General features: G+C 39.1%; 47 protein-coding genes, 1 other RNA gene and 1 pseudogene (1 of these 49 running past the window's edge). 28 read left to right on the forward strand and 21 right to left on the reverse strand.

The annotated features are described in order from the left end of the window. The 4 genes and pseudogenes from QZ738_RS07890 to QZ738_RS07905 all read left to right on the forward strand — a co-directional run. Positions 1 to 260, forward strand: a pseudogene (locus tag QZ738_RS07890) (transposase); the annotation flags it as partial. An 88-nt stretch (positions 261 to 348) separates the two neighbouring features. Beyond that, the gene (locus QZ738_RS07895) at positions 349 to 969 is read left to right on the forward strand and encodes a hypothetical protein (RefSeq protein ID WP_293786337.1); all 621 of its coding nucleotides are present in this window, start codon (positions 349 to 351) and stop codon (positions 967 to 969) included. A gap of 268 nt (positions 970 to 1237) precedes the next feature. After that, the gene (locus QZ738_RS07900) at positions 1238 to 3493 is read left to right on the forward strand and encodes a TonB-dependent siderophore receptor (protein WP_293786339.1); all 2256 of its coding nucleotides are present in this window, start codon (positions 1238 to 1240) and stop codon (positions 3491 to 3493) included. 10 nt (positions 3494 to 3503) lie between these two features. After that, positions 3504 to 4199 carry an ATP-binding cassette domain-containing protein gene (locus QZ738_RS07905; protein ID WP_293786341.1) on the forward strand — a complete coding sequence of 232 codons (696 nt, stop codon included), beginning with the start codon at positions 3504 to 3506 and terminating at the stop codon, positions 4197 to 4199. Positions 4200 to 4386: 187 nt separating this feature from the next. Here QZ738_RS07905 and lysA read toward each other — a convergent pair whose 3' ends face one another. Both lysA and QZ738_RS07915 read right to left on the reverse strand, forming a co-directional pair. Continuing rightward, the gene (gene lysA, locus QZ738_RS07910) at positions 4387 to 5556 is read right to left on the reverse strand and encodes a diaminopimelate decarboxylase (RefSeq protein ID WP_293786343.1); all 1170 of its coding nucleotides are present in this window, start codon (positions 5554 to 5556) and stop codon (positions 4387 to 4389) included. A gap of 318 nt (positions 5557 to 5874) precedes the next feature. Beyond that, positions 5875 to 7188: an aspartate kinase gene (locus QZ738_RS07915; RefSeq protein ID WP_293786345.1), complete on the reverse strand. Its 1314-nt coding sequence runs from the start codon at positions 7186 to 7188 to the stop codon at positions 5875 to 5877. A 345-nt stretch (positions 7189 to 7533) separates the two neighbouring features. Here QZ738_RS07915 and QZ738_RS07920 point away from each other — a divergent pair, with 345 nt between their 5' ends. The 7 genes from QZ738_RS07920 (at position 7534) to rnpB (ending at position 12138) form a co-directional block, all read left to right on the forward strand. Next, positions 7534 to 9270 carry a phospho-sugar mutase gene (locus tag QZ738_RS07920; RefSeq protein WP_293786348.1) on the forward strand — a complete coding sequence of 579 codons (1737 nt, stop codon included), beginning with the start codon at positions 7534 to 7536 and terminating at the stop codon, positions 9268 to 9270. A 610-nt stretch (positions 9271 to 9880) separates the two neighbouring features. Beyond that, positions 9881 to 10531, forward strand: coding sequence for an SCO family protein (locus QZ738_RS07925; protein ID WP_293786351.1), 651 nt, complete (start codon positions 9881 to 9883; stop codon positions 10529 to 10531). 62 nt (positions 10532 to 10593) lie between these two features. After that, positions 10594 to 11016 (forward strand): cytochrome c, encoded by a 423-nt coding sequence (locus QZ738_RS07930; RefSeq protein WP_293786354.1) that lies wholly within the window; start codon positions 10594 to 10596, stop codon positions 11014 to 11016. 23 nt (positions 11017 to 11039) lie between these two features. Then, positions 11040 to 11267, forward strand: a complete 228-nt coding sequence (locus QZ738_RS07935) for a UPF0175 family protein (protein ID WP_293786357.1) — start codon at positions 11040 to 11042, stop codon at positions 11265 to 11267. Further along, a complete protein-coding gene (locus QZ738_RS07940) occupies positions 11248 to 11556 on the forward strand; it encodes a hypothetical protein (protein ID WP_293786360.1) in 309 nt (102 codons plus the stop codon). Before QZ738_RS07935 ends, QZ738_RS07940 begins: the two co-directional genes overlap by 20 nt. 27 nt (positions 11557 to 11583) lie before the next feature. Next, on the forward strand, positions 11584 to 11649 hold the full coding sequence (locus QZ738_RS21300; RefSeq protein WP_367268573.1) for a hypothetical protein: 66 nt from the start codon (positions 11584 to 11586) through the stop codon (positions 11647 to 11649). A 106-nt stretch (positions 11650 to 11755) separates the two neighbouring features. Beyond that, positions 11756 to 12138: RNase P RNA component class A (rnpB, locus tag QZ738_RS07945), an RNA gene on the forward strand. Here rnpB and QZ738_RS07950 read toward each other — a convergent pair. Next, positions 12138 to 13019, reverse strand: coding sequence for a polyphosphate kinase 2 family protein (locus QZ738_RS07950; RefSeq protein ID WP_293786362.1), 882 nt, complete (start codon positions 13017 to 13019; stop codon positions 12138 to 12140). The two genes, rnpB and QZ738_RS07950, sit on opposite strands and share 1 nt — an antisense overlap. 141 nt (positions 13020 to 13160) lie before the next feature. On the opposite strand from QZ738_RS07950, the gene QZ738_RS07955 reads away from it, so the two are divergent. Both QZ738_RS07955 and QZ738_RS07960 read left to right on the forward strand, forming a co-directional pair. Next, complete coding sequence (locus tag QZ738_RS07955; protein ID WP_293786365.1) at positions 13161 to 15611, forward strand: transglycosylase domain-containing protein; 2451 nt, start codon at positions 13161 to 13163, stop codon at positions 15609 to 15611. A 166-nt stretch (positions 15612 to 15777) separates the two neighbouring features. Continuing rightward, a complete protein-coding gene (locus QZ738_RS07960; RefSeq protein WP_293786368.1) occupies positions 15778 to 18951 on the forward strand; it encodes a basic secretory protein-like protein in 3174 nt (1057 codons plus the stop codon). A gap of 163 nt (positions 18952 to 19114) precedes the next feature. On the opposite strand, the gene QZ738_RS07965 is transcribed toward QZ738_RS07960, so the two are convergent. Continuing rightward, positions 19115 to 19465 carry a GIY-YIG nuclease family protein gene (locus tag QZ738_RS07965; RefSeq protein ID WP_293786370.1) on the reverse strand — a complete coding sequence of 117 codons (351 nt, stop codon included), beginning with the start codon at positions 19463 to 19465 and terminating at the stop codon, positions 19115 to 19117. 133 nt (positions 19466 to 19598) lie between these two features. Between QZ738_RS07965 and QZ738_RS07970 the strand changes: the two genes are divergently transcribed. From QZ738_RS07970 to bioD, 4 genes are all read left to right on the forward strand, one after another. Beyond that, entirely contained in the window at positions 19599 to 20375 is a 777-nt protein-coding gene (locus tag QZ738_RS07970) for a LexA family transcriptional regulator (protein ID WP_293786372.1), read from the forward strand. Between the two features lie 78 nt (positions 20376 to 20453). Continuing rightward, the gene (locus QZ738_RS07975; RefSeq protein ID WP_293786374.1) at positions 20454 to 20906 is read left to right on the forward strand and encodes a hypothetical protein; all 453 of its coding nucleotides are present in this window, start codon (positions 20454 to 20456) and stop codon (positions 20904 to 20906) included. Positions 20907 to 20978: 72 nt separating this feature from the next. After that, positions 20979 to 22100 carry a pyridoxal phosphate-dependent aminotransferase family protein gene (locus QZ738_RS07980; protein ID WP_293786376.1) on the forward strand — a complete coding sequence of 374 codons (1122 nt, stop codon included), beginning with the start codon at positions 20979 to 20981 and terminating at the stop codon, positions 22098 to 22100. Further along, the gene (gene bioD, locus QZ738_RS07985) at positions 22101 to 22709 is read left to right on the forward strand and encodes a dethiobiotin synthase (RefSeq protein ID WP_293786378.1); all 609 of its coding nucleotides are present in this window, start codon (positions 22101 to 22103) and stop codon (positions 22707 to 22709) included. It abuts the gene before it with no gap. 88 nt (positions 22710 to 22797) lie between these two features. Here the strand turns inward: bioD and QZ738_RS07990 are convergent, their stop codons facing one another. The 8 genes from QZ738_RS07990 to QZ738_RS08025 all read right to left on the reverse strand — a co-directional run bounded on the left by QZ738_RS07990 (position 22798) and on the right by QZ738_RS08025 (position 35746). After that, positions 22798 to 23697 carry a glycerophosphodiester phosphodiesterase family protein gene (locus QZ738_RS07990; protein ID WP_293786380.1) on the reverse strand — a complete coding sequence of 300 codons (900 nt, stop codon included), beginning with the start codon at positions 23695 to 23697 and terminating at the stop codon, positions 22798 to 22800. 442 nt (positions 23698 to 24139) lie between these two features. Next, on the reverse strand, positions 24140 to 25549 hold the full coding sequence (locus QZ738_RS07995) for a calcineurin-like phosphoesterase family protein (protein WP_293786382.1): 1410 nt from the start codon (positions 25547 to 25549) through the stop codon (positions 24140 to 24142). A gap of 74 nt (positions 25550 to 25623) precedes the next feature. Beyond that, on the reverse strand, positions 25624 to 27264 hold the full coding sequence (locus QZ738_RS08000) for a DUF5689 domain-containing protein (RefSeq protein WP_293786384.1): 1641 nt from the start codon (positions 27262 to 27264) through the stop codon (positions 25624 to 25626). Between the two features lie 22 nt (positions 27265 to 27286). Continuing rightward, positions 27287 to 28852, reverse strand: a complete 1566-nt coding sequence (locus QZ738_RS08005; protein ID WP_293786386.1) for a SusD/RagB family nutrient-binding outer membrane lipoprotein — start codon at positions 28850 to 28852, stop codon at positions 27287 to 27289. A 10-nt stretch (positions 28853 to 28862) separates the two neighbouring features. Continuing rightward, the gene (locus QZ738_RS08010) at positions 28863 to 32360 is read right to left on the reverse strand and encodes a SusC/RagA family TonB-linked outer membrane protein (protein WP_293786388.1); all 3498 of its coding nucleotides are present in this window, start codon (positions 32358 to 32360) and stop codon (positions 28863 to 28865) included. Positions 32361 to 32482: 122 nt separating this feature from the next. Further along, positions 32483 to 33481 carry a FecR family protein gene (locus QZ738_RS08015; RefSeq protein WP_293786390.1) on the reverse strand — a complete coding sequence of 333 codons (999 nt, stop codon included), beginning with the start codon at positions 33479 to 33481 and terminating at the stop codon, positions 32483 to 32485. A 404-nt stretch (positions 33482 to 33885) separates the two neighbouring features. Further along, the gene (locus QZ738_RS08020) at positions 33886 to 34452 is read right to left on the reverse strand and encodes an RNA polymerase sigma factor (RefSeq protein WP_293786392.1); all 567 of its coding nucleotides are present in this window, start codon (positions 34450 to 34452) and stop codon (positions 33886 to 33888) included. Positions 34453 to 34516: 64 nt separating this feature from the next. After that, the gene (locus QZ738_RS08025; RefSeq protein ID WP_293786394.1) at positions 34517 to 35746 is read right to left on the reverse strand and encodes a sterol desaturase family protein; all 1230 of its coding nucleotides are present in this window, start codon (positions 35744 to 35746) and stop codon (positions 34517 to 34519) included. A gap of 162 nt (positions 35747 to 35908) precedes the next feature. Between QZ738_RS08025 and QZ738_RS08030 the strand changes: the two genes are divergently transcribed. From QZ738_RS08030 to QZ738_RS08060, 7 genes are all read left to right on the forward strand, one after another. After that, positions 35909 to 36667, forward strand: a complete 759-nt coding sequence (locus tag QZ738_RS08030) for an ROK family protein (protein WP_293786396.1) — start codon at positions 35909 to 35911, stop codon at positions 36665 to 36667. 99 nt (positions 36668 to 36766) lie between these two features. After that, on the forward strand, positions 36767 to 38182 hold the full coding sequence (gndA, locus tag QZ738_RS08035; RefSeq protein ID WP_293786398.1) for an NADP-dependent phosphogluconate dehydrogenase: 1416 nt from the start codon (positions 36767 to 36769) through the stop codon (positions 38180 to 38182). 30 nt (positions 38183 to 38212) lie between these two features. After that, a complete protein-coding gene (zwf, locus tag QZ738_RS08040; protein ID WP_293786400.1) occupies positions 38213 to 39727 on the forward strand; it encodes a glucose-6-phosphate dehydrogenase in 1515 nt (504 codons plus the stop codon). A gap of 64 nt (positions 39728 to 39791) precedes the next feature. Beyond that, positions 39792 to 40517, forward strand: a complete 726-nt coding sequence (pgl, locus tag QZ738_RS08045; protein WP_293786402.1) for a 6-phosphogluconolactonase — start codon at positions 39792 to 39794, stop codon at positions 40515 to 40517. A 3-nt stretch (positions 40518 to 40520) separates the two neighbouring features. Then, on the forward strand, positions 40521 to 40688 hold the full coding sequence (locus QZ738_RS08050; RefSeq protein ID WP_293786404.1) for a hypothetical protein: 168 nt from the start codon (positions 40521 to 40523) through the stop codon (positions 40686 to 40688). A 9-nt stretch (positions 40689 to 40697) separates the two neighbouring features. Further along, positions 40698 to 40877, forward strand: a complete 180-nt coding sequence (locus QZ738_RS08055; RefSeq protein ID WP_293786406.1) for a hypothetical protein — start codon at positions 40698 to 40700, stop codon at positions 40875 to 40877. Positions 40878 to 41185: 308 nt separating this feature from the next. Beyond that, positions 41186 to 42328 (forward strand): ATP-binding protein, encoded by a 1143-nt coding sequence (locus QZ738_RS08060; protein ID WP_293786408.1) that lies wholly within the window; start codon positions 41186 to 41188, stop codon positions 42326 to 42328. An 85-nt stretch (positions 42329 to 42413) separates the two neighbouring features. Here the strand turns inward: QZ738_RS08060 and QZ738_RS08065 are convergent, their stop codons facing one another. The 3 genes from QZ738_RS08065 to QZ738_RS08075 form a co-directional block, all read right to left on the reverse strand. Next, positions 42414 to 43295, reverse strand: coding sequence for an exopolyphosphatase (locus tag QZ738_RS08065; protein ID WP_293786410.1), 882 nt, complete (start codon positions 43293 to 43295; stop codon positions 42414 to 42416). Then, positions 43295 to 45355, reverse strand: a complete 2061-nt coding sequence (ppk1, locus tag QZ738_RS08070; protein ID WP_293786412.1) for a polyphosphate kinase 1 — start codon at positions 45353 to 45355, stop codon at positions 43295 to 43297. The genes QZ738_RS08065 and ppk1 overlap by 1 nt, the downstream gene beginning before the upstream one ends. 98 nt (positions 45356 to 45453) lie before the next feature. Beyond that, positions 45454 to 46023 carry a hypothetical protein gene (locus tag QZ738_RS08075; RefSeq protein ID WP_293786414.1) on the reverse strand — a complete coding sequence of 190 codons (570 nt, stop codon included), beginning with the start codon at positions 46021 to 46023 and terminating at the stop codon, positions 45454 to 45456. A 75-nt stretch (positions 46024 to 46098) separates the two neighbouring features. On the opposite strand from QZ738_RS08075, the gene QZ738_RS08080 reads away from it, so the two are divergent. From QZ738_RS08080 to QZ738_RS08095, 4 genes are all read left to right on the forward strand, one after another. Further along, positions 46099 to 46590 (forward strand): YajQ family cyclic di-GMP-binding protein, encoded by a 492-nt coding sequence (locus QZ738_RS08080; RefSeq protein WP_293786416.1) that lies wholly within the window; start codon positions 46099 to 46101, stop codon positions 46588 to 46590. An 82-nt stretch (positions 46591 to 46672) separates the two neighbouring features. Beyond that, the gene (locus QZ738_RS08085; RefSeq protein WP_293786418.1) at positions 46673 to 47116 is read left to right on the forward strand and encodes a GNAT family N-acetyltransferase; all 444 of its coding nucleotides are present in this window, start codon (positions 46673 to 46675) and stop codon (positions 47114 to 47116) included. A gap of 65 nt (positions 47117 to 47181) precedes the next feature. Then, positions 47182 to 47778, forward strand: a complete 597-nt coding sequence (locus QZ738_RS08090) for a DUF4142 domain-containing protein (protein ID WP_293786420.1) — start codon at positions 47182 to 47184, stop codon at positions 47776 to 47778. Between the two features lie 234 nt (positions 47779 to 48012). After that, the gene (locus QZ738_RS08095; protein ID WP_293786422.1) at positions 48013 to 49614 is read left to right on the forward strand and encodes a S8 family peptidase; all 1602 of its coding nucleotides are present in this window, start codon (positions 48013 to 48015) and stop codon (positions 49612 to 49614) included. 236 nt (positions 49615 to 49850) lie between these two features. Here QZ738_RS08095 and QZ738_RS08100 read toward each other — a convergent pair whose 3' ends face one another. From QZ738_RS08100 to recQ, 6 genes are all read right to left on the reverse strand, one after another. Next, positions 49851 to 51974 (reverse strand): xanthine dehydrogenase family protein molybdopterin-binding subunit, encoded by a 2124-nt coding sequence (locus tag QZ738_RS08100; protein WP_293786424.1) that lies wholly within the window; start codon positions 51972 to 51974, stop codon positions 49851 to 49853. A 2-nt stretch (positions 51975 to 51976) separates the two neighbouring features. Then, positions 51977 to 52960 (reverse strand): xanthine dehydrogenase family protein subunit M, encoded by a 984-nt coding sequence (locus tag QZ738_RS08105; RefSeq protein ID WP_293786426.1) that lies wholly within the window; start codon positions 52958 to 52960, stop codon positions 51977 to 51979. Then, positions 52957 to 53670: a (2Fe-2S)-binding protein gene (locus QZ738_RS08110; RefSeq protein ID WP_367268572.1), complete on the reverse strand. Its 714-nt coding sequence runs from the start codon at positions 53668 to 53670 to the stop codon at positions 52957 to 52959. Before QZ738_RS08110 ends, QZ738_RS08105 begins: the two co-directional genes overlap by 4 nt. A gap of 250 nt (positions 53671 to 53920) precedes the next feature. Beyond that, positions 53921 to 54640, reverse strand: a complete 720-nt coding sequence (locus QZ738_RS08115) for a DUF2071 domain-containing protein (protein WP_293786428.1) — start codon at positions 54638 to 54640, stop codon at positions 53921 to 53923. Then, a complete protein-coding gene (gene kdsA, locus QZ738_RS08120) occupies positions 54640 to 55452 on the reverse strand; it encodes a 3-deoxy-8-phosphooctulonate synthase (RefSeq protein WP_293786430.1) in 813 nt (270 codons plus the stop codon). Before kdsA ends, QZ738_RS08115 begins: the two co-directional genes overlap by 1 nt. A gap of 82 nt (positions 55453 to 55534) precedes the next feature. Beyond that, positions 55535 to 57671 carry the 3' portion of a DNA helicase RecQ gene (gene recQ / locus QZ738_RS08125; protein ID WP_293786442.1) on the reverse strand. The gene runs 53 nt beyond the window's last position, so the window shows 2137 of its 2190 coding nt (coding positions 54-2190); its start codon lies off the right edge, out of view; it ends in the stop codon at positions 55535 to 55537.

The following is a 57671-nucleotide window of genomic DNA, read 5'->3' on the forward strand; positions in this document are numbered from 1 at the left end:
ACCATGTTGTTGATTCACTGGATATCAGCGGGCTGATCAACCAGTACAAGGGGGGAGGAACAACAGCTTATCATCCACGGATGTTGTTGAAGATCTTACTGTATGCCTATAGTGTTAAGATATACACGGGGCGCAGGATAGCAAGGGCTTTGCGGCAGGACATTCACTTCATGTGGTTATCCGGTATGAGCCGGCCCGATTTCCGAACGGTCAATAACTTTCGCAGTTCAAAAGCAAAGGAGGTAATAGAACAGCTATATTGCCCTAAGCTACAATATCTTATCGAAGGAGAAAGAGCAATAAACGGATAAATTACTTTCTTTGCAAGGCTTGTATCTTTCCAGAATAATGAGCTATAAACTGGTTTTTAGGTTTATACTGATTGGCGTAATGGCCTGGTTCCTCAGTATTATCGGTTTTATCAGTGCAGCAATATTGGTTTCTTTTGATCCGGTTGCAGCTATATGGTGGATTGTTGGCGTCACTGCTTATCTTTTCTTTTGGTTCGCAGTGATTCTTTTGATCATCAGATTAAATCAAAGTTCTGTACACAATGCCCTTTATCTTTTAGGTACATGGTGTTTTTTCTTAGTTCTTTTGCCCGCTTTATGTAATGCCATTGTCCGTTTATATTATCCTATTCCCTTGAAAACCGATGCCGCTGTTGCATTAAGGGAAAATAGTGAATCGGTTTGGGCCTTGCCGCGTAAAATTCTTATAGACACCTTTTACCTGAATAACCCAAAATACAGGCATTTAAGGACGACTTCAGATACGAGCGAAAACAGTAATAAACGTTTTGCAGCCTATTACGATCTTTTGGGACGCCGAATGACAGCGGTTGCTAAAAATTATAACCAGTATTCTGAAAAACAAAATGCTGTAGCCAATAAGCTAAGCTGGATTAATCCGGCAACGAAAACTCAGTATATATTGAACGGAATCTCTGAGACCCGACTGAAAGATTAACTCTCGTATCAGGGCCAGGTAAACGCTTTTCAAAAGAAATGGGTTGATTTTATGAATGATTACATCATAGCAGATAAAAAGCTAAGCCTAAATGATTTAAAAAACTTACCTGAATTCAAATTTAAGTCAGCAGATGATAAAAATCAGCAGATTCTGCTTGGCATTTTATACCTGTTTGCTGTCGGTGTATTCATTATCTCCATTGCCACAAAATTCCGTATTAAAATTTAAATCACACAACATACAACCAATCAATCACACCAAAAAAATGAAGAAAAAGTTTTACATCATCTTGTTCTTATTGACTTCGATACAACAGGTTTATGCCCAGCACGAAAAGCGGAGTAAACTGGTACAGGATTCTACTGCCAAAGTACGCCAGCTTAACGAAGTCCGTATCGATGGTCAGAAAGCAATCAAACTAAAAAAAGATACTTTATCTAATAGTTTAAGAATGCAGGTTCCGCTACTACAGATGCCACAGAATATTATCAGCATTTCTTCTGCGTTGATACAGCAACAAGGCGGGTTACAATTAAAAGATATGGCCAGAAATGCCAGTGGTGTATATTTTGGGTACAACAGTTCACCTTTCGATAACTCGGCGTCGATAAAAGTGAGGGGATTTAATGCTGCAACGACTATTAATGGCATGCCCAACCGATTGGTTTTAGGTGCAACGCTTGATGATGAAGCACTTATCGAGAACCTTGAATTTGTTAAAGGACCAGCAGGATTTATCAGTGCATTGGGCGAGCCAGGCGGAACGCTGAATATTGTAACGAAATCACCTAAAGAAAAATTGCTCAATGTAATGGTCACAGGAGGCAATTACAATTTCTTTCGTGCTACAGCAGACATCGGGAGTGTTTTAAAAAACAAAGGATTTTCGTATCGCTTCAATACGGCTTTTCAGCATCAGGATTCGTACCTCAACTATATGAAAACGACCAAGTATGTCATTGCACCGGTATTACAATATAATTTTAGTCCACGTACTTTTTTAATTGCGGAATACAATTACATCCGTGGGGAGGTAAAGAATGGCTCTTCCATCAATAAATTACGTCAGGATCAAGATGTATTGCAAGATCCGATCAGCTTAAATTTCAGTGCAGGAATCGGTTTGCCCCTAAGCGTTTCACAAACACACACCTTCAGGTTCAGTGCCGTTCATAAATTCAACGAAAACTGGCAGCTTACCTCACAATCGAACTTTGTGAAGGCACCTGCCAACCAGTGGTATATGGTATCGGCTAACAACCGGACATCTATCAGTTTTAATGCGCAAGGAAAAACCAATCGCATTGCCAGCAATTCCAATATATTGGGCGAGACCTATAACACCAACCTGTTTTTGTCGGGTAAATTTAAAACGGGTACATTTAAGCACACACTATTGATCGGTAGCGATTATACTACAGGTAAAGATTCGCTATCAACCTATTACGGAAGCAACTCCTTCCCTTTCGAAAGGAATAATCCAAATTTTTACGTAGATGCAAATACTGTGGGCATCACTAAAAGATCGATCAGACAGGAAAATCACATTCACTATTCAGCAGCCTATGTTTATGATAATATCGCTTTTGACAAATTTTTGCTGACCGTTGGCGCGCGTTATACGGATTACCGCAACCGAAATATTTTAACTACCACAAGAGGTCCGCGTGTGCCAGATTATTACAGGCAACATGCTTTTTCGCCACGTGCTGCATTCAGTTTTATGCCTGATTCAACTTCATCGGTCTATTTTCTGTACGATCAATCATTTGTTCCCAAAACGGGTCAGGTGGTTACCGAGACTACTGATGGGCCACAGGCCGGGCAAAAGACGGTTACCGCATCAAAACCGGTTGAGCCTGAGCTGGGCAATAATTATGAATTGGGTATAAAAAAGAACTGGTTTAACGGCCGTTTATTAACAACTGTAAATGGTTTCCATACGGTAAAAAGAAATGTGGCGGCAAGAGATTTCAGAAGTTATGCAGCTGCTGCCGGAGCCATAGCCTATTATCTTCAATTGGGTGAGGTAGTAAGCAATGGTTTTGAAGTGGATATAATCGGCAATATTACCGATCGTTTATCACTGATCACGAATTATACCTACGTAGATGCCAGAATAACCAAAGATAATAACCTCGATCCGACGCCTGATAACCCATCGATTGTAGGACAGAAGATGCCAGATGTACCACAACAAGTATTTAATACCTGGCTACAATATAGCTTTCCCGTGAGCGGTTACCGTAAAATTTCTGTTAGCGCAGGACAAAGCACCATTACCAAACTTTCTGCAATCAGTCAACGAGATACCTACCTGCCTAACTATACTAAATTTGATGCTGGCTTGAGTTTTAGCAGTCCAAAATATATGTTCCGGATAATTGCAGATAATTTAACCAATAAACGCTATATGGCATCCGGCGACATTACTACGGATTTTCCGTATTCGGGCAATAATTATTTCTTTGTTGAAGGAGAACCATTTTCCATCAGACTTTCATTAGGCGTTAAATTTTAAGCTATACACAATGTTAGAAGCCATTGGATTAACCAAAAAATACGGGGAACATATCGCTTTAAATAACCTGAATCTAAAGGTAGAAGCCGGAGAAGTATTTTGTTTGCTCGGGCAGAATGGAGCCGGAAAAACCACTACCATCAACCTTTTTCTTGGTTTCACAGCAGCCAGCAGTGGAGAAGCCAGAGTAAACGGTATGGTGGTTAGCCCAGATAATGAGCGTACAAAACAGTTTTTAGCATATATTCCAGAAGTGGTGATGCTTTATGGTCATTTAAGCAGTATAGAAAACCTCGATTTTTTTAGCCGTATCGCAGGTTATCAATATAAAACAAGCGAGCTTGAAGCATTTTTGCTTCAGGCTGGCTTACAACCGGAGGCTTTTCGTAAACGGGTGGGTAATCACAGTAAAGGGATGCGGCAAAAAGTAGGGATAGCCATTGCGGTAGCTAAAAATGCCAAAGTTATTTTAATGGACGAGCCTACAAGTGGCCTCGACCCAAAGGCAACAGATGAATTTAGCGAAATTGTGAAACAGCTCTCGCGGGATGGACGCAGTGTTTTTATGGCTACTCACGATATTTTTAATGCGGTTAATGTGGGTACCAGGATTGGGATTATGCGTCAGGGATCTCTTGTACATACGTTAGCTGCCAGTGATATTTCGGCAGCAGATCTTCAGAAATTGTATCTGGAAACGATTTGATTCCAGAAAAATCGTCATCCCAGGGTATCAATCTGGCGTAACCCCTGATCCGATAATTATCGGATTTATTCGAGGGGCTTTATTTACCAGGTTTAATATTCTGCGATGACGAAAAATGGTTTCTTTTACTTTAGGAAAAATTCTTGGTTTAAAGATCCTTCATTGCCTTCAGGATGACACTTCAAAATTATATCTCGTAACTATATACTGATCTTATCGTATCTCTTAAGTTATATTTGGAAGCCATTACCTCTCCATAAGCGCCGGCACTCCGGATCGCAAAGATATCGCCTCTAAACGATTCAGGTTGTTCCACTTCTTTGCCAAAACAATCAGTGCTTTCGCAAATTGGGCCAACGATATCGTATTTTACGACTTCAGACTTCGGACTTCCGGCTCCGGACTGACTAAGATTCTCTATTTTATGATAGGCTTGGTACAAGGCCGGACGCATCAATTCGGTCATCCCCGCATCTAAAACCACAAAATTTTTCTTCTTTCCGTTTTTAATGTATAATACACGGCTAATTAACGAAGCCGACTGACCAACCAATGCCCTACCCAATTCAAAATGTACTTCCTGCCCGGGTTTAACGGCTAAAAATTCGTTAAAAATCTTGAAATAAGATGCAAAGTCCGGAATCTGGTGATCAGGATTATAGTAATCTATCCCTAAGCCGCCACCAACATTTAAAACTTTAAGGTTAAATCCTTTATCCTCAAACCATGTTGCAAATTCATTTACGCGTACGCAAAGGTTTTTATACACGTCGAGATTGGTAATCTGCGAGCCGATATGGAAATGGATGCCAATAAATTTAAGGTTTGTGGAAGCTTTTAGGGTTTCTGCACATTCAGGTAAATCCCATGAATTGATCCCGAATTTATTTTCATCCAGTCCGGTAGTAATGTTGTGGTGTGTATGTGCATCAACATTAGGGTTGATTCGAATGGCTACCTGAGCGGTCTTACCTTTTTTTGCCGCAAGCTCGTTTAATACCTCCAATTCCTGGATAGATTCTACGTTAAAACAGAAGATATCAAGATCCAGGGCCTCATTAATTTCCTTATCTGATTTACCTACCCCGGCAAAAACAATTTTGTTATGGTCGAAACCAACCTCAACCGCTCTTCTTACCTCGCCAGCACTTACACAATCTGCTCCAAAACCAATCTCTTTGATCTGATTTAAGACCACAGCATTGAAATTTGCCTTGAGGGCATAATGGATATGAAATTGATATAGAGCGGCAGCATCTGCACAGGTACGCAGAGTTTTTTGCAACAGATCGGTATCATAGTAGTAAAAAGGCGTTTCTATATTGTTAAACTTTGCTATATCTTTATCGGCGAACATGTTCAAATTCCTTATTATAATTTTAATTTTATTCTTTGGGCTAATTTATTTGGGTAATTACCTGGATTTAAAGCATGGAAGAATTACCCGGAAACAATACAATGGGAAAATCCGATTTTTTATCGTATTACTGCTATTAGTCTTGTTCCTTTTATTTATCAAAAAATGAAGATAGCGGCAGCCCTATTTGTTATTCTTATTCTTTCTGCAGGATTGTATAACTCTTACAAAAAATATAGAAACGGGTTATTACCAGCAAACTTTATGGCTTTTCATTACCTCATCGGATTGCTAGTTATAGCTGGTGCTTTTTTCCTCTTATTCGAATAATCTGTTATGCAAACTTCTTAAAGCCTCTGTTTTATATTCGCTTAATATTAAAAGTGAAACATTATAATTGCTTCCGCCATAAGAAATCATACGAATCGGGATATGTTTTAAACCTTCTAAAACCCTGCTGGCGAAACCATGTTTCTCTGAACCGAAGTCGCCCACTACACACACAATACTGTGGTTGGTATCTACCTCAACAGTTCCAAAACTTTCCAGTTCTTCAATAATCTGCGGCAAGTGCGCCGTTTCATCAATGGTTAACGATACCGCAACTTCAGAGGTTGTAATCATATCAATCGGTGTTTTGTAACGCTCAAAAACCTCGAAAACACGGCGTAAGAAACCGTAAGCCAACAACATACGGCTCGATTGGATACGGATTGCGGTAATTCCATCTTTAGCGGCAATTGATTTGATTTTGCCTTTTTCGCTGTTATGGGTAATTAAGGTACCTGCAGCCGACGGTTCCATTGTATTGAGCAGACGAACCGGAATTTTATATTTCTGCGCCGGGAAAACCGATTGTGGATGCAAAATTTTTGCTCCAAAATAAGCCAGCTCGGCTGCTTCATCAAATGATAACTGCGCAATTGGTTTCGTGCCTTTAACAATACGTGGATCATTATTGTGCATGCCATCAATATCCGTCCAGATCTGCACTTCTTCGGCCAGAATGGCGGCACCCAATAAAGATGCGGTATAATCGCTACCACCGCGGCGAAGGTTATCCACTTCACCAAAACTGTTGCGACAGATGTAACCCTGTGTAATAAATAATTTATTGTCTTTATGCTGCTCCAGCAATGGCATTAAGTGTTTTGTAGTAAACGGAATATCAGGCTCATTATCTTCATCCGTTTTCATAAAATCCAAAGCGGGCAACAGTACCGAGGGTACGCCGATAGATTTTAAATAAATATGGTATAAGGTGGTAGACAACAGCTCACCTTGTGCCAATACTACTTTCTCTTCGATTGAAGTGAAAATATCATTTGCTAAGCCTGACAGGAAATTGAAGTGATAATCGATCACTTCGTTGCCCTGCTCCTGAAATTCGGCGGCAGGCAATAACTCCACCACAAACGTTTTATATTTTTGATATAGGTTTTCTACACATTCACTTCCCTTCTTCTTATCTCCAGCTAAAAAATGCGTTGCAATTTCTACTAAACTATTTGTAGTACCGGATACGGCTGATAAAACTACAATCTGCTCTTCATTTGGATTAATGATATCCAACAACTTCGTCATGCGCTCAGGACTACCTACAGAGGTACCCCCAAATTTTAATATTTTCATTTACTTGCCAATTGTTTTAAAGGGTAATAAAACGATCAGGTTTTTATTCCATCCTATGGTTTAAAAATGATGATGATTTTATTTATTTATAAACTGTTTCCAGCCATGATCAAAAGCGGTAACCTTTCTGGTTTTGCAACTATTTTAAAAAAGTTACAATCGCCTCATATTAGTACTGGATTTTCTTTATTATTGTATCGGGGCGTGAAATTAAGCAAAAGCAGCTTAAAAGCAACATCCTCAACAAAATAAAATTTGGAGGTGTGGAAATAAATCGGTTAATACCAAACATCATCCCTTAAAATTTGTTCAACACCAGATATTAAATTTAAAAAAAAAAGCTCAATGCAGGCAATTGACCAATCAACACAAGCCACCATTAATGAGTGGTTAAATGGAAATTATGATGAAAATACCAAGGCTGAAATTCAGTCCCTTGTAGATAAAAATGCAACAACCGAATTAACTGATGCATTTTATAAAAGTTTGGAGTTTGGAACAGGCGGTTTACGGGGCATTATGGGTGCAGGTTCTAACCGGATCAATAAATATACCATTGGTACAGCCACTCAAGGCCTTGCCAATTATTTGAACAATAAATATCCTGGTGAAAAAATCAGCGTGGCCATAGCGCATGATAGTCGCAATAACTCTGATTATTTTGCTAAAATTACCGCAGATGTTTTCTCTGCAAATGGCATCCACGTTTATTTCTTTTCAGCATTAAGGCCAACTCCGGAATTATCCTTTGCGGTACGTCATTTTGGTTGCAAAAGCGGTGTGATGTTAACTGCGTCACATAATCCTAAAGAATATAACGGTTATAAAGCTTATGGTGCTGATGGCGGTCAGTTTACTTCTCCTGATGATAAATTGGTAATTGATGAAGTGAATAAGATTAAAAGCATAGATGAAGTCAGATTCGACCGTGTTGAGGCCAATATTCAACTGATTGGTGAAGATGTTGATCAATTATATTTAGATGGTATCGCCGCACTTTCGATTTCTCCGGAAGCAATCAAAAGACAGCACGATCTAAAAATTGTTTATTCTCCTATTCATGGAACAGGGATTACATTGGTGCCTAAGGCATTGCAACAGTTTGGATTTACCAATGTTACCATTGTTGAAGAGCAAAGCAAACCTGATGGAAACTTTCCAACTGTAGTGTATCCCAACCCTGAAGAAAAAGATGCATTGACCTTAGCGATGAACAAAGCGAAGGAAATAGATGCGGATTTGGTTCTGGCCACCGATCCCGATGCTGACCGTGTGGGTATTGCCGTAAAAGATAATGATGGCGAATGGGTACTGCTTAATGGTAACCAAACGGGCAGTCTGTTAATTAATTACCTACTTTCGGCCTGGGAGGAAAGTGGTAAATTAGACGGCAACCAGTTTATTGTAAAAACCATTGTAACTTCTAACCTGATTGAAGAAATTGCAAAAAAGAAAAATGTAGAATGTTACAATACCCTCACAGGATTTAAATACATCGGCCAGTTGATGACGGAACTGGAAGGTAAAAAATACTTTATCGGAGGTGGTGAAGAAAGTTACGGCTATTTGATCGGTGATTTGGTTCGCGACAAAGATGCAGTGGTTTCTGCCGCTTTCATTTCTGAAATGACGGCTTACTATAAAGATAAAGGTGCTAGTTTATACAATGCCTTATTAGATATGTATGTAGAATATGGCTTTTATAAAGAAGATCTGGTTTCGCTGACCAAAAAAGGTAAATCTGGTGCAGAAGAAATTAAAGCCATGATGGTGAAATTTAGAGAAAATCCGCCTGCAACATTGGGTGGCGCTAAAGTGTCGGTGTTAAAAGACTACGAACTGGGGCAGGAAACAGATTTGGCAAGCGGAAAAGTAACCAGATTGGATTACCCTACTTCGGACGTTTTACAGTTTGTTACCGAAGATGGTAGTATTGTTTCTGCCCGTCCGAGTGGTACAGAACCAAAAATTAAATTTTATTGCAGCGTAAATGCACCTTTGGCAGATAGAAAAGATTTTAATTCGGTTAATGCAAAGCTTGAAGAGAAGATCAAAACGGTTATGGCTGATTTACAGGCATAATTTTAATGCTTAATTGTAGTTGTAGTTGTCACATCGAGCTTGCCGAAACGCCTTTTAAACATTCACAAGAGGTTCTTCGGCTAGCTACCTTTGACATGATCTACTAGTCGGTCGTCATCCGATAGTAATCGGATCTTGTGCATTGGGAAACCTAATGAAAGCGTTTTAAGATTGCCATCAAGCTGGGAATTACGATTTCTTTTTTAGGACTTTATAACCTCAACTGGTCTTAGCGTCTCGCTAAGACCTTTAATTCCTATTTAGGGACGGATTAGTAGGGAGGATTTCGATCAATGCCTTTTTACCTTATGTTTCCAATAGTGAGTGTTATAATTCTTATACTTCTTCTATATCGGGACTTGGTGATGTAAATTTATTTGTCAGAAGTCAGGAGATCTGGTCAGCAGGTATAAAACCGACAATTTTGAACGCTGAACTTCTGAGGTTTTAAGTAATGAACAATGCAAGAGTTCAAAAATTACGGTCGAAATATGTGATGCATATGTTCTATCCGCCCAAACATCCTACTTTCGGTCATCTGACCCCGGACTTTTCCAAACATTAAAGATCTAAATAAATACCTCGTATATTTACATTTTAAAATCACATTATGAATAAAGTCACTATTTATTTAGCTATACTTCTCCTGGCTGTTTCTGTATTTACGGCCTGTAAACAAGAGAGAAAACTCCCTTTTTATGGCGAGCGACACGCAGAAACCGTGAAAGATGCCGCTGGTGTGGAGAAAATTGACACCGTTTACCAAACTATCCCAGCCTGGTCTTTCCTGAACCAGGATAGTGTGATCACAACAAACAAGGCTACTGATGGCAAGGTTTATGTGGCCGATTTCTTTTTCACCTCCTGCACCACCATCTGCCCTACCATGCACCGTAATTTAATGACGGTTTATAATGATTTTATAACCAATCCCGATGTAATGTTTGTATCACACACGATTGATTTTAAATACGATAAGCCTCATGTTTTGAAAAAATATGCACAGAAATTAGGCGTTGATGGTCCGAAATGGCTATTTCTTTATGGCACTAAAGATAGTGTGTATACTTTGGCCGAAAAGAATTACTTAGTCGCCGTTGGCGAAGACAGTACGGCCAAAGATGGTTATATCCACCAGGGTTATCTGGTATTGATCGATAAAGACAGGCGGATCCGTGGTGCTTATGATGGTACGAAAGCAGATCAGGTGGAACAATTAAAAAAAGATATTCCGGTTTTACTAGCGGAATATAAGAAATAATAAGTCGTCATCCCGTCCCGATAGCTGCCGGATTGGGATGACGATTTTCACAACAAACATCCATGCGCAAATACATTATCAATGCCCTCCTTTTTATTTCCCTGGTTGCCATAATTGTTTCCTGCCAGAATCAGGAAACCATTGATCTGCAAAATTACATGTCGAATGGAAAAGATATCTACAAAGCTAAATGTCAGAACTGCCATGGCGAAAATGGTGAAGGTTTGAGGCAGTTAGCGCCTCCGTTAACTGATTCCGTATTTTTAAAGGTAAATAAATCCCGTTTGGCTTGTTTCATCAAAAATGGCGCAAATGAATCCTTAGTTGTTAACGGTAAGGAATATAAGGAAAAAATGCCTGCTTTCCCGGAACTTGCTGATATTGATGTGGCGCAGGTAATGGTTTATATTACTAATTCTTTTGGTAATAAACAGGGATTTGTCCCTTATTCGCAGGTTTCGAAAGATTTGGAGAATTGTAAATAAATATTATTTCGGATATTTAAGGTATGACAACGATAACTCTTCAAGTTCCCGATAGCTTAGGTAAACATGAGCATGATACAGTACGTTTCATCGCAGCCAAACTTTACGAATCCGGAAAATTATCATTAGGTGAAGCGGCTGCTATGGCTGATTTGCCTAAACGAACCTTTTCTGATTTACTTTCTAATTACGATGTTTCGTTAATAAATTATCCTGTTTCAGAAATGTTAAATGATGCAGAAAAAATATGAAATTGTAATCGTTGATACTACCTGCTTCATTTTATTAGAAAAAATTGGTGAGTTTAATCTTCTAAAGTATCTATTCTCAAAAATAGTCACCACAACCTTAATCGCTAAGGAATTTGGTTATCCTTTACCTGATTGGATTGAAATCAGAAGGCCACAAAACACTTCATTTCAAAATTCCTTGGATCTTGACCCCAGTGAAGCAAGTGCTATTGCATTAGCAATGGAATCAAAAAGTTCTCTTCTTATTTTAGATGATAATAAAGGAAGAAAAGCAGCTGAACGGTTATAGCTGCTTTACATCGGTACATCAGGTATAATCTTAAGGGCAAAAAATGTCGGCTTGATTACTTCAGTTAAACCTATCTTTCAAAAATACAACTGACAAATTTAAGATTTTCTCAAAAAGTGCTGAATGAAATATATGAACTAGCAAATGAATAATATTATATCTATTGTCATAACAATTATAAAAACCCATCTTTGCAAAAAATGCAGGTTATTCTATCGCTGTTTCGAGTAAAATCGAAAGAGAGGAAAGTCCGGGCAACGCAGGGCATCCCGCTTTCTAACGGAAAGGGGTTCAGGAATGAAAACCTGAATTACGGATTAGTGCAACAGAAAATATACCGTCCCGGTTTTACATCGGGATAAGGGTGAAAACGTGCGGTAAGAGCGCACGAGCATTGCAGGCGACTGCAGTGGTTTGTAAACCCCGGGAGTTGAAAGACCAAATAGGCTAACGTACGTAGGGCTGCCCGTCCGATGTTAGTGGGTAGGTCGTTAGAGATAAACGGCAACGTTTATAGTAGATAAATGATAGAGTTCCTGAGCAATCAGGAAACAGAACCCGGCTTATAGACCTGCATTTTTTTATTCTTCCAATAGAGTACGCTTGGCTTCTCCAAGTTTAACTTCCTCTTCCTCATCTAATACAGGAAATTTCAGATCAAGGCTTTTTAACTTATCTTCAATAATTTCACTTATGGCCAGCCGTGCAAACCATTTCTTATCTGCAGGAATGATGTGCCAGGGAGATGCAGCCGTACTGGTTTCATTAATAGCATGTTCGTAAGCATTCATATATTTATTCCACAACGCCCGCTCTTTGATGTCTCCCGAAGAAAATTTCCAGTTTTTGGTCGGATCATCAATTCGTTCTAAAAAGCGTTTTCTTTGTTCATTCCGGCTCACATTTAAAAAAAACTTTAAAATAACGGTGCCATTGGCCGTTAGATGGTCTTCAAAATTTTTAATGCTCCTATAACGCTGTTCCCAAAAGTTTTTATTGATTTTTTTAATATCGCTAAAGCCAGCAATATTTTCGTTTAAAATATATTCAGGATGTACCTTGCAGACCAAAACGTTTTCATAGTGCGAACGGTTATGGATCCCTATCCGGCCACGTTCAGGCAGCGCATTATAATGTCTCCATAAAAAATCGTGTTCATATTCTTCTGGTGTAGGGGTTTTAAAACTATAAACCTGGCACCCCTGCGGATTTAGCCCACTCATTACATGATCAATCGCACTGTCTTTACCAGCAGCGTCCATCGCCTGGAAAATAATCAGAACAGCATGTTTACGGGAAGCATATAACTTCTCCTGTAAATGGCTCAGCGCTATTTTCGAATTTACCAGTGCATCTTTAGCTTTTTCTTTGTTATACCCGCCTGTAAAATCAGTTTTATGGTCTTTTAAAGAAAATTTCTGGTCTCCCTGTACAATTAATCCTTTAAATTCGTTTTTCATCATGATATATTATTTCCAGATAAACTGGTGCATCCATAATTTAAATATAGAACTAAAAAATAAGTAAATTAAATCCGTTAATTTGCATACAGAGTTTTTTATATTTAATGCCACAGCTTTTACCTAAAGATTATCTTATCCAATATGTTTAAAGAGATAAAATACAAGTACTTACGTTATTTCGCAATAGTTTTATTTTTCATAATAATTTTCTTTTCCGCCCTGCAGTTAAACTTTTTATGGTTATTTGGCTATTCGCCAAGCGTTCGGGATATTAAAGCACCTACCCTGCGTGTGGGTTCTGAGCTTTACACTGCAGATGGAAAACTGATTGGTAGATACTTTAAAGAAAACAGAACGCCGGTAAATTACAATGATATTGCTCCGAGCGTAATACATGCGCTGGTTGCTACCGAAGACGTGCGTTTTTATAAACACTGGGGTATTGATATACAAGCCGTTGGCCGTGCAGTTATTGGTTTAGGAAAAGATGGCGGCGCCAGTACGATCACACAGCAACTGGCCAAAAACCTTTACCGTATACGTTATAATAAATCGCAGGGAGTATTGGTTAAAATCCCTCTGGTAAGAACCTTGATTATAAAGTTGAAGGAATGGATGACAGCGGTAAAATTAGAAGCCAACTATTCTAAAAATGATATCATCACGATGTATCTGAATACCGTATCTTTCGGGAACAATGCTTACGGTATCAAAACGGCCAGTCGGATTTACTTTGATAAAGAAACAAAAGATCTGGCCACTACAGATGCAGCGATGCTTGTAGGCATGTTAAAGGGCACAACCTTGTATAATCCGACCAAAAACCCTGTAAAGGCTTTGGAAAGAAGAAATGTGGTGCTGGCACAAATGAACAAATACGATTACCTCAGCAAAGATAGCTTAACTCAGTTATCAAAGGAACCTGTTAAATTAAAAGAAGGTAAAATGCAGGACGGCAGTGACGGCGATTCTTATCTGAGGGCAGCTGTGGCAAAATATTTAGAGAAATGGTGTACTGATAATGGTTACGACCTTTACGAAGATGGATTAAAAATTTACACAACCATTGATTCCAAACTGCAAAAATATGCTGAAGAAGCGGTTGCAGATCAGATGAGGATTTTGCAGCGCAGGTTCTATAGTGTGTGGGGCAATGAAGATCCGTGGTACGATTCGGAAAAGCAGAAGGTTGATTATCCGGACAGAGCAATGAAAAACCTTCCCATTTATGCACTTTTACAAAAGAAGTTTCCCAACCATCCGGATTCTGTGACTGCCTATTTCAACAAAAAGAAAAGAATGCAGATTTTCACCTATAAAGGAGATCGCGATACTTTGTTCTCTACCTTGGATTCGATCCGTTATTACGGCAAGATCATGAATACAGGAATGATGACCATGGAGCCTGCAAGTGGTAAAATTAAAGTTTGGGTTGGAGGTATTGATCACAAGTTTTTCAAATACGATCACGTTAACCAGGCTAAACGTCAGGCAGGTTCTACCTTTAAACCATTTGCTTATTTGACCGCTTTAGAGCAAGGGATGAGTCCTTGTGATAAGTTTACCGATAAACCGGTTAAGATTGCTTATCAGGACAAAGGCGAAACGAAATATTGGGAGCCAAAAAATGCCGATTATAGTGTTTCTTACCGTGAAATGAGCTTACGTTGGGCAATGGCAAAATCGGTAAATACCATTACCGCACAGGTAACCGAAAAGGTAGGCTGGGACAATGTGGTAAAGTATGCACATGAATGTGGTATTGATAGCCACTTAGAGTCTGTACCATCTGTAAGTTTGGGATCAAATGACGTTACCGTTTATGAAATGGTAAAGGCTTACGCTACCTTTATGAATAAGGGGATCAAAACAGATCCCATTTTGGTCGAAAAAATTACTGATCAGGATAACAATTTAATTGATGAGTTTAAGCCTAAAACTAAAAGGGTTTTAACAGAAGAAATCGCCTGGTTGATGACCTATATGTTCCGTGGTGGTATGGAAGAACCAGAAGGTACCTCACAGGCATTATGGGAATGGCCAGACCTGTTCAGAAAAAATAATCAGATTGGCGGTAAAACAGGTACCTCATCTGATTATGTAGATGCCTGGTACATGGGACTAACCAAAGATTTGGTAACCGGTGTTTGGGTAGGTTGCGACGAAAGGACGGCCCACTTTAAAAATGGCGAACAGGGAGAAGGCTCCAGAACCGCACTACCTATTTTCGCAAAGTTTATGGAAAAAGTATACCTCGACCCGAATTCAGGTTATACTTACGGTCCGTTTCCAAAAGCAACGGTTGATATCACCAGGACTTACAACTGCCCTAGCCCGCGGATTATCAGAGATACGACATCAACAGACAGTGCAGTGGTAGATTCTACTGACTTTGCCGTACCTGAAACAGAAGAAACCACTATCCCTGTTACTGTGGAACCGGAGGTAAAAAAAGACGAAAAGAAAGCTGAACCTGCTCAAACGTCTGAAACACCAACAGCTCCATTGACTAAAAAAGAAGAAAGAGAGCTAAAAAGACAGCAACGACGCGAAGAAAAAGAACGGAAAAAGAACGAAAATAACCAGCCCTAGTTTTATTCCGGCAACTAACCCGTTATATGATCCATCTTGTCCGGTAAAAAAGCAGTTATTTAAAAATTGTTAAAATTTCAATACTTTTTTAAACAATTGCTATTTTTATTTCCAAAATTCCAACCGTCCATTATTATAAATTATTGAATCATTAATAAAATTATATATGAAAATAGGCTCTACTTTATTAAGGCGATATTTTTCTTTGTTGCTCCTGCTTATTCTTTCGTTTTCAGTTAAGGCCCAATACTTCGGACAAAATAAGGTTAGGTACAAAAAACTCGACTTTAAAGTTTTGCAAACCCCCCATTTTGAAATCTATTATTATATCAAAAATGAGAAACTTTTAAAACGTTTTTCGCAAGATGCCGAAACCTGGTACAAAATGCATCAGGAAGTTTTCAGAGATACCTTTTTAAAGAAAAATCCTATAATCCTATACAATAATCACCCCGATTTCCAGCAGACGACAGTACTTAACGGAGAAATTGGAATTGGTACTGGCGGGGTAACCGAAGCATTAAAAAACCGGGTGATTATGCCGGTTATGGAGTTAAATAGCCAAACCAGGCACGTTTTAGGCCATGAGCTGGTTCATGCTTTTCAATACCATTTGCTGCTGGAAAAAGATTCGATCAGTTTAGAAAATGTTGGCCAAACACCCTTATGGATGGTTGAAGGTATGGCGGAGTATTTATCAATCGGAAAAAAAGATGCATTTACTTCCATGTGGATGCGCGATGCCATGCTAAACCGCGATATTCCTTCATTAAAAGATTTAACCAATTCCAATAAATATTTTCCTTACCGTTATGGTCAGGCATTTTGGACTTACATCGGGTCCCAATACGGCGATACCACCATTGTTCCGCTATTTAAAAATACGGCCAAATATGGTTATGAAAACGCCATCAGGTATACCTTCGGCTATGATGATAAGACATTGTCGGGTTTATGGAAAAATTCCATAGATGCACATTATAAGCCAATGTTAAAAGCTGATAGTTCACAGATTAAGATTACCGGTACAAAAATTATTGATAATAAAAATGCCGGCAATATGAACGTTGCCCCCGCCCTTAGTCCGGATGGAAAATATCTGGCTTTTATGTCTGAAAAAGACCTTTTTGGTATAGATTTATTTCTGGCAGATGCAAAAACCGGTAGGATTATCAGGAAACTCAGTAGCCAGATCTCCAATGGACATATCGATGATTTCAACTTTATAGAATCGGCCGGGGCATGGTCTCCAGATAGTAAACAGTTTGCCTTTAGTATCTTTAGTCATGGTAAAAACCAGATGATGATCATTAACGTTTCGAACGGAACAACGGTTTCTCAAACAGCAATGGGCCAGGTACAACAGTTTGGCAATTTAACCTGGTCGCCGAATGGAAAAGATATTGCTTTCTCCGGTATGGTTGAAGGGCAAAGTGATATCTTTTCTTATAATCTGGATACCAAAATAGTTACTCAGATAACAAACGATGTATATTCTGATTATGCGCCAAGTTATTCACCTGATGGTAAAAAACTGGTATTTTCTTCAGATAGAGCAGCCATTCAGGCCAATGTAATTAATGCCGTGCTTCCCATAAACCTTGCTGTTTATGATATTGCGACTAAAACGGTAAGTAATTTAGATGTTTTTCCGGGAGCAAACAACCTGAATGCCCAGTTTTCATCAAACAGCCAGAACATCTATTTTCTATCGAATAGAGACGGGTTCAGGAATTTGTATAAATACAATTTTGCCGACAACACGGTTGATCAGTTAACTGATTATTTTACGGGAATTAGTGGAATTACCGAATTTTCTCCCGCAATTTCAGTTTCTACCACTGATGATATTGTTTATAGTTATTATCGCTACCAACGTTATACCTTATATAATGCTAAGCTAAATAGTTTTAAAGCAAAAAGAATTGGTAATCACGAAGAAAATTTCGATGCTGCTATTCTTCCGCCAATGGAGAATATAGGCGTGAATATCATTAATTCTAATTTAAATAATTTTGACCGTTTCGAAAAAATAGTAGCCGATTCGATGAAGACGGTACCTTACAAACCTAAATTCAGGTTGGATTATCTAGCAAACAGTGGCGTGGGTGTTTCCACCAGCCGTTTCGGAACCGGGGTTGCTGGTGGTGTTGTAGGCATGTTCAGCGATATATTAGGAACCAATCAAATTATTGCCAATATTTCTGTAAACGGTGAGATTTACGATGCCGGTGGGTTGGTCGGTTATATCAACCAGAAGAGCAGGATCAACTGGGGGGCTGCCGTGTCGCATATTCCTTATGTGTCTGGGTTTAGGTCTTATGGCTATCAGAACATATCCACAGGAGATAATACCACTATAAATGCACTTGCAGACAGAACAGATATTATCAGGACGTTTGAAGATCAGCTTCAGATATTTGGAGCTTATCCGTTTAGCAAAATACACCGGTTTGAGTTAGGTGGTTCATTTTCGCATTATGGTTACAGGATTGACCGATATAGCAATTATTATAATTCGGCTGGTTACTATATAGGTTCAGACAGGAGCAGGATTTCCAACGATGTAGCATCTAATGATTACGGCATTCCATTTAATTCTTTTACCTTATATCAGTTAAATGCCGGATTTATAGGCGATAATTCTATATTTGGTCTTACCGGCCCTCTGGACGGTTTTAGGTATCGGGTAAGTGGTGAAAAATATTTTGGCACCTATAATTTTGCGGGTGTAACAGCCGATCTTCGTAAATACTGGAGGGCTAAGCCGGTAACGTTTGCGGTAAGAAGTTATAATACCTTAAGAATTGGTAAAGATGCCGACAGGCTTTACCCGATGTATCTTGGTTATCCTTATCTGATTAGGGGTTATGAATCAAACTCCATTTACAAAAGCACTTCCGCGCGGTCTTCAGAATCTTTTGATATTAACCAGTTAACAGGAAGTAAAATAGCTGTTTTTAATTTTGAAGTTCGCCTGCCATTTACAGGACCTAAAAAATTAACGGCTATACCTTCTAAGTTTTTATTTTCTGATCTGAATTTATTTTTCGATGCAGGATTAGCCTGGACGAATGATACCCAGGTAAAGTTTAAAGGTGAGCCCACTTATACCACTGAACCTGTTTTAGATGCAAATAAACAACCGATTGTTGACGATAAAGGAAACCCGGTTACCTACCAGGCTACAACTGAGCGTGTACCAGCGATGAGTGTTGGCATATCTTTAAGGGTAAACGTTTTTGGTTATTTTGTACTGGAACCTTATTATGCAATACCTTTTCAAAGAAAAGATGTTAAAACTGGAGTATTCGGCTTAACATTTGCGCCAGGATGGTAAGAATCGTGTGAAGACTGCTTGAATGTTCGAACAATTAAAACAGCTATTGATACTTTGATCATTAAACATCTATCAATGCTTGAATGACCAGGTGTCATTCAAGCATTTTTTATATTAGATCATGATTTCGATACTTAATCTGTAAGCAACAGGTTTAAGCCGATTAAGAGAGGCTTGTAAATGATAGTTTAACCTGATTGTTGATATTACGGTGTAGCAGGATATTTTCGAAATCAAGGCCTATGGTCAAATCAATCCAATCGGGATTACAGGATCTGACCAAACGTTCTTTTTGCATACGCGTAAAGCGGCTAATGGATTTAAAGCGCATCAAAGCCTGTGCTTCCGTTTTAAACTCTTCAAAATAAACCAGACGGGTTAATTGCTGCCCGTTATCAAAAAACAAGTTTGGCATCTGTTTGTAGAAATCAAGGGTTTTTATCAAATCTGAACTCATGCCTACGTGCATACTTGTACGATTTCTGTCGGTAACGATATAAACAAACTTTTTCATGATCTTATGTTTAAAATTTAAAACTAAACTATTTAGTATACTTTCTTGCAAATCAAAATAATATTACTAACTTTATGAGCATAAAATTACTAACTATTTTAGTAATTCCAAATTTATTTTAAAATTTATTTTTATGTCAAATATTTCAAATAATTTAAAGTACCTCAGAAAGAAAAAAGGCCACACACAGCAGAATTTCGCTGATATTATGGAAATCAAGAGATCGCTTATCGGAGCTTACGAGGAAGACCGCGCGGAACCTAAATATGATTTGCTAAAAAAAATAGCCGACTACTTTGATCTGACCATTGACGAATTCATCAATGAAAAAATATCTGACAGCTGGAGACCTAAACCAAAAAGCCAGGGATCTAACCTGAGGGTACTGAGCATTTCTGTTGATCAGAACGACCGGGAAAACATCGAACTGGTTCCGGTTAAAGCAAGTGCGGGTTATTTGAACGGTTTTTCAGATCCTCAATACATTAGCGATCTACCTAAATTTCAACTCCCTTTAGCTGCATTAAGACAGGGCACTTTCAGGGCTTTTGAAATCATGGGCGATAGTATGTTGCCCGTTCAGCCGGGAAGTATCATAATCGGCGAATATCTGGATAACTGGAACGAGGTAAAAACCGGTGAAACCTATATTGTAATCAGTAAAAATGAAGGTGTAGTATATAAAAGGGCGGGCAACCGTTTTAGAGAAAATAAAGATTTAAAATTGATATCAGATAATAAGGTATACGATCCCTACACCATTGCTGCAGACGATATTCTTGAAATATGGAAAGCCAAAGCCTATATCTCTACATCATTACCAGAGCCTGCACCTGATCCAACCATGGAAACGCTTACACAGATGATGGCGCAGATGCAGAAGTCAATTTCCCAGCTAAATAAAAATTAACATTTTTTTAACAAGTGCCGATTAAACCGTTTTCGTTTTGATGTATCTATTCATTAACAAACACATAAAAAACGTAACATGAAAAAGGCAATTTTAACAATAGCAATTGCAGTAATGGGTTTAACCACTGCATTTGCTCAAGACACAACAAAACACGTAAGACGGGCAATGCCTAAAATGACTGCTGAGCAAAGAGCAGAAAAGGTAACGTCGAGATTGGAAAAACAGCTTAGTTTGACCAGTGATCAAAAAAGCAAGATTTACGCCATCGAGTTGGAAAATGCCAGGAAACTGGAAGCCTGGAAATCTGGTGATAAAGGCGACATGAAGGGCAAGATGAAAGAGCGTAAAGCCGCAATGGATGAGCAGAAAGCTAAAATAGATGCGGTGCTGACTGCAGATCAAAAAACTAAAATGGATGCTTTCCGTGCCGAGGCCAGAGAAAGAGGTGAGAAAATGAGAAAAAACATGGGTGCCAGAGGTAAAAAAGATAAAGAACCGGTCGTTTCTAATCCTCCTTCACAAGGATAAACCGTAAAAAAGTAATTAATTATATTTTTGAAAGCGTTTCGATTATTTGGGACGCTTTTTTAATTTTGGGCGATGCGTAAAGTTGAACAGTTTATTGGGGATAAGCTTCAGGAACGGAAAGCTAACTTTTTGATCAGGAATTTATCGACAAACATCTCTCCTGTTGATTTTTGTTCTAACGATTATTTAGGCTTTGCCAGATCTGGTGAATTAAAGACAATGATTGATAATTGCCTGGCCTCCATGCCTGATTACCTGAACGGAGCTGGTGGTTCGAGGTTATTAAGTGGAAATACCAGCTTCACGGAAAAGACAGAAAAGTTCATCGCCGATTTTCACCAGGCTGAAAGTGGATTAATCTTTAATTCCGGTTATGATGCCAACGTTGGGCTGTTATCCAGTTTGCCACAACGGGGAGATACCATTATTACCGATGAGCTGATTCATGCAAGTATTATAGATGGCTGTAGATTAAGCCATGCTACGCGTTTTAAATTTCATCATAATGATATAAACGATCTTGAAAGCAAACTGAAACTGGCAAAAGGAAATACATTTGTAGTGGTAGAGAGCGTTTATTCTATGGATGGTGATGTGGCTCCGTTATTGGCCATATCAAATCTTTGTGAACGTTATGAAGCCAACCTGATTGTAGATGAGGCCCATGCTACTGGTATTTTTGGTATAAACGGCCAGGGATTGACCAATCATTTTAACTTAACTGAACGCGTATTTGCGCGTATTGTAACTTTTGGAAAAGCAATAGGTGTACACGGAGCGATCATTTTAGGAAATAAAAACCTGCGCCATTATCTGATAAACTTTGCCAGATCATTCATTTATACAACGGCTGCCCCCATTCATAATATTGTTGCGGTTAATTGTGCATATCAGTACTTATATAAAATTGATCATCAGTTGATCAATCAAAAAATTGCGTTGTTCAGAAAAACATTAAAAGAACAGCAGATCAAAGCGATTGATAGCGAAAGTACCATTCAGGGTATTTTGTTTTCATCAAACGAAGCAACCAAACAGGCCGCTGCCAACTTGCAAAGCAAAGGTTTTGATGTTCGGGCCATATTAAGCCCTACAGTTGCAACAGGCAAAGAAAGACTTAGAATTTGCCTTCACACTTTTAATACCGATGAGGAAATTATCTCATTAATTAATCACCTTAAAGAATCGAATTAAATGGATAAATATTTTATTACAGGCATCGGAACAGGCATCGGAAAAACATTGGTAAGCGCTATTCTTACAGAGAAGCTAAAGGCCGATTACTGGAAGCCGATCCAATCTGGAGATTTAGAAACGAGCGACAGCTTAACCGTTAAAAATTTAATCAGTAATCCTGATACAGTTATCCACCCTGAAATTTACAGATTAACACAGCCCCTATCCCCGCATCTATCGGCCAGGCTGGATGGAATTGAAATTGATCTGCAAAAAATCGAAATGCCGATAACGGATAATAACTTGATTATTGAAGGTGCGGGCGGTTTGATGGTGCCTTTAAATGAAAAAGAATTGATTGTAGACCTGATCAAAAAACTGCAGGCAGAGGTGATATTGGTTTCCCAGAACTACCTCGGAAGTATTAATCATACCCTATTATCGGTCAATCTGCTTAAACAATATGATATTCCGATTAAAGGAATTATTTTTAATGGTGCCGAAAATAAGGAGACTGAAAGATATATTCTTCAATATACTAAAATAAAAAAATTAGGATATATACCTAGCTTAAATCAGATTGATAAAACGCATGTTGCTTCAGTTGTAGAAAATATATTGATGTAAGTAATAGGCGTTGGTCGAGATTTGAAATCTCGACCTAATTGAGGGTTGGTCTTTAATCAACTGAGGGATTACAATTTCCGACAAGCAATTATTTCGCCTGCACTAAAATATCCGGATAATCAGAAATAATTCCATCTACCTCTAAAGCTTTCAATTTCTGAATATCAGTTAAAGTATTTGCTGTCCAGGGAATAATTTTTACCCCATCGGCATGTGCCTTTTTAATCAGTTCTTCGTTTACCATTTGCCACACCGGACTCAAAATAAATGGCTTAAAACCAAGATCGGCTATATTCTCTTCATAAGTTTTTTTGTTCGCCACTAAAAAAGACGTCTTCATTTTCGGGTATTTCTCATGGATGATCTGAATGGTTCTTTTATCAAAAGATTGAATCACTACAAAATCTGAAATCTTTTTCTTGATGATCACATCCATCAAAAGTTTAACAAATTCGGTTGGTTTAGGGTTGGTAATACCATCTCCGTTTTCGCTGCATTTAGTTTCGATGTTATAGAAAAACTGTTTACGTTTATTATTTTTAATGTCGCGTTGTACGGCATCGATCAAATCAGAAAGCAAAGGCAAATGTGTTTTTATTTTTTTCTGTTGAGGAAACTGGGCAAAATATTTCGTACCCAGGTCAAACTTTTCAATGTCTGAATAATCCATTCCAAAAATGCAATATTTCTTTGCATCTGTTGCAGGGATATCTTTCCCATCAGGCGTAAGCATAAAGGCGGGGCTCAAATAATCATCATGTGTAACCACCACCTTACCGTCTTTTGAAATGTGTGTATCCATTTCCAAAGTGGTAATGCCATCAATTTTCATGGCGTTTAGCATGGCCTCGATGCTGTTTTCAGGCATTAAGCCTCGCCCGCCACGGTGTGCTTCAGCACTAAATGCCGGAAATTTAACCTCCTGGCATTGCGATTTTATGGCCAATGAAGCCAGAAGAATAATTGCTGCTGTTTTTTTAAGGTTCATATCAAAAAAAGGAATTTTAAAAGGTCTTGGTAAGTTAATGAACTGTTGGATGGTGACATCCAACAGCACAATAAACTGTCGGACAGCAATATCCGACAGCACCATTAATGTATATTTTTTTTTGGCGTCAGATGTTTCCACCTGATGCGTTTGTTCCGTCAGATGTTACCATCTGATGGAATTGATTAAAAAAATTAATTTCAAAGATCACCAACTGCTGGTACCTCTTGCCGTCTGGCCGGCATAATAATTAAGCATCAACTCCGGCTTCAAATTTTCATCCGAAACGATCGGTGGCTAACACCTCTTTTAGTGGCGTCAGATGTTACCATCTGATGCGTTTGTGCCGTCAGATGTTACCATCTGATGGAATTGATTAAAAAAAAATAATTTTAAAGATCACCAACTGTTGGTACCTCTTTCCGTCTGGCCGGCATAATGATTAAGCATCAACTTCGGCTTCAAATTTTTCTCCGAAACGATCGGTTGCAACTACTTTTACTTTTTTAACAGCAGGCGCAAAATGGGCCAAAAATAGATGGTCAGTAGATACAGGTTCAACAAATGGCCTTGGGTTTGGCAATTTATCACCTTTATAAAGTTTTACCGATAAAGGATCAAATCCCTCCTGAATAGCCAAAGTCCCCATCGCTTTTCCATCCAGAAAATATTCAACTTTCCATTCCGGATCATAATTCCAAACATTGGCAATCAGCCTTTTCTGATTGGTCAGCGTATCAACGTAAATACTCAGCTGTTTTTTTCGGTCTTCACCGGTGGACTTATAATACCATTTCAAATCTGTACCGTTAACCTCATAAACGCCATAACCACGCGGTGTTCCGTCGCCACAAATGGGGCCCGTCCACCAGCCACCGCATACGGTGCCATGATTATGCTCATAAATGCCATTTTTAATTACATTTTTATTAAAATGTGTGTGGCCAGACATGATATGCACGTTTTTGAAATCTTTTAAAACAGCGTAAAAATCGTCATTGTTTTCTACAGAGTTGTGTACTGGAATATGGAGACAGATGATGAGCAGCGCGTCTTTTGGTACAAACTGTAAATCTTTGGCGAGCCATTCTAACTGTGTTGGCGTAATGTATCCATCATAAGTTCGTTCTACACCTAAATAACGTACATCATCCAAAACCACATAGTGAGCCTTTCCCCTATTGAAAGAATAGTATGTTGGCCCATAATGTGCTTGAAAACTGCGGTCGGAGGTATCGTCATCACCCATCCGGTAATCCATATCGTGATTGCCGAGGCACTGGAAAAAAGGGATGCCGATTTTCGCGATAGCTTCATCATAGGCTGGGAAAAGTGCTAGGTTATCCCACACCAGATCGCCAACACCAATGCCATGCACAGGCGTTTTTCCCATCCCTTTTACCACTTCAAGAGTATCTGGTACAGAAGTTTCCATCATTTGCTGTACATCTTTTTTCGTTTTTACCTGCGGATCGGCCCAAATGATAAAATGATGTTTATTATCATTCTGTTTAAGCGGTTTAAGATCGAAATTTAATTTACCTGCTGTATCCGGCTTATAGTAGTGACGGGCAATGCTGCTTTCGGTTTTAAATTCATAACCTGACGGCGTACTGATCCATACAAAACGGGCCAGTTCATTTAGTTTTAGTTCGTAATGACCACTTCTGTCAGTTTGTACTACGCTATAGCCATCAGAAATAACAACACCGGCTACGGCTTTGCCCTTACTGGTTACGGTACCGCTTACGAGGCCATCAACAGCGAATAACGATGAGGGAAAGGATTTTAAGCTAACAAATAAGGTAGAGGTTAATAAAGTTGATTTTTGTATAAATGATCTTCTGTTCATGTTCATGCAAGTTAATGTGTTGATGAGGTCCAAACCCCAAAGAAAATTTATCATATTCTTTGGGGTGGTATAATTTATTTTAACCGGGTTGGTGGAATGGTATCTGTTCGGATATATTCTCCGGTTACAGCATTTAAAATTCTCACCAGAGATGTTCCTTCTATATCTTCCAGCGTTGACGAGGTGTTAAGATCGATATCTGATTGGCTTCTGGCTTTTACCCATTTGCCCAGTGAAGGGTTATAGATGCCGCCAAGTTTATTCCAAAAACCTTGATCGGCAGGCAGCTGATAATTGAAGCACAGCGTATTCTCTCCACTTTTGTAATATGGCTGGGGAGCGAGTGTAATTGGATTGATCTTATCGTAAAAGTCGGTATTGGCGATTTTGTAGCCCACTGAAGGCGCATTGTACAAACTGCCACCACCACCTATAAAAATCACATCGATTGGTGCTGTATTCACATTAACCGTAGTGCCTTCAAAAATGGCAAATCCTGATGCATTTCCAGAATTGGCAAATAAGCCCGAAGTATACAGGCCAAAACCATCGCCATTACCAGCCGGCGCTTCGGCGGGGGTGGCCAGGGTGTAATTTTTAGCCCTGATCCAATTGGCTGATGCGATTGATTTTGATTTCGATCCATTGATCATTTTAGATGATCCACCTACATAAAAGAACGTGCCTTTAGCGGCTTTGCCAGAAGTTAAATCAAATTTATACGTTCTGGCTACTAACCCGGCAGGGTTTTTTAAGGCATCAGCACCTGTTGCCCAACCTTTTATCGGGAACACGCCTGTTGGTGAGGATGCACCCGCGTTGTTTGTAACTACTACGCAGAAAGGAGTTACTGAAAAATCGATATCCCTGGTGGCCATAAATTGCATGTATTCATAGTTCCCGTCTCCGCCTTCTGCATCAGCCATGTAACCCGTAATAATGGCCGAAGCGATATCTGGTGTAGAACTTAAGGCAACTGCATCTTTAATAGTACGCATTCTATGATGCGGCTTCAATGTGCCGTTTGCAGTAACGGTATTAAAGATGATACCATAATAATTTCCGTTGAAATTAAGTCCGCCCGTGTTGGCGAAAGTGGCAGTTGCTTCTGTGTGCAGGGTAAAATTATCAAAGCCATCATTAATGGTTTTATCACCTGCATAAGTATCATTCGGGCCGGCGCCGGGCTCAAATCCGGCTTTTACAATTGCCACCAGCGTACTCTCATAATCGTTAGGTTTAGCCAGGATAAAACTACTGCCTACCCGGTTAGGTGGAATGGGTACATTGGATGCAATCTTAGTAACAGCATTGGCTGGAACACCGGTAACCTGCAAAATTCCATCTACTCTTTTTAATACGGCACCTTCAACTTTTATCCCAACAGAATCGCCCGGAACGTACTTCGAGGCATCGGCGCCGATTTGAATGGAGATACCCCTGATTAAACCTAAACGCCGCCTATCCTGTATAATAAGCAGTCCGGCAGGCAGGTTTTTACCGGAATGATCAGATATAACCACACCAGTGATGCTGCTTGAACCAAACATGTTCTCGCTGGTAAGCGTAACATCCGAACCTTTATAGAGATTCCTTAAATCATACAGCGGTACATAATCACCTATAACACCGCCAGGATAATTTGATTTCTTACATGCTGACCATGTTAAGGCCAGCGAGAGAAAAGTTAAGCTATAAAATATTATTTTTTTCATTTTGTTCATTTTTAATGATTGGTTACGGTTTTTGCCACCACACGTTTGTGTTGATGGCGTCGGGCCCCTGTTCTGCCACTGCCAGTTGGTAATTGGTTGGATTTGCAGACTGTACGTAAACCGGATAGGTCATCCGTGCAGGCATGATACCGCCATTTCTCAAACCTGGACCTTTTGGTAAAACCGGATGACCGGTACGGCGATATTCGAACCACTGTTGCATATCGACAAGAAACAGTGCGAAATATTTCTGCAGGTGGATCTGTTCCATTTTGCCTTCTGTAGATTGTGTATTGTCCCAATCGATATCGGCATCGGTAACATATTTGGTAAAAGCTGAAGATGTAGTTGAAGTGGAAAATGCCGGTACCCAATAATTAATCGCATTCGCAATACCAGCATTGTAATAACTGGCCGCCGAGCCTTGGATCCATCCTTTTACTGCTGCCTCTGCCAGAATAAATTGAAGTTCAGCGTAGTTCATCAGGATACCTGTTTTAGACGATTGTTGTAACGACCTGGCTCCATAAGTACTGCTTCCTAAGGCTTGATCGTAGGAATAAAAGTAAGCCTGTTTAACCACTCCGGCACCAACGGCGTAACCGCTTGGCACCCCTGAATAGCCCTGTAGCCCTTGTGCAATTCCTAACCGGTTGGCGCCACCATCGCCATTTGGCGAATTGGCATCGATACGTGGATCTGCCCAATCTCTTAAGTGCTCGATAAAAAAGCTTCCAATCGCCGGCGATCGGAAATCCTGTACCCTTATCCCATTGACATAAGGATTAACATAGGGATCGGTTCCGGTTAAGCCGGTCCATGGTAAAGTTGCCGATTCGCTGTTGTTTGCCATAACCGGATAATTGCCCGGATTGGTATCGATAATTTCTTTGATCTTGGCAATTGCCAGTGCAGAAACTTCTGATTTTCCAGATACCCTAAGCAGCAACCTTAAGTACAACGAGTTACAGAACTTACGCCATTTTGCTATGTTGCCTTTAAATACCGGGTCGCTTGATGGGCTTATCGCCACGCCTGAGCTTAGCAAAGTGTTGGCTTCTTCCAGTTTCTTGAACATATCCAGATAAATATCCTTTTGTTTATCAAATTTGGGTTCTAAAACACCTGTACTGCCCTGGTTGGATTGAAAATACGGGATATCGCCATAAGTGTCTGATAACATGGAATAAACCCATGATTGGCAAACCAAAGAAATGCCCTGGTATGATTTATTTTCCATACCTGGTTTACTTGCTAGTTTGTAGATATCTTTAAAGTTGGTCAACTGAACATACCAGGCATTCCATAAATAATCAGAAAAGGTACTTCTGTATTCGTACCTAAACACTGTTCCATCACCATCGCTGATGCTAACCGTTACCTGCATCAATTCGTTATTGAAGTTGCGGTTACGGATCATGCCGCTGGTAAGGGTATTAACCAGGGCCGGTGCCAATAATTTATCAGGTGTGGTTGACAGGATATTGATTGGATCCGTATTGACTTGCTGAAAATTTTTATCGCATGATGAAAGTGTGGTAGCAGACACCAGTACAGCTGCGATAATTTTATATAGATTCTTTTTCATGTTTAAAAGATTATATGCCAATTGATAAATTGAAACCAAAAGTTCTGGTTGATGGGAATTGACCGATCTCAAAACCCGTAACGATATCAGAGCCGCTAAGCGTTCCAAATTCCGGATCGAACATCGGCCACGGCGACCAGATGAAAAGATTTCGGCCATAAACCCCGAAGGTTGCAGCAGAGAGGCCAATCCTTTTAAGAAAACGTGGATTAAACCTATAATTTAAAGAAGCTTCCCTAAATTTAATAAAATCGGTACTGAAAGTGCTGCCCTCCGCATTATCTGTTCCCGCGTGCGAGCGATAATATTCGTCAATATCATAAGCAACTGTGGTATTCGGAACATAAGAGCCATTTGCCAGCTGGACCACACCATTACCCACAATACCATTATATCTACCAGGAAGTGTACTGGTTAATTTACCCTGCTCCACCATTTTGTAGTTTAATAAAGAATGTGCAACGGCGCCTACCTGCGCATCAAACAGCACGTTTAAACTGATATTACGGTAAGCAAATGTACTTCCAATACTGAATTTGTATTTAGGCATGGTATTGCCGAGGTATACGACATCATTGGTGATTTTGGCAAATCCTGTGGTAGCATCATAAACTACATTGCCCTGTGGATCGCGTACATATCCCCTGCCATATAAATCGCCCATGCTGCCACCCACTTTGGCCACAATCTGGCCACCTGCAACCGGACCGGTACGTAAAATGATAGAACTATCCGATAATGCTTTGATGATGTTGGTATTCGATGCAAATGTGGCATTCATCGTCCATTTAAAACCACTTTTTGTAACGATTGGTGTTCCGTTTAAGGCCACCTCTACTCCCGAGTTGTTTACCTGCCCGGCATTAATCAATGCCTGGTTATATCCTGTTGAGCGGTCAACTATCCGGGTTAAAATCTGGTTTTTGGTATTGCCTGCGTAAACAGCCACATCAAATCCTAACCTTCCTTTAAATAAACTTACTTCAGTACCTACCTCGTAAGTGGTGGTTTTAAGTGGTTTTAAGTTTTCGTTTGGTAAAATGGTTGGGTTTACAAGCGCGCTGTCGGGATAAGTACCGTTTGATGCCAGAGAATAAGTATAGGCTGTACGGTAAGGTGTGGTACCGCCGCTGCCAACCTGTGAAACTGAAGCCCGTAATTTAGCAAAACTGATTGCTTTGGGCAGTTTGAAGAATTCTGAAAGCACAAAACTGGTGCTAATTGCCGGGTAGAAAAAACCAACATTGTCTGTTCTGGTAGCAGTAGCTAATACACTGCTCCAGTCTTTACGTCCGGTAAGCTCCACATACCAGTAGTTTTTGTAGTTGGTAGATAAAACCCCATAAAAACTATTAATCCTGTATCGGCTGGTATCTGGAATAGAAATTAATGGGTACAGATTGTTCGTTAACTCATAGATATTTGGTACAATCAAACCGTCGGCACGTAGATCCGATTTATTATATTTATTTCGTAACTCACTTCCACCAAAAGTAGCATTGATGCCAAAGTTTTTATTGATTTTTTTATCATACCTTAACAAGAAATCGATGTTAGTTTCTTGCGCATTGATGTGCTGCTGCCGGGTTGAACCTTTAGGTAAACGGCTACCCGCATCGTAAGGACGATCTTGTGCACGTTTCTCATTTGAATAATCGATACTGGATCTTAATAATAAACTTAATTCTTTTGTGAACTGATAGCTGGCCTGAATATTTGCAGTAACATTATTACGCCCTGTTCGGTTAATAAATTCATTAACCACGGCATAAGGATTCTCCGGGAACGAACTGAAAGGGTATTTAATTGATAAATTTTCTTTGCCAATCGCCCAATAATTTTTGATCCAATCTAAACTTGCATTCGGCTGCCAGAAAATAAACCAGTACATTAACGATTGATTACCATAACCTGCGCCCGGAAGGTTATCGCTAAACCGATTGCCGTAGTTGATTTTAGTGGCAATTTTTAACTTAGAGGTTACATCTGTATTGGTTGATAAGGTAAGTGTAGTACGTTCGATACCAGTGTTGGGTACGATCCAGGTATTATTCTGGTTGGTAACCGAAAAGCGGGCCGTGGTATTTTTATACCGGCCATCTAGGCTCAGGGAGTTGGTTAAATTATCACCAGTGCTGAAGAAATCCCTGATCTGGTTTTTGTAAGGTACCCAAGGCGTTCTGGTTTTACCTGCAGTTTGCGTAACCGGATCGTATTGGAAAAACATTTGGCCATCAAACCGAGGGCCGTAGGCAGAACTGGTTCCGCTTGTACTCGATCCATCGGCACTAGCACCGTAAGAATAATAGGCTGCACCATCTAATCCCTGACCATACTCATACTGCATATCCGGCCAACGGTTAACTTTTTCAAAAGATCCGTTGGAAGTAAATCGGATGTTAACTTTTTTATGTTTTGAACTGCCTGACTTGGTGGTGATAATGATCGCGCCGTTTGCCCCTCGCTGTCCGTAAAGGGCGGCAGCTCCTGGTCCTTTTAATACAGTTACACTTTCAATATCCTCCGCGTTGATGTCGTTAATTGAACTTCCGTAATCAGCCGGCATATTATCACTGCCTGTGCCATATACGCCGTCAGAACTGTTGGCTGTACGTCTGCCACCCGAATTATTGATCACCACTCCATCCAAAACAATCAAAGCTTCGTTATCGCCTGTCAGGTTATTCTCGCCTCTTAATATGATCTTATTTGAACCCGCGGGACCACTGTTCGATCTGATCAGGTTTAAACCGGCAACCTTGCCCGAAAGTGCATCGGTCCAATTGGTAGAAACAGCTTCAGTTAACTGGTTGCTATCAATTTTAGTCACCGCGTAACCTAATGCTTTCTCTTGCCTTTTGATACCTAAAGCAGTAACTACCACCTCGTTTAATGAGTTATCTGCCTGTACCATTTTAAAATTAACACGCGTGGTTGTCCCATTGTTAACTTTTACCTGTTGATTTCTGGCAATTTCGTAAGAAATAAATCTCGCTTCAATAGTATAAATGCCTTCGGCTGCATTTAGATTATATTCACCGTTGTTGTTGGTTTGTCCAACGATATTCAGTTCAATAATTTTAACGGTGGCGGCCGGAATGGGTTCATTGTTTTCATCCACAACCCTCCCGCTAACCCGACCTATACTGGTGTTTTTTGCGGTAATCAGGATATTACCCGTACCACTGGCTTTATAGGTAAAAGGCATACCTCTTAAAAGCAGATCCAAAATTTCAAAAACAGATCTTGTTCCCCTGGAAACATACACTTTTTTCTGATCATTGAGCTGATTATTATTGTAGGCAATATGATTGCCGCTCAGCTTTTCTAATGTTTCAAAAGCTTTTTTTAATGTCATGCCATCCGCTTCGAATAAAATTTTTTTATCGCTTTGTGCATGGGTATATAGAGAGAAAGAGAGCAGATTCAACATCGTTATGGCTATGATTACCATAATTTTTGAGGGATACTGATGGAAGATTTTAATCCACCTGGTATTAATTTTCATATCTTTACTAAGTTTTACTTTGTCAAATGAGTATACAGTTTTCAGGGCTTGAAATGTGTCCAGCATTTCGAGCCATTTTTCGGTTAAGTAATTTTATATCATATCTATTTTTTGGTTTGCCGTTAATAAATGATTACTTTATTTTCATAGATTTCATATTTTGAATCAGAAAGCCTGGCAATGACGTCCATGATCTGCTTTACTGAGCATTTATCAAATTTTGCGGTAAGTTTTATCCCTTTTAAGGTTTCCTTTTTAATTTCAACATCAAGATCATATTCACGGGCAATCACCTCGGCGATCTCGCTCAGGGGTTTATCGTAAAAAAAGATTTTATATTCCCTCCAGCTTTCAAAATCGACTGCGTTTACCTCTTTTCGGGTAAACTGTCCATCATTCTTATTGATGCTGATTTGCTGATTTGGTACGAGGAACTGTACATTAGGCATTTTTCCCTGGTTTTTAAATACTACCCCTACTTTACCCGTTTGCACGGTAACGCTGATGTTTTTTGAGTACAGATAGGCATTAATATTAAATGACGTACCTAAAACCGTAGTACTTACGTTTCCTGTATAAACAATAAAAGGTTGTCTGCTGCGGTGTTGAACATCGAAAAATGCTTCGCCTGCTAAGTAAACGATGCGTTTACCTGTGTTAAAATTTAACGCGTACCGGATTTTTGTATCGCCATTTAAATATACGTTAGAACCGTCGGGCAAGGTCACCAGTCTTTTCTGCCCCCTGGGATTATAAATTTCATGGTAAGCAACAGCTTCCATTTTTTTTGGATGGAAATTATTAAAATAAATGATTGGCAATAAAGCAATCACCACAATTGCGGCTGCTATTGTAAGATAGATGCGGTAGTTAGTTTTTCTGACTGTTGCCGGTTGTTCAGCACTATTTTTGATATGCTGTTGGACGGCCGACCAGCTTTTTTGCTGATTTACAGGGTTGTTCAAAGAATAATCCGCTGCTTCAAAAGCCTGTAAGGTTTTTCTGAAAACCTGCTGGTGTTCGCGGTTGCTTTCCACCCAGATTAGTAACTCATTTAAATCGTCAGTTCCGATGGTTTTCTTGCTGTAGTGTTCTATTAATCTGTAGTAACGTTCGTCCATTTAGTAATGCGGTTCTGAACGTAAGACAGATTAACCGATACTTATACGTAGCGAAAAACATCAAGTTATTGTTAAGAAATCGTTAAGTATAAAGAGTTACACGCGGTCTCAAATCAAATAATGCCTGAAAGAATGATTAATCAGGAAAATATGAGTGTTTGTGAATAAAGGGGCTTTTTACAGATCTTTATGCCCGGATATTGCTGAGAGCACCTGCCTAAGTTTAATAAACCTTGTTGCCGGGAAGAGCTTTCGATTCTTCATCTGAAACCGTACCATAAGCTTAATGGAAGGCCATTACGGAAAACTGTATCTGCTGCTTAAAGCTGATGAAAGTAATATTTCGATGAATGATCTTTTGAAAACGATTAGGATCATCTTAAGTGTGGTACGAAAAAATAGATTTAAATAGCCGAACGGTCGGTAGCGAGCGATCGAAAATTTTTAACGGCCTGATAAAGTAAGGTTTCTACAGTTCTGATCGAGATACCTAGTAAATCTGCAATAATGCTTTTCTCGAGCATATCGATGCGGCTCATTAAAAGCACCTCCCGCTGCCGGTCTGGTAACCGTTTAATCAACTCCATAATTTCGGAATAAGATTCCCTGCTGGCAAGCTGTTCGTGCGGATTTAGATAGCTATCCGGATAATCTAGCGAATCTTCACGATCATTAATACTTAAAATATGGAATTTTACCCGTTGAACTTCATTAAAGGCTAGATTTTTAGCCGCGGTAAACAGGTACTTTTTGATTGACCTGATCTGCAGTTCATTTCTTTTGTCCCAGAGCTTCATAAAAAGATCAGCAACAAGCTCTTCAGCCCTATTGTGATCTTTAATATAGATAGTGATAAATTTGCATAAGGCAGGATAATACCTGTTGAAAAGCGTTTCTAATGCAAGGCTGTCCTGATTGATCATCAGAGACATTAAATCTTCGTCACTTTTGCTTAAGTATACATCCTTCATCTTGCCAGCAAAAGTAGCCAGACAACGTTACGCTAATATTAAGCAAACTTATATTTTAGGTTACCTATGTATTAATTGTGTTGGATTGGCAGCTGAAAAAGTGTTTTTTATACAAGCTGTTCAGAGAAAAATTACGCTCTAGAATGATCAATCCTACAACCGGTAATATTAAAAATTCGATAATGTCAAAACTGTAGAAAAGATAACCGAATACCAATATCAATCTGAAACATTCCAGGTAATAAATCCACTTGCGCTGCTCCAATAACGCACCAATGTTAATCAGCGTAACCAAAATAAAAATTGCTATGGCTATTTTATGTATTGAGGTTAATGATCCGTAGAGCATGGTAGTACCTGTAAGCATGGCAACTACCACAATTAACTGGATATTTAAATAAGTTTTAAATTTGGGGTTGGATTGATCTTGTCTTCTTTGCTGAAAATAGCGCTCTTCCAAAGCAGGCCTGATATTTTGATCCATCAAGGCTGGGCTGCCAAAGATAGCATTCCATTTGGCCCTGAATCCATTTGCGCGCCTGTAGGCTTCGCCTATTTCCAGATAATAATGAAAATGCTGCCAAAGGAAACTGTAACTTTTGATCGGGTGGGTTAAGCCATATTTCGGCGCTTCTTCTTCTTTTTGGAAAGTACCGAAAAGTTTATCCCAAAAAACAAAAACGTCGCCATAGTTTTTATCCAGGTATTTATCATCCGATGCATGGTGAACGCCATGTAAAGAAGGCGTAATCAATATATTTTCCAACCAGCCCAACTTACCAGCTAATTGCGTGTGCGTAAAAAATGAATAAGCTCCGTGGGCCAACAGTATAGTGATGATCATATTAGGATGAAAACCCAATAAGGGTAATACGCACCAGAATACATTTCGGAAGATGGCCTGGATGGTGGTAATCCTGGCTGCTGCCGATAAATTAAATTCTTCACTTTGATGGTGGACAATGTGCGCAGCCCATAAAAAATTAATCTCATGCCCTAGCCTGTGATACCAGTACCAAACAAAATCGGTAGCAAGCAATAGCAAAATCCATACATACCATTTGGTAGAAATGTCGAAAATGGCATAGTTGGAATAAATCCAATTATACACCTGATAAAAACTTGCCGCGATGAATAAATTTAATAACCTTTCGGCAATACCCACGCTAAAATTTGCAACGGTACTCTCATATTTAAAAATTTTAGCCTTCTTTTGGTGCTGGGCAATCTTAAATTCAATAAACACAAAAATAAAAAATGCTGGAATAGCAAATGCAAGGTAGTTTACCGTCATAACCGTTTATATCTTTTTTAAATTAACAGAACAAACTTAAATATATTCTACTAAATATATAGATTTTATAGTTTATATTATTTTAACTAACAAAATCAATCTTCATTTAATATTTGCCATTTTAATTTATTTGTAGAACTTCGAAATTATAAATAAAGCGTTATGGCTACAGAGAAAAAAGTTGAAAACAACAATATATTATCGATTGATATTGGTGGTACAAGTATAAAAACAGTTCTTTTGGATGAAAACGGTAACATGCTTAATGAATATGTTAAAAGCAAAACTCCGCCTGAAGCTACACCTAAAGATATTGTTAACGGAATAGTAGAACTGGTTAAACCTTTCCCACAAACGTTCAACCGCATTTCGATTGGTTTTCCAGGGTATGTTAAAAACGGCATCGTTAAAACTGCACCTAATCTGGCGAAAAACAAATGGGAAGATGTTGATCTGGCACAACGTGTGGCCAATGTACTGGGGCATCCCGTACGCTTGGTAAACGATGCCGATCAACAGGGCTTAGGCGTGGTTGATGGCAAAGGTTTTGAAATTGTTTTTACGGTAGGAACAGGCTTTGGAACCGCACTACTGTTTGATGGCGAATTACTGCCGCATTTAGAACTGGCGCATTTTCCCATAAATAAAGAAGAAGATTATGACGATTATATCGGGAATAAGGCCTTTGAGAAAATTGGTGCTGAACGCTGGAATAAACGTTTAAAAAAGATCATCGAAGTTTATAAAACGGTTTTCAACTATGACGCTTTATACATTGGTGGTGGCAATTCTAAACACATAGATTTTAAATTAGAAAGCAATATTAAAATCGTAACCAACAGAGATGGCATTAAAGGTGGGGCGAAACTCTGGAAACTTGCCGATAAGTACAATATTTTTACTGTATCGCCAAAAAAATAGCACAATTCTGAATTCATTGTTTATTACAATCTTTTAACAACAAAATCTGCAATATTAATTTGTAAACCCTATTTTTGGGTGCACTCAAAAAAATAAAAAATGGCAAATAACGATTCGAAAAAATATAAATTGGGCATGATCGGTTTAGGTACCATGGGCCGAAACCTTTTATTAAATATGGCTGATAAAGGCTTCTCGGTTACCGGTTACGATAAAGACACCAAAATGATCGCTAAGCTTGAAGAAGAAGGCAAGGCACATCAGCTGGAAGGATTTGATGATATAGAAAGCTTTATTTCAAGCTTACAAACTCCGCGTACGCTGATTTTGCTGGTACCTGCAGGCCCGATTGTAGATAGCGTTATTGCCGAATTGAAACCACTTTTAAGTAAAGGTGATATCATCATCGATAGTGGAAACTCGCATTTTACCGATACCAACCGCCGTGTGGATGAGCTGGAACGAGATGGCCTGCACTTCTTCGGAATGGGTATTTCTGGTGGCGAAGAAGGTGCACGTTTTGGTCCGAGCATGATGCCAGGCGGCGATAAACAAGCTTATAATGTAGTTAAAGATGTTTTTGATGCTGTAGCTGCAAAAGTTGGAACCGACCCTTGTGTAACTTACATTGGTCCGGGCGCTTCCGGCCACTTTGTTAAAATGGTACACAATGGTATTGAATATGCCATTATGGAACTTATTGCCGAAGTATATGGCATCCTTAAAAACGGATTAGGTTATTCAAACGAAGAAATTTATAAAGTATTCAAAAAATGGAATGAAGGCAGGTTGCAATCATTCTTATTGGAAATTACGGCCGAAATCTTCCTGTTTAAAGATACCGATACACAAAATGATCTTTTAGATCAGATTAAAGATGAAGCACGTTCAAAAGGTACCGGAAAATGGACTTCAGAGGTTTCAATGGAACTTCAGTTACCTGTACCAACCATTAACGAAGCAGTTTCTAACCGAGATTTATCTAAATTTAAAGCCCTTAGGGTTTCTTTAGAAGAAGCATTCGGTAAAAAAGATACTAAAATTGCGGTTACCGTTGAGGAGCTGGAAGATGCATTTTATTTCTCGATGATCAGTGCTTATGCACAAGGGATGCATTTACTGGTTCAGGCATCAAAAGAATATCAATACGATTTACAGTTGCAGGAAATTGCCAAAATCTGGCGTGGCGGCTGTATCATCAGGGCTAGATTCCTGGAAGATATTTATCAGGCTTATGACAAAAATAATGCTCTTGAGCATTTATTTGGTGATAACGGTATTCAAAACATTATTAAAGGTACTTTATCCGGCACCCGTAAAACAATCAGTGCCAGTATTAATGCCGGTTTAGGTATACCTGCTTTTGCTTCAACGCTAACCTATTTTGATACGATTACCACAGGCCGCATGCCTTCAAACCTAATCCAGGCGCAAAGAGATTTCTTTGGTGCCCATACCTTTGAGCGTATTGATAAAGAAGGTGTGTTTCATGCCGATTGGAACAAATTATCCTAAATAATCAGACTTAAGAACATAAATCATAAAATGAAAACCAAAACCGCATTAAACCCGACCATTTTTGTCATATTTGGTGGAACAGGCGATTTAAATAAAAGAAAATTAGCACCGGCCCTGTATAACCTGTTTATGGAGGGCTACATGCCCGATCAGTTTGCCATTATTGGCACAGGAAGAACTGAATTTACCGATGATAGTTACAAAACGGCTTTGGAAGAAGCTGTGAATGAATTCTCCCGAACCGGAAAAGTTAAAAAGGATAAGTGGGATGATTTTGCCAATACCATCCATTACTGCCCTACCGACTTTGCACAGCCGAAAACTTTCGAAAATTTGAAAGCTGCGGTAGAAAAATATCAAAAAGAGTTTGGTACAGGCACACAGGTTATTTTTTACCTGGCAGTTGCGCCTAACTTCTTCCCTATTATTGCGGAGTGCTTGCAGAAATATAAATTGACACAGGATGAAGACAATAGCCGTATCGTTATCGAGAAACCTTTTGGCCACGATTTAGAATCGGCAAAAGAGTTAAATGCATTGCTAAGCACCATTTTCACCGAAAAGCAGATCTACCGGATTGATCACTACCTGGGTAAAGAAACCGTGCAGAATATGATGGCTTTCCGTTTTGCCAATGCCTTGTTTGAGCCGTTATGGAACCGCTCATATATCGATCACGTTCAGATTTCGGTAACCGAACAATTAGGCGTGGGCGATCGTGGCGGTTATTATGAGGGATCTGGTGCTTTGAGGGATATGATCCAAAACCACCTTTTGCAATTGCTTTGCCTGGTTGGTATGGAAGCCCCAATTAATTTTGATGCAGATGAAATCAGGAACCGTAAAGTAGAGGTTTTGAGAGCAATGCGCCCTTTTTCTGCAGAGGATATCCGTTTTCATACGGTCCGTGGCCAATATAGCAAAGGCTGGGTTGAAGGCAAGGAAGTTCCGGGATACCGCCAGGAAAAAGGTGTTGATCCTCATTCGAATACCGAAACTTTCGCGGCAGTTAAATTCCATATTGACAACTGGAGATGGCAAGGTATTCCTTTCTATTTAAGAACAGGAAAGCGCCTGAACCAAACCTCATCGTTAATTACCATTCAGTTCAGAGATGTTCCACATCAGATTTTCTCATCAGGTGTAACCGAAAACTGGCAGCAGAACAGGCTGGTAATCAGCATTCAGCCGGAAATGAGTATCCGTATGCAGGTACAGGCGAAAAGACCTGGATTAGATATGGTTTTGAACCCGGTTGATATGGTATTTGATTATAAAGGCACTTATGAAGGTGATACACCAGAAGCTTACGAAACCTTATTGCTGGATGCCATGATGGGCGATCAAACGCTGTTTATGCGCGGCGATCAGGTAGAGGCTGCCTGGGAATTGGTAATGCCGATTTTAAATACCTGGGAAAGTAAAAAATCGATCAACTTCCCGAATTACCCTGCTGATAGCTGGGGACCAGAAGAAGCTGAGGCCCTTATCGCAAGAGATGGTTTCCACTGGTTCAACCTGCCATTGAAGAATAAGGAATAATTATGTGATGGTTCATGGCTCAATAGTTTATAGCCATGAACCATCAACTATTAACCAAAATAAAATGAATCTACTTATCTATAAAACATTAGAAGAACTAAACCAGGATCTGGCTGATTATGTAATTAAAATTGCAGAAATGTCTATCGAAGAAAACGATCGCTTTAATTTCGTACTTACGGGTGGTAGTTCTCCTAAAGCACTTTATCATTTTTTGGCTACCGAAGGGAAGCATAGGATTGACTGGGAAAAAGTGTATTTCTTTTTTGGCGATGAGCGCAACGTTCCCGCCAACGATGATAACTACAACGGACTAATGGCCAAAAAAACTATTCTAGATCCGTTGGGTATTAAAGAAGATCATATTTTTTATGTAGATACAACCCTGGCACCAGAAAAAGCAGCTATTGAATATAAAAAAGCAATTGACCAGCATTTTAATGGCGAAGACATTATTTTCGATTTAGTCCTGCTCGGCATGGGCGATGATGCGCATACCGCTTCAATTTTTCCGCATACTACCTTAGTAAAGGATGAAGAAGTGAATGTAGCAGCGGTTTACGTGCAAAAACTAGATACTTATCGGATCAGTTTTACTGCACCATTAATTAACCAGGCCGATAATGTTGCTTTCTTGGTATTCGGGGAAAATAAAGCAGAAGCATTGAAACATGTAATTGGTGATGCCGAAAAAAATCCTGATCTATATCCTTCCCAGTTAATTGATCCGATTGACGGTAAACTAACCTGGTTTACTGACGAGGCTGCGACGAAGTTACTTGAAGACTAAGGGATGACATTGTCTGAAGAAAAACATCTATCAGACTTTTTAACAGGAAAAACGGAATATACCCTTGGATTATTCCGTTTTTTTATTGACCAGCTGGCCGAAATCGGCGAAATTAAACTTCGTACCACCAAATCTATGATTGCCATAGAATCTAAAACGCCCTTCGCGTAAATTACGCAGTTGGGTAAAAATTTTGTACACGTGGTTATTCCTTTCGATCAACCATATGAGTACAACCTTTGTTTCACTAAAATTGTACAGGTTCCGGGAACTAATCAATTTAACCACCATTTGAGGATTTTCTTTGAAGAAGATATCAATAACGAAGTGAAAACATTTTTTAGGATAGCGATGGAATGATGCCATCTTGTGGCTGGATATTTCGCGAATTCTGGCCTACATCGTATGAACCGGAAGTGCGCTAAATAATTCTTTAATTTTGGAGCATTGTTAATGGAGACTTTAATGGCGTATTTACATCAACCAAAAATAAGTTATCAAATTTGTATAAATAACACTATAAATATCTTTCATCCCCAGTGAACAAAATATTCCATTTATAATGAATAATATTTTATATTTGTATTGAAAGATATATAGGTATGCTATTAGAGAGTCAAATTGGGTCGATTCTGGATTCGCAAAATGATGCATTTTCGAATAAAAAAATGGGACTGCAAAGAAATAATTTACCAAAATTAAAGCTAGTAGAAAACTTTGCTTTAATAATTACAGGTGTAAGAAGATGTGGAAAAAGTACGTTGCTGTATCAGCTATTGAATAAAAACCAAGAAAAAACACTTTTTATAAATTTTGAAGATACACGATTTGCTGGTTTCGAAACAGATGATTTTGTTAGGTTATTATCTGAAATAAAAAAAAGAAGAGTAGAAACACTATTTTTTGATGAAGTACAAATACTCGAAAACTGGGAGTTATTTGTAAGACAATTACTTGACGACGAATATAAAATTGTAATAACTGGATCCAATTCAACACTATTAAGTAAAGAGCTGGGCACAAAGTTGACGGGAAGGCATTTATCGACTGAATTATTTCCTTTTTCTTACGAGGAATTTTTAGCGTTCAAAAAATTAGAAAACACAGCTGCTAGTTTGCAACGGTACCTGCAAAATGGTGGTTTTCCTGAATACCTAAAAACTGGAAATGGAGTAATATTAAACCAGCTTTTAGATGATATATTAAATAGAGACATTGCCATTAGGTATGGTGTTAGAGAAGTGGCTACCTTAAAAAAGCTGGCAGTATATCTTATTTCAAATATTGGAAAACCAGTTTCCGGCAATAAACTAAAAGAAGTATTTGGGATAAGATCAACAACAACCATTCTCGAATTTTTCTCTTACTTAGAAAATACTTATATCCTGCAGTTTGTTCCTAAATTCAGTTATTCGCTTAAAATACAAATGCGTAATCCAAAAAAAGTTTATGCAATTGATTTAGGTTTATTTAGTGAAAATTCAATAGTTTTTTCTGATGAAAATGGGAGACGACTAGAAAATGCGGTATATCTGTATCTTAGATCAAAATATTCAGAAATCTATTATTTTCAGGATAAGAAGGAATGTGATTTCGTTGTGATGGAAAAAGGAAAAGTGAAAGAGATACTGCAAGTATGTTATGAGTTAAATTCTGAAAACTTGGCTAGAGAGATTGCAGGGCTGACAGAAGCTATGTCCTTTTTTAACCTTAAAGAGGCAAAAATCATTAGTTTCAACCAAAGCGAGACATTCAGCCGGGATAATCAAACCATTTATATTATACCTGCTCATGAATTTATGATTAGGTAAAAAAATCATTAATTTCTTTGCAAAAGGCAGATTCAAATTAATAATACTTTTAGGGTGGTTTGTGTCTCCACAAACCACAACCCAATTAATCTAGCTTCTCTTCTATTAGTAATTTAATAATCCCGTCAGCCATACCCACTTTAGGGACATAAATCTGTTTTATACCGGTCCATTTCATTAAGGTCAAATAAATCTCGCATGCCGGGATAATTACATCTGCACGATCGGGGTTTAAACCCAGTGTATGAATCCTTTCTTTTAATGAATAACCGGTTAATTTGTTATACATCGAATTCAGTTTCTGTAATGATAAAGGTGCATTTTCTTTCTCATCCGACATACGGAACAATTTATTGATATTGCCGCCGGTACCAATGCCGGCCAAATGCTTATTGGCCTTGGTATGTTCTTTCACCCAATCTTTCATCTCTTCCCAGGTTTCTTCCTTATCCTGGTTATCAAGCATTCTGATGGTACCGATATTGAAAGATCTTGATGCTTCAGGAGCTCCTTTTACGAAAACAGATAATTCTGTACTCCCTCCCCCCACATCAATATACAAGTATGTTTTATTCTCGTCTAATGCTTCTTCGATATGATTGGCGTAAATGATGTTTGCTTCGCGCTGTCCTTCAATAATTTCTAAAGTAACATCAGTTTCTTTTTTAATCAGCTTTACAATGTCTTCACCGTTGCGGGCTTCGCGCATGGCCGAGGTTGCACAGGCTAAATATTCAGAAACATGATAAACATCCATTAAATTCTTAAAAGCAGCCATGGTTTTGACCAGATCTGCTGATTTTTTCTCTGAAATATATTGGTCCAGAAATGCATCATCTCCCAATCGGAGTGGCACACGTATAAGGGTATTCTTTTTATATTTATATTTTCCGTCTTGTTTGCTAATATCGGCAATGAGTAACCTCACTGCATTCGAACCGATATCTATAGCTGCGTATCTCAACATTATGATTGATGCTTGGTTTTTAAATAATTATAAATATCTACCTGCGCCCTTATCTTTCTGCTTAGTCTGTTTTTATGGTATTTGTTGTTGTTTGAGGTATTAATCTGCCTCGATTTGGTATTGTCTTGTAGTTGCAGGTCGATAATGTCCTGAATCTCCTGTTTTACATCAAGGTCGAGCACAGGAAAGCCGACTTCAACGCGATGCTCGAAATTTCTGCTCATCAGATCAGCGGACGATAAATACATGTCATTTTTGCCATTATTACCAAAAATATAGACCCTTGCATGCTCCAGAAACTTATCGATGATACTAACAGCGGTAATATTTTCACTAAAGCCCTTTACCCCTGGTACCAAACAGCAGATTCCGCGTACAATGAGCTGAATTTTAACCCCGGCATTGCTTGCATCATAAAGTTTAGAAATAATGCCTTCATCAGCCAAACTGTTTACTTTTAACATAATGTAAGCCAGTTTACCCTGTTTGGCATTTCTGATTTCACGGTTGATAAAATTAACCAGTTTAGAACGGCTCTCTAGTGGAGAAACGATCAGGTGTTTGAAGCCTCTGGTTACGGTACGCTTGTTCAATGCATCAAAAAGTTTAACCAGATCGTTAGTAATTTCCTTCCTTGTAGTGAAAATGCTGTGATCGCAGTATAAACCTGCGGTTTTCTCGTTAAAATTTCCAGTGGCCAGGTTTGCATAATAAACAGGTTTATCTTTTTCAATCCGTTTAACCAGGCAAATTTTAGAGTGTACTTTATAATCCGTTAAACCATAGTTTACTTTAACACCTTCTTCCATTAATCGGCTTGTCCAGTAAATGTTAGCCTGTTCATCAAAACGGGCCTTAAGTTCTAACAGAACGGAAACAGTTTTACCGTTTTTAGCTGCGTTGATTAGGGCATTGATTACCTTCGAGTTTTCGGCTAGCCGATACAATGTGATCTGTATTTCAGTAACTTTTGGGTCAATGGCAGCCTCACGCAAAAACAAAATGATGTAGTCATAAGATTGATAAGGTAAATTGACTAAATAATCCCGTTGCGCAACCTTATTAAACATGCTTTGTGTTCTATGCAGTCCATGAACCTTCAGTGGTACGTTCGGTGCATATTCCAATTCCTTCTTGCCTACATTTGGAAAGGCAATAAAATCGCCAAACTTATGGTAACGGTTACCAGGTATTAAACTTTCAGCTTCCAGCTTAAGTTTATTAACCAGTACGGTAAGCATATTCAGCGGCATTGCCGAATCGTAAAGCAGGCGCATGGGTTTTCCCTTTTTGCGCTTCTCTAAGCTGTTTTTTAGATCATCAATAAACTTATCGCTGATGTTTTTATCAATATCCAATTCAGCATCCCTGGTTAACTGGATCGAATAAGCCTCTAAACTATCATAGGTAAAAACATAAAATATATCATCCAAACAATACCTGATAATATCTTCGGCGAGAATTATAAACTTCAGATCGTTTGTTTCGGGCAGTACCAAAAACCGGGGTAAATTTGGGGGAATTTCAATAAGTGCATATTTTTCCTTCACTTTTGTTTCCTTTTTCGAAAGTTTAACAAAAAAGTAAAGAAACCGGTCTTTCAATTCCGGAAAGGGTTTGTCCATATCCAGCATGATCGGAACCAGGTTGGATAAAATTTTATCCCTGAAATGATTTTTAACGAACTCTCCCCTGCTTACATTCAGCTGGGTATCATTTAAAATAAAAATTCTGTTTTGAGCAAGTTCATTAATCAAGGTAGCTTGAAAAAGCTGGTCGAATTTTTTTTCCTGTTTTACAACAATGTTTTTAATCTCATTCAGAATTTTCTTTGGATTAAACCCCAGAAGTGCTTTTGCCTTATCATTCAGATTGGTTAAACGGCTTATGGTAGCCACCCTTACACGGTAAAACTCCTCTAAATTGGAAGAAAATATGGATAGAAATTTAATCCTTTCAATTAATGGCACTGTTTCATCTGCCGCTTCCTGCAGTACACGTTCATTAAAGTAAAGCCAACTGATTTCGCGGTTAAAAAATGGAATCTTCTTATTGCTCATTTAAAAAATAAAAAATCCCTGCCAAACAGGGATGTTCAAAACTGCATATTAATTTGTTAAATCGATGTTAATTCATTTACATGTTAACGTTAACAAATTTATTTTTTAGTGCTTGTTTTTACAATCTTGTTAACTGCAGGAGCAGGTTTCGCAGTGGTTTTTTTTACAAGTTCTGCAGCTTTTTCTGGCGCTTCACCTACAGTTTTTTTTATTGTCCCGGTGGCCTTTTTCACTGCTTCTTTCGTTTTTGTTACCGGTTTGGCCAATACCTTTTCTGCCTTTTCTTCTGTTTCTATCGCCGTAACTTTAATACTTTGCACTACTGGTTTTGCTTTCTCAACCGCCTTTTTTACTACCTTTTCGGCAGATTTTTCAGATTTATTGATGGCCTTGGCAACAGGTTTTTTGACTTCGTTTGCTTTTTCTTTGGAAGCGTGTAACAAACCATCAATTTTTTGTCCCACGTCTGCTTTAACAATGGTAAATTTTTTTGTTAGTTTTTTAGCAACCCGCTTACTGGCTTTGCCCACCTCCGTACTAATTTCCGATACATCATGCCCTAAACTTTTAATTACGTCTAAAAATTGAGCGGTAATCGACTGCTCAAGTTGTTTTTTAGCTTCCTTTTTTATGATTTTTTTTTGAGACTTTGGTTTAGTGGTTTTCATATTATTTTCGTTTTTTTGTGAGAATGGATTAATTTCTCTTAAATCTACTTATTTTTTTACTTTAAAGCTAAAACCATGCCTTCTTTTGATATTGTAAGTAAAGTTGATGCGCAGACATTAGACAATGCCGTTAACAATGCTAAAAAAGAAATCCTCAACCGATTCGACTTTAACGGATCAAAAAGTACGATTGATCTTGATAAAAAAAACAATGTAATTACCATTGTTACTGAAGATGATATGCGTTTGAAAGCTATTGAAGGCTCCATCATTTCAAGGATGATGAAGCAGAATTTGGATCCGAAAAGTCTAAATTTTGGCGACGAGCACCAGGCCTCTGGCAATATGATCAGAAAAGAAATCAGTATCAAAGAAGGATTGGATAAAGAAGCTGCGAAGAAAGTGGTCGCAAAAATCAAAGCCAGCGGTTTAAAAGTTCAGCCAGCTATCATGGATGATCAGGTTCGGGTTACGGCAAAGAAAATTGACGATTTGCAGGCCGTAATCAGCCTTTGCAGAAACGAAGATTTTGATCAGCCCCTACAATTTATCAACATGCGTAATTAGGTTGATCAGCTAACTGCTAAAATCTGTTAATGGTGGCGGATAATCTAATAATTAACTGATTAAATAACTACCAGTATCAACTATGGAAATCAGCGAAAACGGTTTTATATTTTCTGATCAAAAAGCACTTTTAGACCACGAGGCTATACATCATTATTTAAGTGTTGAATCCTATTGGGCCAAAGATATCCCCTTAGCTACCGTAAAAAGATCCATAGAAAATTCACTTTGCTTTGGTATCTATAAAGATCAGGAGCAAGTAGGCTTTGCACGTTGGATAACTGATAAGGCAACATTTGCCTGGCTTTGCGATGTGTATGTTAAAGAAAATCACCGTGGCTTGGGCTTATCCAAGAAATTGATGTCATTTATGATATTCCACCCAGACTTGCAAGGCTTAAGGCGTTACCAATTGGCTACGCTGGATGCACATGGTCTTTATGAGCAATTTGGCTTTTCACCCATTCAAGATCCAGAAAACCAAATGGGCATTGTAATTCAAAATGCATATGACGGGGGGATCTGAATAAGATATGAAAAACCTTTTTCCATGTCTATTGTTTTTCATACACATCAAAACATAGAAAAAACATGAAAAAAATATTTTTATGGTCTACTGCTTTTGCCCTGGCATTTTCCTTTCAGGCCTGCCAAACTGCAGACAAAAAATCGGCAACCACTAAAGACAGCGTGTCTGGCGATACCACAATGGTAAACGGGAATCACGTTGTTGGATCTGAGAGTACCGAATCAGGAGTTGATGAAGCGGGTGCTACCTTTTTAAGAAAAGCAGCTGTAGGCGGTATTATGGAAGTTGAAGCGGCCAGGATTGCAGCAAAGAATGCAAAAAGCGCAGAAGTGAAAGATTTTGCTGCCAAAATGCTGGCTGACCATACTAAAGCCAATGCGGAATTAAAAGCTTTGGCCGTAAACAAAAAAGTGATTACTCCTGATGCCCTGCCAGCTGACGAACAGATTCATTTAGATGGAATGAAAAAAATGACTGGTTCAGCATTTGATAAACATTATATGGAGATGATGGTTACCGATCATGAAAAAACAGTGGCATTATTTAAACAAGGTGCGGAAAACCGTGATCAAAGCATTAAAGAATGGGCCGTTAATACTTTAAAGGTGATAGAATCGCACGATGAAATGGCTAAAAAGATTGCTGCTGGTTTAAAATAGATCGGTTAGTATTCAATAAAAATGAGTCGTCATTTCGAGCGAAGTGCAACGAAGTCGAGAAATTTGTCTAGATAAATTTCCACTCTGCATTGCTTCGGTCGAGGTGACGACTTTTTCTATTGGTGACCATATCAAAATGGCAATTTAAATATGCCTGAAAGAATTAATTTTATTACAATTTCGTTCAATAAGAAATTAAAATTAACTTTCGTCGTTTAATACAAAAATACATAAATGAATAAGAGTAGAATATTTAGAGCGTTGTTCGGTATTGCAATCGCGGGTGCAGTACCAACTTTATCTCATGCACAAAAAGCCAATTGGCAAAACCTTGACTTAAAAAGTGACAGTACATTTGGAATCAGTACCGAAAAAGCCTATAAAGAGCTTTTAAAAGGTAAAAAATCTGTAAAATTAATTGTAGCCGTAAATGATGGTGGTGTAGAAGCTACACATGAAGACTTAAAACGGATCATGTGGATAAACACCAAAGAAAAACCTGGCAATGGTAAGGACGATGATAAAAATGGTTACATCGATGATATTAACGGTTGGAATTTTATTGGAGGGCCGAAGGGATCTGTAAACTTCGAAACGTTAGAGTTAACGCGTCTGGTTCGTCGCGATCAGGTACGTTTTGCAAATACCACTGATGCTAATGTAGCAGAAAAGGATAAAAAGGACTTTGAAGCATTTAAAGCTGAAAGAGCTGAGTTAGAACAAAAACTGGCAGAAGCAAAAGAAAATTTAGCCGGTATTACCGGTTTTAAAACAGCCTTGGATGCTGTAGTGAAAAAAATCGGTAAAGAAAATCCAACGGCAGAAGATTTTCAGAAGTTTAAGCCATCTTCAGCGGTGGAAGGCAGAATTCAGAACGTAATGAGTCAGCAATTGGAAAAAGGCAACTTTAAAGATTTTTACGAAGACCAAATTAAGGAAGGATTAGATTATTATACCCGCCAGGCCGAATATAATTTAAATCTTGATTATGATCCACGTTCAATAGTTGGCGATGATCCGAACAATGATCAGGAACGATTTTATGGTAACAATGATGTTGCTGGTCCTGATGCCATGCATGGTACACACGTTGCCGGTATAATCGCAGCAGATAGAACCAATAAACTTGGTATTTTGGGTGTAGCTGATAATGTAGCCATTATGGGTGTTCGTTGTACACCAAACGGTGATGAAAGAGATAAAGACGTTGCAAATGCGGTACGTTATGCCGTTGATAATGGTGCAAAAGTAATTAATATGAGTTTTGGCAAAGCATATAGCTGGGATAAGGCCATTGTTAACGAAGCAATGAAATATGCGGCATCTAAAGATGTATTGATTGTTCAGGCAGCAGGTAATGAGAACAAGAACATCGATGTTGAAAATAATTTTCCTAACCACAAAGATTTAGATGAAAAAACCATTGCCTCATGGATAACCGTTGGTGCGTCAGGTCCGAAAGATGATGAGACACTAAAAGCCAGCTTCTCTAATTATGGTAAAAATCAGGTAGATGTTTTTGCGCCAGGTGTACAGATCTATTCTACGGTGCCAGGTTCGAAATATAAAAATTTGGATGGAACCAGTATGGCGTCGCCGGTAGTGGCGGGTTTAGCCGGCTTAATCCGTTCTTATTATCCAAAGTTAACGGCAGCACAGGTAAAAGAAATTATTGTAAAATCGGTTACTAAAGTGAACCACAATGTGGAATACGCAAAAGGTGAAGGACCAGATGCTGAAAAAGTATCTGTTCCTTTTTCTGATCTTTGTATCAGCGGTGGAATTGTGAATGCTTATAATGCATTGAAGTTAGCTGCCACTTATACTGGTAACTAGTTTCCGAAATAATTTTATTGATCATGCTGAGCGAAGTTAATATCTTCAAACAGAAGCAAAAAATGCGTTCCATTGTAAATTGGGACGCATTTTTTTTGCTGATTAAAACAAAATTTTACCTTGATCCGTCATGCTGAATTCATTTCAGCATGTTTTAACAGAAATACCCTGACATAAATTACCTTCGGTGAGCTCGCCAAGGCTCGGTTCAGGGTGACGACTGCTTGAGCGAATGACTACGCCAATATCTTATCTGGTGTTATGGGCAATGTTCTGATTCTTTTTCCGGTAGCATTAAAAACGGCATTGGCCACTGCAGCAGAAAAGCCGATCAACGCAATTTCGCCCATACCTTTTGCGCCCATCGGATTGATGTAAGGATCTGGTTTATTGATGAAATGGACATCGATTTCAGGAACATCAGCATTGACCGGAACATGGTAATCAGCAAAATTGTTATTGATATATCTTCCATAACGGTGATCGATTATTGACTCTTCAGTTAAAGCCATTCCTATACCGCCAACTGCACCGCCTACCATCTGGCTTCGGGCTGTTTTCGGACTTACGATAGTACCTGAATCGCCAACAGAAACAATTTTACCCATTTTCACTACCCCCGTCAGGCTGTTTACCTTTACCTGTACAAAGTGAATGGAAAACGAATACATCGAATACTGATCTCTTTCCTTACCGCCCTGACTCTCTCTGGTGATTTCGATTTGCGGGAGATTATTCTTTTTCAATACCTCAACAAAATTGGAGGTAGCATCCATATTTGAATTTGCTGCGAGTTCGGCGATGGTAGATTTCAGGGCTACACAAACATCATTCACAGCCGAGCCTACCGTAGATAACGTTGCCGAACCACCCTGACTTGGTGCCGGTGGTAAGGAGGAATCTCCCAGTTCGAATGTAATTTTATCTACAGGAATATTCATCAATTTATTGGCAATTAAGGTCATACCGGTTCCTGTCCCAGGACCAATATCACTGGTTGCACTTTGTAGAAGCAGCGATCCATCAGCTTTAAGGATACCTTTAACGCTGGCTTTACCCCTATTGGCGTTGAATACACCAACACTCACCCCATAACCAGTTTGCCATGCTCCTTCCACCAAACTCCCCGGTTTATTTTTGCGGTTTTTCCAACCTATTTTCTCCGCCCCGATTTGATAAGCTTCTTTAATATTTTTACTCGAAAAAGGTTTATTTTTCTGCTGATCAGTTTCCGGATCATTTTTAATTCTAAACTCCAGCGGATCCATATCCAAGGCATGCGCCATCTCGTCAATCGCGCTTTCGAGCGCAAAAGCTCCGGTGGCTTCTCCTGGTCCGCGCATCCATATCGGCACTCCCAAATCAACCGGTACAATGGCATAAGAAGTATTTACATTATCGCATTGGTACATAAACTTCGCCATGTTTACTACACCTTCGGTAAAGTTTTCGTAAGCGGAAGTTTCGCCGTAGGCCCTATGCGTAATACCTGTTAATTTACCATCCCTATTTGCACCTAAGCCAATGGTTTGTATTGCTGCCGGACGATTACCCACCATGGTAAACATTTGCATTCTGGTAATTACTAATTTTACAGGTTTGCCAATATGCTTGGAGGCCATTACTGTTGCAATTTCCAATGGCCAGGTTCTCAATGCCATCCCAAAGCCACCACCTACAAACTCTGAATTCACCTGGATATTTTCCATTGGAATTTTAAAAACGTTTGCAATGGTACCCTGCGTAGCTTTTACTCCTTGTGTTTTGGCATAAACCGTAAGCTGGTTATTGGGGCGCCAATCGGCAATAATTCCATGTAATTCCATAGGATTATGTGTTTCAATGGGTAAAAAGTACCTTTCTTCCAGCTTTACCTCTGCAGTTTTATAAGCATTTTCTTCACCCCGTTTATAGTCAGCCTGTCCCTGAAACTTTTTAGCCTTCGGATCTTTCAGCGCTTTTTCAAAATCGGTATTAAACGTTTCTTTAGCGTAGGTAGCTTTAACCAGCGAGGCGGCATGAGTTGCTCTTTCAAAGGTGTTTGCCACCACGATAGCGATGGGTTGTCCATTGTAAAAAATCTTATCGGTATAAAAAATTTTCATCTGTGGTCCACCTTCCTGCTCGTAGGCAGCAGCTGATGGCTTATTTAAATGTGAAATCACTGCAATTACTCCCGGAGCTTTTTCGGCAGCTTTAGTATCAAGGGAGGTAATTTTTCCTTTTGTAATGGTACTGGTCACCAATACACCGTAGGTTAAACCCGGCAATTCATATTCAGCAAAATACCTGGCTTTACCCGTAACTTTCAGGAGTCCGTCTACACGATCGTTATCGTCTTTCAAAATGTTCTTTTCCATAACTAAGCTTTTGCTTTTGCAAGGCTTAATGCCTCGATAATTGTATTAGGGGCCAGTTTTAACTTGAAGTCATTTCCTCCAAAGCTTTTTGCATCTTTCATAGCCAATTGTGCAGCCTGATTAAAATTGGTTAAGCTGGCTTCTTTTCCTCTTAAGAAAAGCTCAGATGCAGTTAAACGCCAGGGTTTATGTGCTACACCGCCCATCGCTATCCGAACATCGGTGATTTTATTATCGACTATTTCAAATGCTGCCGCTACCGACACCAGTGCAAAAGCATAAGAAGCCCTGTCTCTAACTTTAAGATAATGGTAATTTTTGGTCAGGTTATTTACCGGGATTTCTACACCCATGATCATTTCATCAGCCTTTAAGTTATTGTCTAACTGTGGTGTGTCTCCAGCCAGGCGATGAAAGTCTTTAAATGGCAATTTCCGTTCACCTTTTGGGCCGGCCAATATTACTTCAGCGTCTAAAGCCACTAAGGCTACGCACATATCACTAGGGTGAACGGCAATACATTTTTCTGAAGTTCCGAAAATAGCATGCATCCGGTTAAAGCCTTCTATTGCCCCACATCCCGTCCCAGGTTGGCGCTTATTACATGGCATTTCGATATCATAAAAATAACCACAGCGTGTACGCTGCATCATGTTGCCGCCAACAGTAGCTACATTTCTCAGTTGCGCTGATGCTCCAGCCTGTAAAGCCCATGAAAGTAAAGGTAGTTTTTCTTTGATCAGCGCATGATCTGCAACGGCCGTATTAGAGGCCAGCGCACCAATATGGATTTTATTCCCTGCCTGTTTGATTTCTTTTAGCGGGACGTGGTTGATATCAATCAGCTTTTCTGGTGCAGTAACACCTCTTTTCATCAGATCAATTAAGTTGGTGCCGCCTGCAAGGAATTTGGCGTTTTTATCTTTACCCAGCAAAGCAATTGCGGATTTTGCTGTGGTTGTCCGGAGGTATTGAAAATTGATCATACGGTTTGACCTCCTTCCTTTACTTCAACAATCGCATCAACGATGTTAGGGTAAGCTCCACACCTACAGATATTTCCACTCATGTATTCGCTTATCTCGTCCCGGGAATTTGTATGGCCTTCACGCACACAGGCTACTGCCGACATGATCTGTCCAGGCGTACAATAACCACATTGAAAACCGTCGTGTTTGATAAAGGCAGCTTGCATAGGATGTAGCGTATCGCCATTGGCCAAACCTTCAATGGTGGTAATTTTTTTTCCCTCATTCATTACCGCCAGGCTTAAACAAGCGTTTATTCTTTGCCCGTCAACATGAACTGTACAGGCACCACACTGGCCATGATCACATCCTTTTTTAGTGCCCGTTAAGTGTAATTCTTCGCGCAGATAATCCAAAAGTGTCACCCTTGGCTCAACTGTTGTTTGGTAAACTTTATTGTTTACTGTAAGCTTTAATGGCATTTTCTCAAAAAGCTCTGCGAAATGTTCATCAGCATTATTTTCTGCTGCTTTAATTGCGACACCCGGTGTTAAGGCAATCGCTGTAATGAGAGAACTTTTTTTGAGGAAATCGCGCCTGCTATCGCCCTGATTTGGTTTCTGATCGGAAGATTTCATAGTTGGATATTTATAAGTCGTTGCGTTACCAGAATCTTTATTATGATAAATTCTTTCATGAAAATTTACCGGTTTTTCCGGTATTTTCATCTTTAAATTTAAAATAAAAACTAAAGCTAACTTCCTAAAATCGGTAAGTAAAAGAAAAGTTACGCCCAAGGAATAACATCAACACGATAAGAACCAATTATTTCAATAATTGTTCGAACTGGTGTTCTATAATATTGCCTTTTTTATGCATCTCGATTATACCTGAGCACACTGTTGGTTTTATGAGAAAATTAAATCAAATTTACCGTAGTGATGATCATGGATCAGATTGGAATGATGATCAGTTTATCTAAAATCGTTTTCCTTTAAGCACCCTGATTGGTGAACCTTCTGCTAAAAAAACAGAATCAGGCTGAGCACGATTTAAGAAAGCAAAATCGTTTCCATAGTTTATTCCAAAATCGACGTTGATTTTATAACTTTTTACAGGATAAGTTTGCCAGCGCGGATGTTCTACCCCGTATTCAGAGGTTTTGTTGAAACCAATATCGGTGTAACCCCAATAATGCTCGGTAATAAATTCTTCTTCGCTGCCGGCGCTGATTTCTTCTGCCTGGGCATCGGCAATGATCTGAAAATTATTCCATGTTTTATTTTTCCAGAGATAATCCACCTCAAGCTGGTTTTCCTGCGTTATCCAAACATGTTTCATTGGCAAAGTTTGATAATTTTCTTTATAAACGGTGTTGGCAACAAATGTTATTGCCGGCAAAGGAACAATTTCTTTAATAAAAACAACTCCTCTTTTCCATTCCTTAACATCTTTATACCGAACATAAAAGCGCAGGTTAACTTCCTCAAAATTAGTATGGAATGGAATACTAAAACCCTGTAACTTTACATTGGTAAACATAAAACCAACTAAGCTCACATAGTATTTTCCATTCCAGGTATCTAGTTCGGTATGCGGAGGAAGATATTTCAAAAGGATTTTCTCATCTACCGCATATTGCGCAAGTGCCAACTTTCGCCATTCTGCAGTTAAGAAAACCCCTTTGTTAGTTCCCATTATATAATAGCTTGTCTTAAGCGAACTAATCTGGCTAAGGTTTCTTCCAGCAAATCTAAGTGAAGCATGTTAGCGCCATCTGATTTTGCATTGGCAGGATCTGGATGTGTTTCTATAAATAAACCATCGACACCAACTGCGATAGCAGCTTTGGCAATGGTAGAGATGAGTTCTGGTTTACCACCGGTAACTCCGCTGCTTTGATTAGGCTGTTGTAAACTATGTGTACAGTCCATTACCACCGGAACGCCAAAACTTTGCATTTCAGGTAAACCGCGATAATCTACAATCAGATCCTGATAACCAAAGGTATTTCCGCGATCGGTTAAGATTACTTTGTTGTTACCGGCTTCTTTTACTTTCTCAACCGCGAATTTCATCGAACCAGCCGATAAAAACTGACCTTTTTTAACATTTACTACCTTTCCGGTTTCTGCAGCCGCAATTAACAGATCGGTTTGGCGGCACAAAAATGCAGGAATCTGCAATACATCAACATAAGCAGCGGCCATAGCTGCTTCACCGCTCTCGTGTATATCGGTAACGGTTGGCACACCAAATTCTCTTCCAATCCTTTCCAGAATACGTAAAGCTTTTTCATCACCAATACCCGTAAACGAACTTCCTTTGCTCCGGTTAGCCTTGCGGTACGAACCTTTAAAAATATATGGAATCTGCAGTTTATCAGTAATGGATATGATCTTCTCAGCAATTCGCATGGCAATATCTTCGCCTTCAATAGCACAAGGACCGGCCATTAAAAAGAAATTTCCCGAGTCTGTATTTTTTAATTTATCTAAATAGTTTAACATGTTTGAGATTTGAGATTTGAGATTTGAGATATAAGACTTGAGTTTTTCTCAAATCAAATGTCTCAAATCTCCTATCTAGTTTTTAGTTTCCTAATTCCGACATAAATTTGATCCGCATCAATTGAATTTCTTCGCGGGTGTAATCGGTTTCGCCCAGCTCATTAAGTGCTTCGTCTATAGAATCGCTTTCGGCTGCTCTGAAATAATCAAAAACTTCATCCTGCCTATCATCATCAATTACTTCATCGATAAAATAATTTAGGTTGAGTTTAGTACCCGAATTTACAATCGATTCAACTTCTTTCAGGATTTCTTCATAAGTAATACCTTTTGAATCAGCAATGTCTTCTAAACCAATCTGCCTGTCGATATTTTGAATGATGGAAACTTTCATCTGCGATTTATTGGCCTGTGTTTTAATAATCAGATCAATAGGGCGTTCGATATCATTATCCTCTACATATTTTTTGATCAGTTCGATAAAAGGCGTACCAAATTTCATTGCTTTACCCGAACCTACACCAGAAATCTGGCGAAGTTCTTCCATGGTAATGGGATAATGGGTACACATTTCTTCTAAAGACGGATCCTGAAAAACCACAAATGGCGGAACACTTTTTTGCTTGGCAATTTTTTTACGCAGCTCTTTCAGCAATGATAAGAGATGGGTATCCAAAGCGCCTGTCCCTTGTTTTATATCATCATCATCATCGTCAGTGCCATTCCCAATTGGTTCATTTAATATGAATTTAAGGCTGTAAGGATTAACGATGAAATCTTTTCCCTGCTTGGTTAATTTCAATAAGCCATAATTATCGATATCCTTAAAGAGGTAATTATTTAAAACAGCCTGGCGGATGATTGATTTCCACATCAGCTCACCGTCTTCTTTACCAATTCCAAATTCAGGAACTTTACTATGCTCATAAGCAATGGTTTGAGCCGTTTCCAGACCCAAAAAAACGTTTAGCAGATGTGCGTCGTCGAATTTCTCTCCGGATTTCTCGATAAACTTTAATAGGGTCAATAACTGACTTTCCACTTCGAACTGCTTTTTAGGCTTCTTGCAGTTGTCGCACATGCAGTTACAGCCCGTTTCGTTAAAGTTTTCGCCAAAATAGTGAAGAATCTGCTTACGACGGCAAACACCGGATTCGGCATAATCAATCACTTCCTTTAATATCTGTGTGCCAATCTCTCTTTCAGATACGGGCTTGTCTTTCATAAACTTGGCTAATTTATCTACATCTTTCTGAGAGTAGAAAGCAATGCACACCCCTTCGCCGCCATCACGTCCGGCCCTACCCGTTTCCTGATAATAACCTTCCATGCTCTTAGGCACATCGTGGTGGATGACAAATCGAACATCTGGTTTGTCGATCCCCATACCAAAAGCAATGGTTGCCACAATCACCTCCGCATCTTCCATCAAAAATTTATCCTGGGTTTCGGCTCTAACCTTAGGATCCAAGCCTGCATGATAAGGCAGGGCACTGATTCCATTTAGGTTTAAAGCCTCGGCAACTTCCTCTACCTTTTTACGACTTAGGCAATAAATAATCCCTGATTTACCTGGATTGGACTTTATATATTTTATAATTTCTTTGGTGATGTCTTTTTTAGGGCGGATTTCGTAAAATAAGTTTGGCCGGTTAAATGAGGATTTGAATAACGTGGCTTCCGTCATCCCCAGGTTCTTCATAATATCCTGCTGTACCTTCGGTGTAGCGGTTGCGGTTAATGCTATAATCGGAATATTATTTCCCAGTCCTGCAATAACCTGCTTAATCTTACGGTATTCAGGTCTGAAATCGTGTCCCCATTCAGAGATACAATGTGCTTCGTCAACGGCAACAAAAGAGATTTTAATCAGGTTTAAAAATTCAATATTATCCTGCTTTGCCAAAGACTCCGGCGCAACATACAATAATTTAGTCTGACCGCTCAAAAGGTCAGATTTAACTTGAGTGATTTCAGATTTGTTTAAGGATGAATTAAGGAAGTGAGCAATACTATCATTTCCACCAAAAGCCCTTAATTGGTCTACCTGGTTTTTCATTAAGGCGATCAATGGAGAAATCACGATTGCCGTTCCCTCGCTCATTAAAGCGGGCAACTGATAGCAAATAGACTTCCCTCCGCCAGTGGGCATAATAACAAATGTATTATTGCCTTCTAAAATATTGGTAATGATCGACTCCTGATCACCCTTGAAATTA

It is taken from the genome of uncultured Pedobacter sp., from assembly GCF_913776295.1.
GTDB lineage: Bacteria > Bacteroidota > Bacteroidia > Sphingobacteriales > Sphingobacteriaceae > Pedobacter.

Coding starts and splice junctions, on each gene's coding strand:
- QZ738_RS07895 (WP_293786337.1), top strand. CDS start 349: ATGAGCTATAAACTGGTTTTTAGGTTTATACTGATTGGCGTAATGGCC.
- QZ738_RS07900 (WP_293786339.1), top strand. CDS start 1,238: ATGAAGAAAAAGTTTTACATCATCTTGTTCTTATTGACTTCGATACAA.
- QZ738_RS07905 (WP_293786341.1), top strand. CDS start 3,504: ATGTTAGAAGCCATTGGATTAACCAAAAAATACGGGGAACATATCGCT.
- lysA (WP_293786343.1), bottom strand. CDS start 5,556: ATGTTCGCCGATAAAGATATAGCAAAGTTTAACAATATAGAAACGCCT.
- QZ738_RS07915 (WP_293786345.1), bottom strand. CDS start 7,188: ATGAAAATATTAAAATTTGGGGGTACCTCTGTAGGTAGTCCTGAGCGC.
- QZ738_RS07920 (WP_293786348.1), top strand. CDS start 7,534: ATGCAGGCAATTGACCAATCAACACAAGCCACCATTAATGAGTGGTTA.
- QZ738_RS07925 (WP_293786351.1), top strand. CDS start 9,881: ATGAATAAAGTCACTATTTATTTAGCTATACTTCTCCTGGCTGTTTCT.
- QZ738_RS07930 (WP_293786354.1), top strand. CDS start 10,594: ATGCGCAAATACATTATCAATGCCCTCCTTTTTATTTCCCTGGTTGCC.
- QZ738_RS07935 (WP_293786357.1), top strand. CDS start 11,040: ATGACAACGATAACTCTTCAAGTTCCCGATAGCTTAGGTAAACATGAG.
- QZ738_RS07940 (WP_293786360.1), top strand. CDS start 11,248: ATGATGCAGAAAAAATATGAAATTGTAATCGTTGATACTACCTGCTTC.
- QZ738_RS07950 (WP_293786362.1), bottom strand. CDS start 13,019: ATGATGAAAAACGAATTTAAAGGATTAATTGTACAGGGAGACCAGAAA.
- QZ738_RS07955 (WP_293786365.1), top strand. CDS start 13,161: ATGTTTAAAGAGATAAAATACAAGTACTTACGTTATTTCGCAATAGTT.
- QZ738_RS07960 (WP_293786368.1), top strand. CDS start 15,778: ATGAAAATAGGCTCTACTTTATTAAGGCGATATTTTTCTTTGTTGCTC.
- QZ738_RS07965 (WP_293786370.1), bottom strand. CDS start 19,465: ATGAAAAAGTTTGTTTATATCGTTACCGACAGAAATCGTACAAGTATG.
- QZ738_RS07970 (WP_293786372.1), top strand. CDS start 19,599: ATGTCAAATATTTCAAATAATTTAAAGTACCTCAGAAAGAAAAAAGGC.
- QZ738_RS07975 (WP_293786374.1), top strand. CDS start 20,454: ATGAAAAAGGCAATTTTAACAATAGCAATTGCAGTAATGGGTTTAACC.
- QZ738_RS07980 (WP_293786376.1), top strand. CDS start 20,979: ATGCGTAAAGTTGAACAGTTTATTGGGGATAAGCTTCAGGAACGGAAA.
- bioD (WP_293786378.1), top strand. CDS start 22,101: ATGGATAAATATTTTATTACAGGCATCGGAACAGGCATCGGAAAAACA.
- QZ738_RS07990 (WP_293786380.1), bottom strand. CDS start 23,697: ATGAACCTTAAAAAAACAGCAGCAATTATTCTTCTGGCTTCATTGGCC.
- QZ738_RS07995 (WP_293786382.1), bottom strand. CDS start 25,549: ATGAACAGAAGATCATTTATACAAAAATCAACTTTATTAACCTCTACC.
- QZ738_RS08000 (WP_293786384.1), bottom strand. CDS start 27,264: ATGAAAAAAATAATATTTTATAGCTTAACTTTTCTCTCGCTGGCCTTA.
- QZ738_RS08005 (WP_293786386.1), bottom strand. CDS start 28,852: ATGAAAAAGAATCTATATAAAATTATCGCAGCTGTACTGGTGTCTGCT.
- QZ738_RS08010 (WP_293786388.1), bottom strand. CDS start 32,360: ATGAAAATTAATACCAGGTGGATTAAAATCTTCCATCAGTATCCCTCA.
- QZ738_RS08015 (WP_293786390.1), bottom strand. CDS start 33,481: ATGGACGAACGTTACTACAGATTAATAGAACACTACAGCAAGAAAACC.
- QZ738_RS08020 (WP_293786392.1), bottom strand. CDS start 34,452: ATGAAGGATGTATACTTAAGCAAAAGTGACGAAGATTTAATGTCTCTG.
- QZ738_RS08025 (WP_293786394.1), bottom strand. CDS start 35,746: ATGACGGTAAACTACCTTGCATTTGCTATTCCAGCATTTTTTATTTTT.
- QZ738_RS08030 (WP_293786396.1), top strand. CDS start 35,909: ATGGCTACAGAGAAAAAAGTTGAAAACAACAATATATTATCGATTGAT.
- gndA (WP_293786398.1), top strand. CDS start 36,767: ATGGCAAATAACGATTCGAAAAAATATAAATTGGGCATGATCGGTTTA.
- zwf (WP_293786400.1), top strand. CDS start 38,213: ATGAAAACCAAAACCGCATTAAACCCGACCATTTTTGTCATATTTGGT.
- pgl (WP_293786402.1), top strand. CDS start 39,792: ATGAATCTACTTATCTATAAAACATTAGAAGAACTAAACCAGGATCTG.
- QZ738_RS08050 (WP_293786404.1), top strand. CDS start 40,521: ATGACATTGTCTGAAGAAAAACATCTATCAGACTTTTTAACAGGAAAA.
- QZ738_RS08060 (WP_293786408.1), top strand. CDS start 41,186: ATGGGACTGCAAAGAAATAATTTACCAAAATTAAAGCTAGTAGAAAAC.
- QZ738_RS08065 (WP_293786410.1), bottom strand. CDS start 43,295: ATGTTGAGATACGCAGCTATAGATATCGGTTCGAATGCAGTGAGGTTA.
- ppk1 (WP_293786412.1), bottom strand. CDS start 45,355: ATGAGCAATAAGAAGATTCCATTTTTTAACCGCGAAATCAGTTGGCTT.
- QZ738_RS08075 (WP_293786414.1), bottom strand. CDS start 46,023: ATGAAAACCACTAAACCAAAGTCTCAAAAAAAAATCATAAAAAAGGAA.
- QZ738_RS08080 (WP_293786416.1), top strand. CDS start 46,099: ATGCCTTCTTTTGATATTGTAAGTAAAGTTGATGCGCAGACATTAGAC.
- QZ738_RS08085 (WP_293786418.1), top strand. CDS start 46,673: ATGGAAATCAGCGAAAACGGTTTTATATTTTCTGATCAAAAAGCACTT.
- QZ738_RS08090 (WP_293786420.1), top strand. CDS start 47,182: ATGAAAAAAATATTTTTATGGTCTACTGCTTTTGCCCTGGCATTTTCC.
- QZ738_RS08095 (WP_293786422.1), top strand. CDS start 48,013: ATGAATAAGAGTAGAATATTTAGAGCGTTGTTCGGTATTGCAATCGCG.
- QZ738_RS08100 (WP_293786424.1), bottom strand. CDS start 51,974: ATGGAAAAGAACATTTTGAAAGACGATAACGATCGTGTAGACGGACTC.
- QZ738_RS08105 (WP_293786426.1), bottom strand. CDS start 52,960: ATGATCAATTTTCAATACCTCCGGACAACCACAGCAAAATCCGCAATT.
- QZ738_RS08110 (WP_367268572.1), bottom strand. CDS start 53,670: ATGAAAATACCGGAAAAACCGGTAAATTTTCATGAAAGAATTTATCAT.
- QZ738_RS08115 (WP_293786428.1), bottom strand. CDS start 54,640: ATGGGAACTAACAAAGGGGTTTTCTTAACTGCAGAATGGCGAAAGTTG.
- kdsA (WP_293786430.1), bottom strand. CDS start 55,452: ATGTTAAACTATTTAGATAAATTAAAAAATACAGACTCGGGAAATTTC.